Origin of the sequence: Mesorhizobium sp. LSHC420B00 (genome assembly GCF_000503055.1) — a bacterium.
GTDB lineage: Bacteria > Pseudomonadota > Alphaproteobacteria > Rhizobiales > Rhizobiaceae > Mesorhizobium.
Map to the genome: position 1 here is coordinate 57464 of NZ_AYVY01000003.1, position 57671 is coordinate 115134.

50 protein-coding genes and 2 pseudogenes (2 of these 52 running past the window's edge) are annotated in these 57671 nt (G+C 62.9%); 25 read left to right on the forward strand and 27 right to left on the reverse strand.

The window, feature by feature from the left end:
* Together X760_RS48065 and X760_RS48070 are read left to right on the forward strand one after the other, a co-directional pair.
* Positions 1-1834, forward strand: the 3' portion of a protein-coding gene (locus tag X760_RS48065; RefSeq protein ID WP_023717883.1) for a long-chain fatty acid--CoA ligase. The gene continues 128 nt to the left of window position 1, outside the view; the window shows 1834 of its 1962 coding nt (coding positions 129-1962); its start codon lies beyond the left edge, outside the window; the stop codon is at positions 1832-1834.
* A gap of 85 nt (positions 1835-1919) precedes the next feature.
* The gene (locus tag X760_RS48070; RefSeq protein WP_084642516.1) at positions 1920-2576 is read left to right on the forward strand and encodes a 50S ribosomal protein L11 methyltransferase; all 657 of its coding nucleotides are present in this window, start codon (positions 1920-1922) and stop codon (positions 2574-2576) included.
* Here the strand turns inward: X760_RS48070 and X760_RS48075 are convergent.
* The 3 genes from X760_RS48075 to X760_RS76205 all read right to left on the reverse strand — a co-directional run bounded on the left by X760_RS48075 (position 2560) and on the right by X760_RS76205 (position 5181).
* Complete coding sequence (locus X760_RS48075; protein WP_023717885.1) at positions 2560-3282, reverse strand: HAD family hydrolase; 723 nt, start codon at positions 3280-3282, stop codon at positions 2560-2562. The two genes, X760_RS48070 and X760_RS48075, sit on opposite strands and share 17 nt — an antisense overlap.
* Before the next feature lie 5 nt (positions 3283-3287).
* A complete protein-coding gene (gene pgi, locus X760_RS48080) occupies positions 3288-4931 on the reverse strand; it encodes a glucose-6-phosphate isomerase (protein WP_023717886.1) in 1644 nt (547 codons plus the stop codon).
* A gap of 94 nt (positions 4932-5025) precedes the next feature.
* A complete protein-coding gene (locus tag X760_RS76205; protein ID WP_156948037.1) occupies positions 5026-5181 on the reverse strand; it encodes a hypothetical protein in 156 nt (51 codons plus the stop codon).
* 5 nt (positions 5182-5186) lie between these two features.
* Here X760_RS76205 and X760_RS48085 point away from each other — a divergent pair, with 5 nt between their 5' ends.
* Both X760_RS48085 and X760_RS48090 read left to right on the forward strand, forming a co-directional pair.
* On the forward strand, positions 5187-6680 hold the full coding sequence (locus X760_RS48085) for a PLP-dependent aminotransferase family protein (protein ID WP_023717888.1): 1494 nt from the start codon (positions 5187-5189) through the stop codon (positions 6678-6680).
* Between the two features lie 194 nt (positions 6681-6874).
* Positions 6875-8464 (forward strand): trimethylamine methyltransferase family protein, encoded by a 1590-nt coding sequence (locus tag X760_RS48090; protein ID WP_023717889.1) that lies wholly within the window; start codon positions 6875-6877, stop codon positions 8462-8464.
* A gap of 4 nt (positions 8465-8468) precedes the next feature.
* On the opposite strand, the gene chrA is transcribed toward X760_RS48090, so the two are convergent.
* The 4 genes from chrA to X760_RS48110 all read right to left on the reverse strand — a co-directional run bounded on the left by chrA (position 8469) and on the right by X760_RS48110 (position 14171).
* A complete protein-coding gene (chrA, locus tag X760_RS48095; RefSeq protein WP_023717890.1) occupies positions 8469-9857 on the reverse strand; it encodes a chromate transporter in 1389 nt (462 codons plus the stop codon).
* Positions 9854-10693, reverse strand: a complete 840-nt coding sequence (locus X760_RS48100; RefSeq protein WP_023717891.1) for a chromate resistance protein ChrB domain-containing protein — start codon at positions 10691-10693, stop codon at positions 9854-9856. Before X760_RS48100 ends, chrA begins: the two co-directional genes overlap by 4 nt.
* Positions 10694-10957: 264 nt before the next feature.
* Entirely contained in the window at positions 10958-12763 is a 1806-nt protein-coding gene (locus X760_RS48105; protein ID WP_023717892.1) for an IlvD/Edd family dehydratase, read from the reverse strand.
* Between the two features lie 235 nt (positions 12764-12998).
* On the reverse strand, positions 12999-14171 hold the full coding sequence (locus X760_RS48110) for an Mrp/NBP35 family ATP-binding protein (RefSeq protein WP_245278539.1): 1173 nt from the start codon (positions 14169-14171) through the stop codon (positions 12999-13001).
* Between the two features lie 195 nt (positions 14172-14366).
* Between X760_RS48110 and X760_RS48115 the strand changes: the two genes are divergently transcribed.
* On the forward strand, positions 14367-14744 hold the full coding sequence (locus tag X760_RS48115; RefSeq protein ID WP_023717894.1) for a VOC family protein: 378 nt from the start codon (positions 14367-14369) through the stop codon (positions 14742-14744).
* A gap of 31 nt (positions 14745-14775) precedes the next feature.
* Here X760_RS48115 and X760_RS48120 read toward each other — a convergent pair whose 3' ends face one another.
* Both X760_RS48120 and X760_RS48125 read right to left on the reverse strand, forming a co-directional pair.
* Complete coding sequence (locus X760_RS48120; protein WP_023717895.1) at positions 14776-15780, reverse strand: inorganic phosphate transporter; 1005 nt, start codon at positions 15778-15780, stop codon at positions 14776-14778.
* Complete coding sequence (locus X760_RS48125; RefSeq protein ID WP_023717896.1) at positions 15780-16421, reverse strand: DUF47 domain-containing protein; 642 nt, start codon at positions 16419-16421, stop codon at positions 15780-15782. Before X760_RS48125 ends, X760_RS48120 begins: the two co-directional genes overlap by 1 nt.
* Before the next feature lie 194 nt (positions 16422-16615).
* Here X760_RS48125 and X760_RS48130 point away from each other — a divergent pair, with 194 nt between their 5' ends.
* The 6 genes from X760_RS48130 to X760_RS48155 all read left to right on the forward strand — a co-directional run bounded on the left by X760_RS48130 (position 16616) and on the right by X760_RS48155 (position 23915).
* Positions 16616-17515: a LysR family transcriptional regulator gene (locus X760_RS48130; RefSeq protein ID WP_023717897.1), complete on the forward strand. Its 900-nt coding sequence runs from the start codon at positions 16616-16618 to the stop codon at positions 17513-17515.
* Positions 17516-17648: 133 nt separating this feature from the next.
* Positions 17649-18128 (forward strand): formate dehydrogenase subunit gamma, encoded by a 480-nt coding sequence (locus X760_RS48135; protein WP_023717898.1) that lies wholly within the window; start codon positions 17649-17651, stop codon positions 18126-18128.
* Positions 18125-19681, forward strand: a complete 1557-nt coding sequence (locus X760_RS48140; protein ID WP_023717899.1) for an NADH-quinone oxidoreductase subunit NuoF — start codon at positions 18125-18127, stop codon at positions 19679-19681. The genes X760_RS48135 and X760_RS48140 overlap by 4 nt, the downstream gene beginning before the upstream one ends.
* Before the next feature lie 12 nt (positions 19682-19693).
* The gene (fdhF, locus tag X760_RS48145; protein WP_023717900.1) at positions 19694-22606 is read left to right on the forward strand and encodes a formate dehydrogenase subunit alpha; all 2913 of its coding nucleotides are present in this window, start codon (positions 19694-19696) and stop codon (positions 22604-22606) included.
* Positions 22607-22786: 180 nt separating this feature from the next.
* Positions 22787-23617: a formate dehydrogenase accessory sulfurtransferase FdhD gene (fdhD, locus tag X760_RS48150; RefSeq protein ID WP_156948038.1), complete on the forward strand. Its 831-nt coding sequence runs from the start codon at positions 22787-22789 to the stop codon at positions 23615-23617.
* Positions 23607-23915, forward strand: coding sequence for a formate dehydrogenase subunit delta (locus tag X760_RS48155; RefSeq protein WP_023717902.1), 309 nt, complete (start codon positions 23607-23609; stop codon positions 23913-23915). Before fdhD ends, X760_RS48155 begins: the two co-directional genes overlap by 11 nt.
* 26 nt (positions 23916-23941) lie before the next feature.
* Here X760_RS48155 and X760_RS77145 read toward each other — a convergent pair whose 3' ends face one another.
* The 3 genes from X760_RS77145 to X760_RS48170 form a co-directional block, all read right to left on the reverse strand.
* The gene (locus X760_RS77145; protein ID WP_198030469.1) at positions 23942-24202 is read right to left on the reverse strand and encodes a hypothetical protein; all 261 of its coding nucleotides are present in this window, start codon (positions 24200-24202) and stop codon (positions 23942-23944) included.
* Between the two features lie 72 nt (positions 24203-24274).
* Positions 24275-24775: an MmcB family DNA repair protein gene (locus tag X760_RS48165; RefSeq protein WP_023717904.1), complete on the reverse strand. Its 501-nt coding sequence runs from the start codon at positions 24773-24775 to the stop codon at positions 24275-24277.
* 74 nt (positions 24776-24849) lie between these two features.
* Positions 24850-25149: a DUF1330 domain-containing protein gene (locus X760_RS48170; RefSeq protein WP_023717905.1), complete on the reverse strand. Its 300-nt coding sequence runs from the start codon at positions 25147-25149 to the stop codon at positions 24850-24852.
* 153 nt (positions 25150-25302) lie between these two features.
* On the opposite strand from X760_RS48170, the gene X760_RS48175 reads away from it, so the two are divergent.
* On the forward strand, positions 25303-25629 hold the full coding sequence (locus X760_RS48175) for a GYD domain-containing protein (protein WP_023717906.1): 327 nt from the start codon (positions 25303-25305) through the stop codon (positions 25627-25629).
* A gap of 279 nt (positions 25630-25908) precedes the next feature.
* Positions 25909-26034, forward strand: a complete 126-nt coding sequence (locus tag X760_RS78805; RefSeq protein ID WP_023717907.1) for a hypothetical protein — start codon at positions 25909-25911, stop codon at positions 26032-26034.
* Positions 26035-26089: 55 nt separating this feature from the next.
* On the opposite strand, the pseudogene X760_RS74460 reads toward X760_RS78805, so the two are convergent.
* Positions 26090-26173: pseudogene (locus X760_RS74460) on the reverse strand (MerR family DNA-binding transcriptional regulator); the annotation flags it as partial.
* A 223-nt stretch (positions 26174-26396) separates the two neighbouring features.
* Here X760_RS74460 and X760_RS48180 point away from each other — a divergent pair.
* The gene (locus X760_RS48180) at positions 26397-27014 is read left to right on the forward strand and encodes a L,D-transpeptidase (protein WP_023717909.1); all 618 of its coding nucleotides are present in this window, start codon (positions 26397-26399) and stop codon (positions 27012-27014) included.
* A 167-nt stretch (positions 27015-27181) separates the two neighbouring features.
* On the opposite strand, the gene X760_RS48185 is transcribed toward X760_RS48180, so the two are convergent.
* The 5 genes from X760_RS48185 to X760_RS48205 all read right to left on the reverse strand — a co-directional run bounded on the left by X760_RS48185 (position 27182) and on the right by X760_RS48205 (position 34532).
* The gene (locus X760_RS48185; RefSeq protein ID WP_023717910.1) at positions 27182-27751 is read right to left on the reverse strand and encodes a NifU family protein; all 570 of its coding nucleotides are present in this window, start codon (positions 27749-27751) and stop codon (positions 27182-27184) included.
* A 278-nt stretch (positions 27752-28029) separates the two neighbouring features.
* The gene (locus tag X760_RS48190) at positions 28030-28521 is read right to left on the reverse strand and encodes a universal stress protein (protein ID WP_023717912.1); all 492 of its coding nucleotides are present in this window, start codon (positions 28519-28521) and stop codon (positions 28030-28032) included.
* 191 nt (positions 28522-28712) lie between these two features.
* Positions 28713-29795, reverse strand: coding sequence for a tryptophan--tRNA ligase (gene trpS, locus X760_RS48195; RefSeq protein WP_031193646.1), 1083 nt, complete (start codon positions 29793-29795; stop codon positions 28713-28715).
* Positions 29796-30088: 293 nt separating this feature from the next.
* A complete protein-coding gene (gene murJ, locus X760_RS48200) occupies positions 30089-31687 on the reverse strand; it encodes a murein biosynthesis integral membrane protein MurJ (protein WP_023717914.1) in 1599 nt (532 codons plus the stop codon).
* A 46-nt stretch (positions 31688-31733) separates the two neighbouring features.
* On the reverse strand, positions 31734-34532 hold the full coding sequence (locus X760_RS48205) for a [protein-PII] uridylyltransferase (protein ID WP_023717915.1): 2799 nt from the start codon (positions 34530-34532) through the stop codon (positions 31734-31736).
* A 227-nt stretch (positions 34533-34759) separates the two neighbouring features.
* On the opposite strand from X760_RS48205, the gene X760_RS48210 reads away from it, so the two are divergent.
* The 3 genes from X760_RS48210 to X760_RS48220 all read left to right on the forward strand — a co-directional run bounded on the left by X760_RS48210 (position 34760) and on the right by X760_RS48220 (position 38649).
* Positions 34760-37264 carry a heavy metal translocating P-type ATPase gene (locus tag X760_RS48210; RefSeq protein WP_023717916.1) on the forward strand — a complete coding sequence of 835 codons (2505 nt, stop codon included), beginning with the start codon at positions 34760-34762 and terminating at the stop codon, positions 37262-37264.
* A 43-nt stretch (positions 37265-37307) separates the two neighbouring features.
* On the forward strand, positions 37308-37694 hold the full coding sequence (locus X760_RS48215; RefSeq protein ID WP_023676379.1) for a DUF305 domain-containing protein: 387 nt from the start codon (positions 37308-37310) through the stop codon (positions 37692-37694).
* Between the two features lie 109 nt (positions 37695-37803).
* Positions 37804-38649, forward strand: a complete 846-nt coding sequence (locus tag X760_RS48220; RefSeq protein ID WP_023717917.1) for an aldo/keto reductase — start codon at positions 37804-37806, stop codon at positions 38647-38649.
* Positions 38650-38872: 223 nt separating this feature from the next.
* On the opposite strand, the gene mutS is transcribed toward X760_RS48220, so the two are convergent.
* Positions 38873-41521, reverse strand: coding sequence for a DNA mismatch repair protein MutS (gene mutS / locus X760_RS48225; RefSeq protein ID WP_031193648.1), 2649 nt, complete (start codon positions 41519-41521; stop codon positions 38873-38875).
* A 203-nt stretch (positions 41522-41724) separates the two neighbouring features.
* On the opposite strand from mutS, the gene X760_RS48230 reads away from it, so the two are divergent.
* The 3 genes from X760_RS48230 (at position 41725) to X760_RS48240 (ending at position 48122) form a co-directional block, all read left to right on the forward strand.
* Entirely contained in the window at positions 41725-44004 is a 2280-nt protein-coding gene (locus tag X760_RS48230; RefSeq protein WP_023717919.1) for an NADP-dependent malic enzyme, read from the forward strand.
* Between the two features lie 564 nt (positions 44005-44568).
* Positions 44569-45561, forward strand: a complete 993-nt coding sequence (locus tag X760_RS48235) for a DUF1837 domain-containing protein (protein ID WP_156948039.1) — start codon at positions 44569-44571, stop codon at positions 45559-45561.
* Positions 45558-48122 carry a DEAD/DEAH box helicase gene (locus X760_RS48240; RefSeq protein WP_051409632.1) on the forward strand — a complete coding sequence of 855 codons (2565 nt, stop codon included), beginning with the start codon at positions 45558-45560 and terminating at the stop codon, positions 48120-48122. The genes X760_RS48235 and X760_RS48240 overlap by 4 nt, the downstream gene beginning before the upstream one ends.
* A 147-nt stretch (positions 48123-48269) precedes the next feature.
* Here the strand turns inward: X760_RS48240 and X760_RS48245 are convergent.
* Positions 48270-49336 (reverse strand): annotated as a pseudogene (locus X760_RS48245) (adenosine kinase).
* A 212-nt stretch (positions 49337-49548) separates the two neighbouring features.
* Here X760_RS48245 and X760_RS48250 point away from each other — a divergent pair.
* A complete protein-coding gene (locus X760_RS48250; protein ID WP_023717922.1) occupies positions 49549-50445 on the forward strand; it encodes an EamA family transporter in 897 nt (298 codons plus the stop codon).
* A 78-nt stretch (positions 50446-50523) separates the two neighbouring features.
* Entirely contained in the window at positions 50524-51219 is a 696-nt protein-coding gene (locus tag X760_RS48255; RefSeq protein ID WP_023717923.1) for a sulfate transporter family protein, read from the forward strand.
* On the opposite strand, the gene X760_RS48260 is transcribed toward X760_RS48255, so the two are convergent.
* The 4 genes from X760_RS48260 to X760_RS48275 all read right to left on the reverse strand — a co-directional run bounded on the left by X760_RS48260 (position 51216) and on the right by X760_RS48275 (position 54450).
* A complete protein-coding gene (locus tag X760_RS48260; protein ID WP_023717924.1) occupies positions 51216-52214 on the reverse strand; it encodes a proline racemase family protein in 999 nt (332 codons plus the stop codon). The genes X760_RS48255 and X760_RS48260 overlap by 4 nt on opposite strands.
* A gap of 14 nt (positions 52215-52228) precedes the next feature.
* Entirely contained in the window at positions 52229-53032 is an 804-nt protein-coding gene (locus X760_RS48265; protein ID WP_023717925.1) for an oxaloacetate decarboxylase, read from the reverse strand.
* Between the two features lie 77 nt (positions 53033-53109).
* Positions 53110-53964: a hypothetical protein gene (locus X760_RS48270; protein WP_023717926.1), complete on the reverse strand. Its 855-nt coding sequence runs from the start codon at positions 53962-53964 to the stop codon at positions 53110-53112.
* Between the two features lie 75 nt (positions 53965-54039).
* The gene (locus X760_RS48275) at positions 54040-54450 is read right to left on the reverse strand and encodes an SRPBCC family protein (protein WP_023717927.1); all 411 of its coding nucleotides are present in this window, start codon (positions 54448-54450) and stop codon (positions 54040-54042) included.
* 81 nt (positions 54451-54531) lie between these two features.
* On the opposite strand from X760_RS48275, the gene X760_RS48280 reads away from it, so the two are divergent.
* Positions 54532-55116, forward strand: coding sequence for a TetR/AcrR family transcriptional regulator (locus X760_RS48280; RefSeq protein ID WP_023717928.1), 585 nt, complete (start codon positions 54532-54534; stop codon positions 55114-55116).
* 31 nt (positions 55117-55147) lie between these two features.
* Here X760_RS48280 and X760_RS48285 read toward each other — a convergent pair whose 3' ends face one another.
* The 3 genes from X760_RS48285 to X760_RS48295 all read right to left on the reverse strand — a co-directional run bounded on the left by X760_RS48285 (position 55148) and on the right by X760_RS48295 (position 56858).
* Entirely contained in the window at positions 55148-55804 is a 657-nt protein-coding gene (locus X760_RS48285) for an HAD family phosphatase (RefSeq protein ID WP_023717929.1), read from the reverse strand.
* Positions 55805-55817: 13 nt separating this feature from the next.
* The gene (gene dut / locus X760_RS48290) at positions 55818-56303 is read right to left on the reverse strand and encodes a dUTP diphosphatase (protein ID WP_023717930.1); all 486 of its coding nucleotides are present in this window, start codon (positions 56301-56303) and stop codon (positions 55818-55820) included.
* Positions 56304-56387: 84 nt separating this feature from the next.
* Positions 56388-56858, reverse strand: a complete 471-nt coding sequence (locus X760_RS48295; RefSeq protein ID WP_023717931.1) for an Lrp/AsnC family transcriptional regulator — start codon at positions 56856-56858, stop codon at positions 56388-56390.
* A gap of 115 nt (positions 56859-56973) precedes the next feature.
* On the opposite strand from X760_RS48295, the gene X760_RS48300 reads away from it, so the two are divergent.
* Positions 56974-57189: a DUF6356 family protein gene (locus X760_RS48300; protein WP_023717932.1), complete on the forward strand. Its 216-nt coding sequence runs from the start codon at positions 56974-56976 to the stop codon at positions 57187-57189.
* 5 nt (positions 57190-57194) lie between these two features.
* On the forward strand, positions 57195-57671 hold the 5' portion of the coding sequence (locus tag X760_RS48305; protein WP_023717933.1) for a class II glutamine amidotransferase. Its footprint extends 324 nt past the window's final position; 477 of the gene's 801 nt are visible here — the first part of the coding sequence; it begins with the start codon at positions 57195-57197; its stop codon lies off the right edge, out of view.

Sequence of the window (57671 nt, forward strand, 5' to 3'; positions counted from 1 at the left end):
GAAGATCACGGCTGGAAAGACTGCCAAGCCGGCAGCCGGCAAGGCGGCGCCTGCCGCAAAGTACCCCACCGTCAAGCCGGCGGCGAAGGCAGTGCCAGCGCCCAAACAGGCGGCAGCTTCAGCCAGAAGATTGCCGAAGGCGATCACCTCGCTGACCGCCGGCCTGCCTGAAAAACCGTGGCTCCAGAGTTACCCAAAGATCGTGCCGGCCGAGATCGGCGCCCTGCCCTCCAGCTCGATCGGTGACTTTCTCGTCGCCGCCTGCAAGCAGTTTGCGAACCGGCCGGCCTTCGTCTGCATGGGCAAATCGATCACCTATGCCGATCTCGAGCGACAGTCGGCTGCGTTTGGCGCCTATCTGCAATCAAAGGGGTTGCAGAAGGGTGCACGTGTCGCGCTGATGATGCCGAACGTGCTGCAATATCCGGTGGCGATGATGGCGGTGCTTCGCGCCGGCTATGTCGTGGTGAACATCAATCCGCTCTACACGCCGCGCGAGCTTGAGCACCAGCTCAAGGATTCCGGCGCTCAAGCCATTGTCATCCTCGAAAATTTCGCCTGCACCTTGCAGGCGGTGATCGCCAGGACCGCGGTCAAGCATGTCGTGGTCGCCACGATGGGCGACATGCTCGGCGGGCTCAAGGGAACGATCGTCAACTTCGTCGTGCGCCGCGTCAAGAAGATGGTGCCGGCATGGTCGCTGCCCGGCCATGTCAAATTCAACGCCGCATTGAAGGCCGGCGCCGGCGTGACCTTCAAATCCGCCGAGGTCGTGGCCGGCGACATCGCCTTCCTGCAATATACGGGCGGTACGACCGGCATCTCCAAGGGCGCGATGCTTTTGCACAGCAATGTCTTGGCGAACGTCGCGCAGAACGCGCTCTGGGTCGAAGACGCCTACACGGTCAAGCCGAAACCGGCGCATATGAACTTCCTCTGCGCGCTGCCCCTCTATCATATCTTTGCGCTCACAGTGAACGCGATGATGGGAATGCAGCAGGGCGCGCAGAACGTGCTCATCCCCAATCCGCGCGACATTCCCGGCTTCGTCAAGGAGCTGCAGAAATACCCGATCCACATCTTTCCTGGCCTCAACACGCTGTTCAATGCGCTGCTCAATAATGAGGATTTTCGCAGGCTCGACTTCAAGCCGCTGATCCTGACGCTGGGTGGCGGCATGGCAGTGCAGAAGGGCATCGCAGAGCGCTGGAAGGCGCTGACCGGCTGCCCGATCAGCGAGGCCTACGGACTCTCCGAAACCTCGCCGGGGGCGACCGCCAACAAATTCAGCGACGGAGTCTACACCGGCACGATCGGGCTGCCGCTGCCCTCGACCGAGATCGCCATCCGCGATGACGATGGCAACAATTTGCCGCTCGGCGAGGTCGGCGAAATCTGCATCCGCGGACCGCAGGTGATGGCCGGCTACTGGAACCGGCCGGACGAGACCGCCAAGGTGATGACCGAGGACGGCTTCTTCAAATCGGGCGACATGGGCTTCATGGACGAGCGCGGCTACACCAAGATCGTCGACCGCAAGAAGGACATGATCCTGGTTTCCGGCTTCAACGTCTACCCGAACGAACTCGAGGAGGTGGTGGCGCAGCATCCGGGCGTACTCGAGGTGGCGGCGATCGGCGTGCCGGACGAGCATTCGGGTGAAGTGCCAAAGCTGTTCGTCGTCAAAAAGGACCCGGCACTGACCGCCGAGATGCTGACGGCTTATTGCCGCGAGAACCTGACCGGCTACAAGCGCCCCAGATATATCGAGTTCCGCACCGAACTGCCGAAGACACCGGTCGGCAAGATCCTGCGACGAGCGTTGCGGGGCTAGGCGCAGCTTGAGCGATTGCATCGTCGGCTCTAACGCCGTGGATATAGGTTCGCGGCCAGACCCGGCAGAGTTCATCCGGGCGCACATGCGGATCGCCCCCGTGCCCGCGCTTCCCGAAATCCGGCTTTACACCGCCCATCCGGGAAGCGGCCTCAGGCGGCTTCTCGAATGGAACCAACATGGGACCGAAGAAGACGAACCTGAACCGGAGCCACCGTACTGGGCCTATGTCTGGGCCGGCGGCGCGGTGCTTGCCCGCTACATAATCGACCGGCCGGAGACCGTGGCCGGGCGTCGCGTGCTCGACCTCGGCGCCGGCTCGGGCCTCGTCGGCATCGCTGCGGCGAAAGCCGGAGCCAGCGCGGTCGTCGCGGCCGAGATCGATCGTAATGGTGTGGTTGCGCTCAGCCTCAATGCGACTGCGAACGGCGTCGCTATCATGATCGTTGGCGACGACATCACCGGCGGTCCGCCGCCACCGGTGGACATCGTGGTGGTCGGCGACCTGTTTTACGCCCGCGATCTTGCCGGCCGGGTCGTTCCCTTCCTCGACCGCTGCCTTGCTGCCGGCATCGCCGTGCTGATCGGCGATCCGGGCCGCGCCTATCTGCCGCGCTCGCGGCTTCGCCTGCTGGCCGAATACGAGGTGCCGGATGTCGGCGAGGGCAGGAATGCGGCGATGAAACCGAGCGGCGTGTTCTCGTTCGGACCAGATAACTACGAGTCTAGACCGTCTCGCTGACCCGGGCCGCAAGAAAATCGGGCAGATCAGCCACCGAATCCAGGATGACGTCGGCGATCTGTGACAGCGATTCACGTGTGCCGGTGCCGGACAGCACGCCGATCGCCAGGCCGCAGCCGCCGGCGCGCGCCATCTCCAGATCGTGACGATTGTCGCCGACCATTGCGATCGTCGCCGGCCTGAGCCCTGTCAGATCCGAAAAGGCAAGGATCGTATCCGGCGCCGGTTTTGGATTGGCCACCGCGTCGTAACCATAGGCGGCTTCGAAAAGCTGCGCGACGCCCAGCGTGACCAAGGTCTTTTCCGCGCCGCTGGTCGAGTCGTTGGTGGCGACGCCAAGCCGGTAGGATTTTCTGTGAAGCAGCCCAAGCGTCTCGACCACACCCGGCAGCGCCACGGCCATCGCCGATCCTTGCGCCGAGGTGATGGCATTGAAGCGGGCGACGGCAAGCATCTGGTCCTCGTCGGACAGCCGCGGAAACCACAGTTCGACGACGTCCATGTTGGTCCCGGAGGCAAAGATAGAATCCGGCTTGAAGCGCCTGGTGGCGAAGTCGAAGCCCGCCGCCGCAAGCAGCCTGTCTGCCTTCCAGCGATCGCCTTCGGCCGCATCCATCGCCATGAAGTCGGCGATGCCCAGCCATGTCGCGTTGAAATCCACGAGCGTGCCGTCCTTGTCGAACAATATTCCCTTGATGTCCGCCAAGCTTTTCACTCCGGGCCGCGCAAGCGGTGAATGTATTCCACCAGTCCGGCAGTCGAGGCATCCCGCTTTGCGGCATTCTCCTTGCCTTCAACGACGGGCAGCAGCCCGGTCGCCAGTTCCTTGCCGAGCTCGACGCCCCACTGGTCGAAGGAGTTGATGTTGAACAGCGTGCCTTCGACGAAGACGCGATGTTCGTAAAGCGCAATCAGCCGTCCGAATGTATGTGGGTCGAGCTTCCTGTAGAGGATCGTCACCGAGGGGCGGTCGCCGGAGAAGACGCGGTGCGGAGCAATCCTGTCGACATCGGCGGGCTTCATGCCTTTCGCCAGCATCTGCGCGCGGGCTTCCTCCAGCGTGCGGCCCTTCATGAAGGCTTCCGACTGCGCCAGGCAATTGGCAAGCAGAAGGTCGTGGTGATGCTTCAGTTCCGGCTCGTGGCCGACGGCAGCGGCGAGGAATTCGACCGGAATGAAATCGGTGCCCTGATGCAGAAGCTGGAAGAAGGCGTGCTGGCCGTTGGTGCCGGGCTCGCCCCAGACCAGCGGGCCGGTCGGCGTCGTTACAGCGCCGCCATCCAGGGTGACGCTCTTGCCGTTCGATTCCATGTCGAGCTGCTGCAGATAGGCCGGCAGCCTGGACAGACGCTGATCGTAGGGGATGACGGCGCGAGCCGGATATTTGCAGATCACGCGATGCCACCAGCCGATCAGCCCCATCAGCGCCGGCAGGTTGTTCGCCAGCGGCGCGGTGCGGAAATGCTCGTCCATCTCATGGGCGCCGTCGAGAAAGGCGCGAAAATCCTTAGGGCCTATGGCGATCATCACCGGCAGGCCGATCGCACCCCAGACGGAATAACGACCGCCGACCCAGTCCCAGAAGCCGAAGACGCGATCGGGCGCGATGCCGAATTTGGCGACCAGGTCGAGCGCCGTCGAGACGGCAGCGAAATGCTTGCCGACCGCTTCCTTGCCGAGCGCCTTCTCGACCCATCTGCGTGCCGTCTCGGCGTTGGTCATCGTCTCGACCGTAGTGAAGGTCTTGGAGGCGATGATGAACAGGGTGGTCTCGGCGGAAAGACCCTTCAGCGTGTCGTGGATATGGGCACCGTCGATATTGGACACGTAATGTGCGCGCGGACCGTCATGATAGGGCGCCAGCGCCAGCGTCGCCATGGCCGGGCCGAGGTCGGAGCCGCCGATGCCGATGTTGACGATGTCGGTGATCTTCTTGCCGGTGGCGCCGGCCGCCTTGCCGGAACGCACCGCGTCGGCGAAGGCGCCCATCGCGTCGAGTACGCCGAGGACTTCCGCCTTCACGTCCTGGCCGTCGAGCACGATGCCCTTGCCGGTAAGGTTACGCAGCGCCGTGTGCAGCACGGCGCGGCCTTCGGTGACGTTGATCTTGTTGCCAGCAAACATCGCGTCGCGCCGGCCTTCGAGGTCGGCGGCCTCAGCTAGGTTCTCCAGCAACTCCATCGTCCGCGCATCGACCGCGCATTTCGACCAGTCGAGCAGCAGGTCGCCGTCGCTGGCGGAGAATTTCTCGAAGCGCTGCGGATCGGCAGCGAAAGCCTCGCGCATCGAGCCCGATTTGACCGCACGATGATCGCGCAACGCATTGAGCTGCTTTTGAAAGGACGATTGATCCACTGCTTCGCTCCGGTCTCTTGAGATGCATCTTATCAGGCCGGATGTTTCCGGCGCGTGTCGTCGCGGCAAACTATCGGGTCGAATTCCATCCGTTTCAATGCGCAGCGATGCCGCAGCGCAGCGTGGGCCGGCGCAAAGGATCACTGGCATAAATCCCAGCGATCAGAAAAATTGATTGGCGCAACACCTTGTGCCACCGGTACATTCGACTGGTCCAGCCAAGTGAAAAAAGCTGGCCATCGAGGAACATCTCCCATGCCACAGCGAAACGACACGGCCATATGGTCCGGCCTGTTCCGGATTTCGGCGGAATCCGGTCAGACCCTGCAGGCGCAGATCCGTCAGGCGATCGTCGCCGCCATCCTCGACCGGCAGATCGCGGCTTCCATGCCGCTTCCGTCCTGCCGGATTCTTGCCGAAAAACTCGGCGTGGCGCGCGGCACCGTGGTGCTGGCCTTCCAGCAGCTGGTCGACCAGGGGTTCCTGGTGGCGCGCGAGCGCCGCGGCCATTTCGTCAATCCCGAAGTGCTGGCGACGCCGGCCAAGCCGCACCAGAAAGCGCCCGACCAGGCCAACGAGATCGACTGGAAGGCGCGCCGGCAGATCGCGGCGAGCGACATGCCACCGCCGGCCAAGCACGACAACTGGATCAAGTCGTCCTACCCCTTCGTCTACGGCCAGTTCGACCCGGCGCTGTTCCCGACCGCCGAATGGCGCGAGTGCAACCGCATGGCGCTGGCCGTTCTCGAAATCCGCAACTGGGCGTCCGACATGGTCGACCGTGACGATCCGCTGCTGATCGAGCAGATCCAGGCACGGCTGCTGCCGCGGCGCGGCATCTTCGCCAATCCGGACGAAATCATCGTGACGCTGGGGGCGCAGAACGCGCTCTACATGCTGGCGACGCTGTTGATGACCAAGGGCTCGAAGGTGGCGATGGAGGACCCGGGCTATCCGGATGCACGTTCGATCTTCCGGCTGGCCGGCGCCGACATCCAGCCGGTTCCGGTCGACCACTCCGGCATCGTAACCTCGGCCATTCCCAATGATGCCGGCTTCGTCTTCGTCACCCCCAGCCACCATTGCCCGACCATGGTGCCGCTGTCGGCAGAGCGGCGACAGGATCTCTTGGCGCGGGCCAACCGCTACAACCAGATAATCATCGAGGACGGCTATGACAGTCAGCTCCTGGACGAGGCGCCGCAGCAGGCGCTGAAGAGCCTCGATCGTTCCGGCCGCGTCGTCTATGTCGGCTCGATGTCGAAGACGCTGGCTCCCGGCCTCAGGCTCGGCTACATCGTCGCCTCGGCCGGGCTGATTTCCGAGCTTCGGGCGCTACGCCGCTTCATGCTGCGCCACCCGCCGGCGAACAACCAGCGCGCCGTCGCATTGTTCCTGTCGCTCGGCCATCACGAGGCGCTGGTGCGGCGGCTGTCGAGCGCCTTCGACGAGAGGCGCAAGCGTCTGGTCCATGCGATTTCCGCCTTCCTGCCGGAGTGGCGCTCGACCGATTCGGCCGGCGGCACGTCGCTCTGGCTCGAGGGACCGCGCGGCACCGATTCGCGTGGGCTGGCGGAGGCCGCGGCCTCGCGCAGCGTCATCATCGAGCCTGGCGACCGCTTCTTCGACCGCACCGAAAAGCCATCGCGTTTCATGCGCTTGGGCATTTCCTCGATCGCGTTGCAGCACATCGAACCCGGCATCCGCGAACTGGCGACGGCAGCTGGACGCAGGCCGGCAGCGGCCTGATCTCCCTTCCCCGACCGGAGCCTGGCGCATGTAGCGCGACTCCGGTTCTTTAGCTCCTTGGCATATGCGACGGGACCGGCTGGCACATAGGCTGTGCCAATGCCGGCGGCATAGTCGGAGTACATAGGGGACGAAGCAGGCAGATGGTGGACCAACCGCCGCGCCCGCTTCGCAGCTAAAGTTGGAGTGCCTTCATGCCGGTGGCCCATGAGAAGCAGGACGTGTCCGCAGACCAGCGTTCGCGACGGTCCGGCGGGCGCGAGGCGCGCCGCGCCATGCGAGCGGCACCGCTTGCCGACGACGTCAAGCCGGTGCGTGCCGGCCTCGAAGGCGGAAGCTACAGCCCGCTCAGCGGCAATGATTGCGAACGTATCCACGAGGCCGTGCTTACCCTTCTGGAGACGGTCGGTTTCGCCAACGCCATCCCCTCCTGCATTGAGGCACTGACCAAGGCCGGCGCAACGCTTGGCGAGGACGGCCGCCTGCGCTTTCCTCGCGCTCTGGTGCTCGACACGATCAAGAAAGCGGCGCGGCATTTCACCCTGCACGGCCAGGATCCGAAGCACGACATGGTGATCCAGGGCAAGCGTGTGCATTACGGCACGGCTGGTGCTGCGGTGCATCTTGTCGATGTCGAAAAGCGTGAGTATCGCGAGTCGCTGCTGCAGGACATTTACGATGCGGCGCGCCTGGTCGAGGGGCTCGACAACATCCATTTCTTCCAGCGGCCGATGGTGCCACGCGACATCCCCGACCCGCTCGACATGGATTTCAACACGCTCTACGCCTGCGTCATGGGCACGTCGAAGCATGTCGGCACCTCGTTTACCGTGCGTGAGAACGTCAAGCCGGCGCTCGACATGCTCTATGCCATCGCCGGCGGCGAAGAGAATTTTCGCGCGCGGCCTTTCGTCTCCAATTCGAACTGTTTCGTCGTGCCGCCGATGAAGTTTGCCGAGGACGCCTGCGGCGTGCTCGAAGCCTGTGTCGAGGGCGGCATTCCGATCCTGCTGCTGTCGGCAGGCCAGGCAGGTGCGACGGCACCGGCGGCGATTGCCGGTGCCGTGGTGCAGGCGGTCGCCGAAGTGCTGGTCGGCCTAATCTATGTCAACGCCATCAAGCCGGGCCACCCGGCAATCTTCGGCACCTGGCCGTTCGTCTCGGACCTCCGGACCGGCGCCATGTCGGGCGGTTCGGCCGAGCAGGCGGTGCTGACCGCGGCCTGCGCGCAGATGGCGCAATTTTACGACCTGCCGGGCGGTTCGGCCGCCGGCATGACGGATTCGAAACTGCCTGACATTCAGTCCGGGTACGAAAAGGGCATAACCGACGTGATGGCCGGTCTTGCCGGCCTCAACCTGGTTTACGAATCGGCCGGCATGCACGCCTCGCTGCTCGGCTTTTGCCTTGAGAGCCTGATCATCGACAACGACATGCTCGGCCACTGCCTGCGCTGCGTGCGTGGCATCGAGGTGACGGACGAGTCGCTGTCCATCGACACCATCGCCGATGTCTGCCTGAAAGGCCCGGGCCATTATCTCGGCAACGAGCAGACGCTGCGGCTGATGCAGACCGAATATTTCTACCCGGCCGTCGGCGACCGCTTTTCGCCGAAGGAATGGAATGAGAAAGGCAGGCCCGACATCTTGCAGCGGGCGATCATCGAGAAGAAACGCGTGCTTGCCGAACGCTTCCCGCGCCATGTGCCGAAGCCCGTCGACGACAAATTGCGCGCCCGTTTCGGCGATATGATCAAGCTGCCGCGCGGCAGAATGGGCGGCTGAGGCGTTACCCGCTCGCCGCCAGCAATAAGACGCCGGCCAGCGCCGATCCGGCAAGCGTCGGCAGCATGCCGATTTTCAGCTTCAGAATGGCGATCATCGAGGCACAGGAAAGCAGCGCCGCGCGCCAGTCTATCGATGAAAGCACCGGCACGTCCATTCCAAGCCCGACATTGCGCACTTCGCCGAAGATGACGTGCAAGCCGAACCACAGGGCGAGATTCATGATGATGCCGACGACGGCGGCGGTGATCGCACCGAGCGCCGCCGACAGCGCCTTGTTGCCGCGCAGCGCTTCGATGTAAGGCGCGCCAAGGAATATCCATAAAAAACATGGGGTAAACGTCGCCCACAGCGTGAACAGCCCGCCAAACAGTCCGGCAAGCAGCGGCGCCAGCAAGCCCGGCTGGCGGAACGCGGCAACGAAGCCGACGAACTGCAAGACCAGGATGAGCGGACCCGGTGTGGTTTCGGCAAGTCCGAGGCCGTCGACCATTTCACCGGGTGCCAGCCAGCCGAAGTACTCGACCGCTGCCTGCGCGACATAGGCAAGGGCTGCGTAGGCACCGCCGAAGGTGACGACCGCCATGACACTGAAGAAGCCACCGATTTGCGTCCAAACGCTGGCAGGGCCGGTGACAGCCCAGATCAGCAGAACAGGCCCCAGCCACATCGGCAGCCAGATCGCCAAGATGCGCGGCGCGTGCCATCGTGTCGGCCTGACGTGGGTCAGTTCGCCGCGCTCGAACATCAGATCGACCACGCCCTTGATGTCGGGAACATCGCCCTTGCCATGCGAAGCGCCGGAAAAAAATGCCGGCGCACTACGATTGCCGATCCAGCCTGCCAGGCCGGCAAGCAGGACGATCAGCGGAAACGGCACGCTCAACGCGTAGATGGCGATGAAGGCGGCGAGTGCGATCGACACCATGACGGGGTTTTTCAGCGCGCGTCTGCCGATCCGGATCACCGCCTCGATGACAATGGCGAGCACGGTCGCCTTGACCCCGAAAAACAGCGCCGCGACGAGTGGTACATCGCCATAGAGCGCATAGAGGCTGCTCAGGACGAGCATGACAAGCGCGCCCGGCACGACGAAGAGAATGCCGGCAACAAGGCCGCCGACCGTTTTGTGCAGCAACCAGCCGATATAGATGGCAAGTTGCTGGGCCTCGGGGCCAGGCAGCAGCATGCAGTAGTTCAACGCATGCAGGAAACGCTGTTCGCCGATCCAGCGCCGTTCCTCGACCAATTCCTTGTGCATGAGTGCGATCTGCCCGGCCGGGCCGCCAAAGCTGAGCACGCCGATTTTCGCCCAGACTTTCACGGCCTGCCGGAAGCTCGGCACAACCGGCTCTTGGATCTCCGGCGGCTCTTTCGAAAGGACGGCGCTCACGAAGGCTTGCCCGCGCCGAGATTGCCCGTGCCGGCGGCTGGCCAGTTATGCGTCTCCTCGGTGGCATCGCGGCACCAGCGGAAGAACGCATCGTAAAGCAGCATGCCGGCCTCGAGCTGCTCCAGATCGTCGCGAAACATCCGTGACAGGCCAAGCGAGGCGGCCAGGAACCCGGCCGCCTGTGGGACAAGATCGAGGCTCGCAGTATCGGCAGCGCGTATGATCGTGGCGAGGCGATCGAGCGCTTCGGATTTTAGTCCGAACTCCTCGATCATGGTATCGAAGGTGCAGCGTTCGCCGCGGTGGCTCCAGAACACGTTCTCGATGTCGAAAGGCACGGCCTGAAAGCGATCGGCGACGGCCGCCACTTCGGCCGGCTCGACGAAGAGAAAGACCGCGTGAGGATTGATGAAGCGTCGGATCAGCCAGGGGCACGCGATGCGATCGACCTTCGGGCGCGTACGCGTCACCCAAACGGTGCGGCCCTTGGCATCGGCGGGCGGTATCTTGCCGGTGTGAACCAAAAGCCCCTTGGCATCGCGCCATGCCTCAAACCCGCCTTCGAGCGATTCGGCGGCAATGCCCTCGTGCCGCAGCCATGCGGCCACGCCTTGCGAGAGCTTTTTTCCCTGTTGGCAGACGACCGTCACTTGCTGGCCAGTGAATTCGCCAGCCCAGGTGGCGACAGCCTTGAAGTCACGCCGGGTTGAGCCCGGCAACAGGCGCGGATCGGCGTTGTAGTCATCATCGGTGCGGACATCGATGATTGCGGGCGCACCCGGCAGCCCAATCAGACGAGACAGTTGCGATACAGTGATAGCGGTTGTTGACGGCATGGCGTCCACCTCCTTGAAAGAGAAGCTTGGACGCGAACGTTGGGCTGACGCCTCACGGGGTCGTCGCGATGCACCCCTTACGATGATCGTGGATTTGTCACGCCCGCTTGTCAAGCATTCCCGTTCTCGCGGGAGCAATCGCTTTTGACAAATGACCGCGTCCAACTCTGTGGCGGGCATTTCTCCCCGTTAGCGGGCTGTTAACGGGGAGAAATGAGGTGACCGTTACGCTGGCGACCTGACGGCTCGTGCGACGGACCCTGGTCAGTGATTGTCCCTCGGCACGCCGCTTGTATGAGCCACATCCTGGTACTTCACCGCCGGCTTCAGCACCATGCCTTCGGAAAACTGGTCGACCATGCCGCGCTGGATTTCCTGCCACGGCGTCTGGTGCTTCGGATAGTGATAGCCGCCATTGTTCTGCAGCTCGGCGCGGCGCCGCGTGATCTCGTCGTCGCTGACGAGGATGTCGGCGGTACCCTTGCGCAGGTCGATGCGGACGCGATCGCCGGTCTTCAGCAGCGCCAGGCCGCCGCCGATGGCGGCTTCCGGCGAGGCGTTGAGGATCGACGGCGAGCCCGACGTGCCTGACTGACGACCGTCGCCGATACAGGCCAGCGCGTGGATGCCCTTTTTGATCAGATAGGCAGGCGGCTGCATGTTGACGACTTCGGCGCCGCCGGGATAGCCGATCGGGCCGGCGCCGCGCATGAACAGGATGGTGTGCTCGTCGATGCCCTGTGCCGGGTCGTCGATGCGGGCGTGATAATCCTCGGGGCCGTCGAAGACCATGGCGTTGCCCTCGAACGCTTCTGGGTCCTTCGGGTTCGACAGATAGCGTTCGCGGAATTCGGGCGAGATGCCACTGGTCTTCATGATCGCCGAATCGAACAGATTGCCCTTGAGGTTGATGAAGCCGGCATTGGCTTTCAGCGGCTCGGCAATCGTGCGGATGACGTCGAGGTTCTCGTTGACGGCGCCGCTGCAATTGTCGCCGATGGTCTTGCCGTTAGCGGTCATGGCTTCCGGATAGGGCAGCATGCCGCCCTTCATCAGTTCGGCGATCACAGCCGGCACGCCGCCGGCATGGTGATAGTCCTCGCCGAGATATTCGCCGGTCGGCTGCAGATTGACGATGAGCGGAATGTTGAGGCCAACCTTCTGCCAATCGTTGTTGTCGAGCGGCACGCCGAGGTGGCGGGCGATGGCGTTGAGGTGGATCGGCGCATTGGTCGAGCCGCCGATCGCCGAGTTGACGACGATGGCGTTCTCGAAGGCCTTGCGGGTCATGATGTCGGAGGGCTTCAGATCCTCATGCACCATGTCGACGATGCGCTTTCCAGTCTCATAGGCGATCTGGCCGCGTTCGCGATAGGGGGCGGGGATTGCGGCCGAGCCCGGCAATTGCATGCCGAGCGCCTCGGCCAACGAATTCATCGTGGTAGCGGTGCCCATCGTGTTGCAATAGCCGGTCGACGGCGCCGAGGAGGCGACGATGTCCATGAACTCGTCATAGCCGATCTCGCCGGCCGACAGGCGCTGGCGCGATTCCCAGACGATGGTGCCGGAGCCGGTGCGCTTGCCCTTGTGCCAGCCGTTGAGCATCGGGCCGACCGAAAGCGCGATAGCCGGAATGTTGACGGTAGCCGCGGCCATCAGCATGGCCGGCGTCGTCTTGTCGCAGCCGATGGTGAGCACCACGCCGTCGAGCGGATAGCCGTAGAGCACCTCGACCAGGCTGAGATAGGCAAGGTTGCGGTCGAGCGCAGCTGTCGGCCGCTTGCCGGTTTCCTGGATCGGGTGGCAAGGAAACTCGAAAGGAATGCCGCCCATCGAGACGATGCCCTCGCGCACGCGCTTGGCCAGTTCGATGTGATGGCGGTTGCAGGGCGACAGGTCCGAGCCGGTCTGGGCGATGCCGATCAGCGGCTTGCCGGACATCAGTTCGGCCCGCGTCAGCCCGTAATTCAGGTAGCGCTCCAGATAAAGTGCTGTCATGCCCGGATTGTCGGGATTGTCGAACCACTCTTGCGAGCGAAATTTTTTCTTGCTGGTGGGGGCGCCTGCCATCGTGGTCTCCGTATTTGTATGACAAATCGATATGACAACGCGCGGGAGCAGGCAAGGGCACGCGCCATCCGAATCCGCACTTTGGTGCGATAGACACACATCTGCCTCCGCGCCAGAGGGGATCGTGGTTTGTCAGCCCGCTATCCCGGAAAAGTTCGAGCATGTCGTCGCGGACCCCACCCGACCCTTGCGGCCACCTCCCCTCAAGGGGCCGACTTGGGGAGGGACATCCGCATCACTCGAACACGATGCTCGGCACTGCAGCCTCGGCCGCGCCGCGCTCTTCATTGACGCGGTGCCAGACCTTGGCGGCGATGTCGCGATAGATTTTCGCCTCGGCGCTATCGGGCTTCGAGACCACCACCGGCGTGCCGGCATCGGAGCTTTCGCGGATGCCCATCTCGAGCGGCACTTCGCCAAGGAAGGTGACGCCGAGGCGCTCGGCCTCACGGCGCGCGCCGCCATGGCCGAAGATGTCGTAGCGTTTCCCCGTATCGGGGGCGAGAAAATAGCTCATGTTTTCGACGATGCCCAACAGCGGCACGTCGACCTTTCTGAACATGTTGAGGCCTTTGCGCGCATCGATCAGGGCCAGGTCCTGTGGCGTCGAGACGATGACGGCGCCGGCCAGCGGCACCTGTTGGGCCATGGTCAGCTGGGCGTCGCCGGTGCCGGGCGGCATGTCGACGACGAGCACGTCGAGCGGTCCCCATTCGACTTCGCGCAGCATTTGCGTCAATGCCGACATCACCATCGGCCCGCGCCAGATCATCGGCGTCTCCTCATCGACGAGGAAGCCCATCGACATGACCTTGAGGCCATAGTTCTGCATTGGCTTCAGGATCTTGCCGTCGACGGTCTGCGGCCGGCCATGAATGTTGAGCAGGCGTGGCATGGACGGGCCATAAATATCGGCATCGAGCACGCCGACCCGCAACCCGTTGGCGGCAAGGCCAAGGGCGATATTGACGGCGGTGGTCGACTTGCCGACGCCGCCCTTGCCGGAAGCAACAGCGATGATGGCGTCGATGCCTGGTACGCCGCGCTTGCCCTGGCTGTGCGAGGCGGGCGCCTGCGGCGCTGGACGAGCAGGTGCGGCCGGCGGAGCGGGCCTCTGAGCCGGTCTTTGCGGAACCGGCGCCTCCATGCCGCCGCCCTTCTTTTCCGCCGTCAGCGCGACCACGGCGCCGGCGACACCGGGGATCGCCTTGACGACACGCTCGGCGGCCGCACGCAGCGGCTCCATCTCCTGGGCACGCGCAGCGGGAACGGTGATCGAGAAGAACACCTTGGCATCGGCAATGAAAATCTCGGAAACCATGCCGAGGTCGACGATATTGCCGGTGAAATCCGGCCCGTTGACCGTCTTCAGGCGTTCGATGACGATTTCCTTGGTGACGGACATCAGATCTTCCTTATGCAAGCTCGCGCCTGAGATAGTGCAGTTTCCGGAGAGAACCAAGTCGTGGAGCAACAGCCGGCCTGGTGTGCCCCGGAAAACGGACCGACGCTGTCAGATTTGCCTGATCGACGGTCGCCAACCATCCGCTACGACCTATCTGAAGGAGCAGCATGAGCACGACATCAAGGGAAGGAGACGATCATGCTCGCAAACAGCAACGCAACGGCCAATCTCGCAGTGAAGGACCTGGCCAAGGCCAGGGCTTTCTACGAAGGGACGCTCGGCCTGAAAGAGGTGCACAATGGAGGTGGCGAACTGATCGTCTATAAAAGCGGCGATACCAGCATCAACGTGTACCGTTCGAATTTCGCTGGGACCAACAAGGCGACGGCTGTGACCTGGACGGTCGGCGACGAGCTCGGCAAAATCGTTGAGGCGTTGAAATCGAAGGGCGTGGCCTTCGAGCATTACGACATGCCCGGCCTGACACTGGAGGGTGACGTTCATGTCGGTCAGGGCATGAAGGTCGCATGGTTCAAGGATCCGGACGGCAACATCCTGAACCTTGTGGACAGGTAGATACGGCGTTCACGCACCGCCGCGCAGTCTGTCACCTTGCCAGGCCGACCGCGAGGTAGGTGAGAGCCGCAATCGCCGCGGTTGCTGGCAGGGTGATAATCCAGGCAACCACGATGTTGCCGGCAATGCCCCAGCGAACGGCTGAGACGCGGCGGGCGGCGCCGACGCCAATGATGGCGCCGGTGATCGTGTGCGTGGTCGATACCGGAATACCGAGCCAGGTGGCGGCGAACAGGGTGATCGCACCGCCGGTCTCGGCGCAGAAACCCTGCATCGGGTTCAGCCGGGTGATCTTCGATCCCATTGTGTGGACGATGCGCCAGCCGCCGAGCAACGTGCCCAGCGCCAGCGCCGACTGACAGGTGATGACGACCCACAGCGGCACGTAAAAATTCGCGCCGAGCATGCCTTGCGAATAGAGCAGCACGGCGATGATGCCCATGGTCTTCTGCGCGTCGTTGCCGCCATGGCCGAGCGAATAGAGCGAGGCGGAAAAGAACTGCATGACGCGGAAGGTGCTGTCGACGGCGAACGGCGTCTGCCGCAGGAACAGCCAGGAGACCGCGAGGATCAAGACGAGCGCCAGCAGAAAGCCTGCCGCCGGCGATAGCACGATGGCCGCCGTCGTCTTGCCCAATCCGGCCCAGACGATGGCGCCGGTGCCGGCCTTGGCAACGCCGGCGCCGACCAAGCCGCCGATCAGCGCGTGCGAGCTGCTGGACGGAATGCCGACGAGCCAGGTGACGATATTCCAGACGATGGCGCCGACAAGTGCTGCGAAGATCACTGCTGGCGTGACGATGCTGGCGTCGATGATGCCGGTTCCCAGCGTCTCCGCCACGTGGAGACCGAAGAACATGAAGGCGATGAAATTGAAGAAAGCCGCCCAGAACACCGCATAATGCGGCCTCAGCACGCGGGTGGAGACGATTGTCGCGATGGAGTTGGCGGCATCGTGCAGGCCGTTGAGGAAATCGAAGAACAGTGCGACGGCGACAAGGCCGACCAGCACCGGAAAGGCTATCGCGGCTTCCACTATACGTTCTCGATGACGATGCCGCTGATTTCGTTGGCGACGTCCTCGAAGCGGTCGACCACCTTTTCCAGCTGGCCGTAGATCTCGCTGCCGATCAGATAGGCCATCGGATCGCTGCGGCCGTGCCGCTTGAACAGGTCCTTCAGGCCCTGTTCGTGCAGGTCGTCGGCCCGGCCTTCGGCGCGCATGACCTCCTCGGCGATGGCGTTGAGGCGCACCGTATGCGCCCCGACCTTGCCGAGCAGTGGGATCGCCTCGGCCACCAACTTGGCGGCCTCGACGATGACGGCCCCCATTTCCTGCATCAGCGGGTCGAATTCCTTCTTTTCGAACAACCTTACCGTCTTGACGGTCTTGTGCATCATGTCGATGGCATCATCCATCGACTGGATCAGGTCCTTGATGTCGCCGCGATCGAAGGGCGTGATGAAGGAGCGGCGCACGGCCAGCAGAACTTCCGCGGTGATCTGATCGGCTTCGTCCTCGAGATCGATGATCGTCTGACACCAGCGGTCGATGTCGTTGCCCTGCAAAAGCTGCTGCAGTGCCTCAGCGCCGCCGACCACAGTGCGGGAATGCCGCTCGAACAGGTCGAAGAAGCGATCTTCGCGCGGCAAAAGCTTGCGGAACCAGCCCAGCATGTTTCGGTCTCCCGTCGTGTCCAGTCCACGACCCCGTCCCATCCACATAGCGCCGCGTTCCATCGCGGGAAACAGTAAGCCGGCTGAAAGATGTGGATGCGGGCGATTTGCACAGGCGGCTTGCGGCCGAAGGCGATTTCCCCGACCTTGCGCGCTAAGATCGGACATAGCGTCCGTGACAGGCTCCCGACGGCATGATCGACAAGCTGGAATTCTTCATAGCACTCGCCAGGGAAGAACATTTCGGCCGCGCGGCGGAGGTGTGCGGCGTCACCCAACCGACGCTTTCGGCCGGCATCAAGCAGCTGGAGGGCCAGCTCGGCGTGATGCTGGTGCTGCGCGGCTCGCGCTTCCAGGGGCTGACGCCGGAAGGCAAGCAGGTGCTGGTGTGGGCGCGCCGCATCGTCGGCGACAGCAGGACCATGCGCGAGGAGATGCGGGCGGCACGCCACGGCCTGTCAGGACGCATCCGCATCGCCGCGATCCCTACGGCGCTGGCCATGGTGGCGCGATTGACCACGCCGTTTCGGGCAAAGCACCCCGGCGTCACCTTCTCGGTGCTGTCGCGGACCTCGATCGAGGTGCTGTCGCTGCTCGGCAATTTCGACATCGACGCCGGCATCACCTATCTCGACAACGAGCCGCTCGGACGCGTCACCAGCGTGCCGCTCTACGACGAGCGCTACCAGTTGATCACCGCTGTCGGGAACCCCTATTTCGACCGCGACAAAGTGACATGGGCGGAACTCTCCCAGCTGCCGCTCTGCCTGCTGACGCCGGACATGCAGAACCGCCGCATCATCGACCAGCATCTGGCCGAAGCCGGCGTGCAGGTGCGGCCGACACTGGAATCCAACTCGATGATCGTGCTGTTTTCACATATCCGCACCGGCAAATGGTCGTCGATCATGCCGCTTAACCTTGCGGAAACGTTCGGCTTTTCCGAGCCGATCCGGGCTATCCCGATCGTCGAGCCGGATGCCAGCCACACCGTCGGGCTGGTGGCGGCGCCGCGCGAACCGCACACGCCGCTGGTCTCGGCGCTGTTGGACGAGGCAATGGCGCTGGCGGACGATTTCCGCGCCCGCCGCTAGGCTAGATAACGCTGGTGATCGAGATCGATAGAAAATTTCTATCGAGCAACGGATCGGCTTTATTGATTTAGCGGGTTTCCTCTGATTTCCTAAGCACTTAGCGGAAGACCGCCACGACCAGGGAGGGCGCTGCATGACGATGCAGCCTGCAAGTACCGAGATCGCATCGCGCACGGCGGCGATCATCCACGAGCTGAAAGGCCTCGAAGGCCCGCTGTTGCCGATCCTGCACGGCATACAGGAAGAGTTCGGCTATGTGCCGCAGGACGCGCTGCCGGTGATTGCCGAGGCGCTGAACATCTCCAGGGCCGAGGTGCATGGCGTCGTCACCTTCTATCACGATTATCGCAGCCAGCCCGCCGGCCGCCATGTGCTGAAGCTCTGCCAGGCGGAAGCCTGCCAGTCGATGGGCTCGGATGCGATTGCCGCCAAGCTCAAATCAATGCTGGGCATCGGTTTCCACGAGACAACCCGCGACGGTTCGGTGACGCTGGAGCCGGTCTATTGCCTTGGCCTTTGCGCTTGCTCGCCATCGGCGATGCTGGACGGCGAGGTGATCGGGCGGCTCGACGACGAAAAGCTCAATGAAATCGTTGCCGAGGTGCGCTCATGATCCCGCGTATCTATATTCCCGGCGATTCCGGCGCGCTGGCGCTGGGTGCGGAAAGGGTCGCCAAGGCGGTTCGGGCGGAGTTGGCCGAGCGCGGCATCGAGGCCAAGATCGTGCGCAACGGCTCGCGCGGCGCCTATTTCCTCGAGCCGATGGTCGAAGTGGCGACGGCCAATGGCCGCGTCGCCTATGGGCCGGTGAAGCCATCCGACGTCAAAAGCCTGTTCGACTGCGGCTTCCTCACCGGTGGCCATCACAAGCGCTGGCTGGGCGCACCGGACAAGATCCCGTTCCTGGCCAAACAGACGCGGCTGACCTTTGCACGTTGCGGCGTCACCGATCCGCTGTCGCTCGATCACTACAAGGCGCATGGCGGGCTGAACGGCCTGCAGAATGCGGTGGCGATGACACCGGCCGACATCGTCAAGCAGGTGACCGAGTCCGGGCTGCGCGGTCGTGGCGGCGCCGGCTTCCCGACCGGCATCAAATGGAAGACGGTCCTCGATACGTCGGCTGACCGCAAATACATCGTCTGCAATGCCGATGAAGGCGATTCCGGTACGTTCGCCGACCGCATGATCATGGAAGGCGACCCCTTCGTGCTGATCGAAGGCATGGCGATCGCCGGCATCGCCACCGGCGCGACCAAGGGCTTCATCTATATCCGCTCGGAATATCCGCATGCGGTGGCGGTGATGCAGAAGGCCGTCGAGATCGCCCGCAGGGCCGGCGTGCTCGGCGTCATTGTGCTCGGGTCACCCAATTCATTCGACATGGAAGTGCGCGTCGGCGCCGGCGCCTATGTCTGCGGCGAGGAGACCGCCCTGCTCGACAGCCTCGAAGGCAAGCGCGGACAGGTGCGGGCCAAGCCGCCGCTGCCGGCGCATAAGGGCCTGTTCGGCAAGCCGACGGTGATCAACAACGTCATTTCGCTGGCCTCGGTACCGGTGATCATGGACAAGGGTGCCGCCTTCTACAAGGATTTCGGCATGGGCCGTTCGCGCGGCACCATCCCGATCCAGATCGCCGGCAACGTCAAATATGCTGGTCTCTACGAGGCGGCGTTCGGCATAACTGTGGGCGAGATCGTCGACGATATCGGTGGCGGCACGGCAACGGGTCGCCCAGTCAAAGCGGTGCAGGTCGGTGGCCCACTCGGCGCCTATTTCCCGCGCGCCCTGTTCGACACGCCGTTCGACTACGAGGCGTTCGCGGCCAAGGACGGGCTGATCGGCCACGCCGGCATCGTCGTTTTCGACGACAGCGCCGACATGCTGAAGCAGGCGCGCTTCGCCATGGAATTCTGCGCCATCGAGAGCTGCGGCAAGTGCACGCCCTGCCGCATCGGCTCGACGCGCGGCGTCGAGGTGCTGGACCGGCTCGCTGAGAACATCGAACCGGAAAAGCAGATCGCGCTGGTCACCGACCTTTGCAACACGATGAAGTTCGGCTCGCTTTGCGCTCTCGGCGGCTTCACCCCATATCCGGTGATGAGTGCACTCAACCATTTCCCGGACGACTTTCGGCCGACGCCGGTCGCCGAAGCAGCGGAATAGGAGCGGACAGGCATGAACGCGGCATTCGACATCAAATCGCTGGTCCAGGAAATCGACTACGGCACACCCGCCTCCGAAGCGGAACAGCAGGTGACGCTGACCGTCGATGGCAAGCCGGTGACGGTGCCGGCGGGTACCTCGATCATGCGCGCTTCGATGGAAGCGGGCGTTGAAATCCCGAAACTCTGCGCCACCGACATGCTGGACTCGTTCGGCTCCTGCCGGGTCTGCCTCGTCGAGATCGACGGGCGCGGCGGCACGCCGGCCTCGTGCACGACGCCGGTTGGCGAAGGCATGGTCGTGCATACCCAGAGCGACCGGCTGAACGCCATTCGTCGCGGCGTGATGGAGCTCTATGTCTCTGACCATCCGGCTGCGTGGGGCGAGACGGCCGGCACCGGCGCCAGCGAGTTCGACAAGGTCGTCAGGACGGTCGGCCTGACCGAGAACCGCTATGGCGTGGACGGCCGCAACCACGTCGAGCAAGAAAACGGCGTGGCGCCCGGCCATGGCTCGCTGACCATCGACTACATCGCCCGCGATGAATCGAACCCCTATTTCACCTATGATCCGGCGCAATGCATCGTCTGCTCGCGCTGCGTGCGCGCCTGCGAAGAGGTGCAAGGCACGTTCGCGCTGACCATCGAGGGCCGCGGCTTCGAATCCAGGGTCTCGGCCGGCATGCACGAGGCGTTCGTCGATTCCGAATGCGTGTCGTGCGGGGCCTGCGTGCAGGCCTGCCCGACCGATGCGCTGAGGGAGAAAACCGTGCTGGCGAAAGGCCTGCCCGAGCGCTCGACCGTCACCACCTGCGCCTATTGCGGCGTCGGCTGCTCATTCAAGGCCGAGGTCAAGGGCGACGAGGTCATTCGCATGATGCCCTACAAGGCAGGCAAGGCCAACCACGGCCACTCCTGCGTCAAGGGCCGCTTCGCCTATGGCTATGCGACACACAAGGACCGTATCCTGAAGCCGATGATCCGCGAGCGGGTCAGCGATCCGTGGCGCGAAGTGTCGTGGGAAGAGGCGCTCACCCATACGGCGAATGAATTCCGCCGCATCCAGTACCAGTACGGCCGCACGTCGATCGGCGGCATCACCTCGTCGCGCTGCACCAACGAGGAGACCTACCTCGTCCAGAAGCTGGTCCGGCAGGGCTTCCGCAACAACAATGTCGATACCTGCGCCCGCGTCTGCCATTCGCCGACCGGCTATGGCCTGGGCCAGACCTTCGGTACCTCCGCCGGCACGCAGGATTTCGATTCGATCGAGCAGACGGACGTCATCCTGCTGATCGGCGCCAATCCGACCGATGCGCATCCGGTGTTCGCCTCGCGTATGAAAAAGCGCATGCGCCAGGGCGCCAAGCTGATCGTGCTCGATCCGCGCCGCACCGATATCGTGCGCTCGGCCCATGTCGAAGCGCAGTTCCATCTGCCGCTGAAGCCGGGCACCAACGTCGCCATGCTGACCGCACTTGCCCATGTCATCGTCACCGAAGGCCTGTTCGACGAGGCGTTCATCCGCGAGCGCTGCGACTGGGACGAGTTCCAGGACTGGGCATCGTTCGTGGCACTGCCGGAAAACAGCCCGGAGGTCGTCGGTCAGCTCGCCAATGTCGATCCCGACGACATACGCGGCGCGGCGCGGCTCTATGCGCGCGGCGGCAACGGCGCGATCTATTACGGCCTCGGCGTGACCGAGCACAGCCAGGGCTCGACCACCGTCATCGCCATTGCCAACCTCGCCATGGCGACCGGCAATATCGGCCGGCCGGGCGTCGGCGTGAATCCGCTGCGCGGCCAGAACAATGTGCAGGGCTCCTGCGACATGGGTTCGTTCCCGCACGAACTTCCCGGCTACCGCCACATTTCGGGCGACGCGGTGCGCGCCATCTATGAGAGCCTGTGGGGCGTCAAGCTCGACGACGAGCCCGGCCTGCGCATCCCCAATATGCTGGACGCGGCCGTCGACGGCTCGTTCAAGGGGCTCTATGTACAGGGCGAGGACATCCTGCAGTCGGACCCCGACACCAAGCATGTCGCCGCGGGTCTCGCCGCGATGGAATGTGTCGTCGTGCACGACCTCTTCCTCAACGAGACGGCCAACTACGCGCATGTGTTCCTGCCCGGCTCGACCTTCCTCGAGAAGGACGGCACCTTCACCAATGCCGAGCGCCGCATCAACATGGTGCGCAAGGTGATGGAGCCGAAATGCGGCTATGCCGACTGGGAGACGACGCAGGAGCTCGCCAAGGCGCTCGGCCTCGGCTGGAACTACACGCATCCCTCCGAGATCATGGACGAGATCGCCAAGACGACGCCGAGCTTCTCCGGCGTTTCCTTCGACCTTCTCGACCGGGTGGGCTCGGTGCAGTGGCCCTGCAACGAGAAGTCGCCGGAAGGCACGCCGATCATGCATATTCGCGGCTTCGTGCGCGGCAAGGGCAAGTTCATCCGCACCGAATATGTCGCGACCGACGAGAGGACCGGGCCGCGCTTCCCGCTGCTGCTGACCACCGGCCGCATCCTGTCGCAGTATAATGTCGGCGCGCAGACCAGGCGCACCGAGAACGTCGTGTGGCACAGCGAGGATCGGCTGGAGATCCATCCGCATGATGCCGAAAATCGCGGCCTGCGCGATGGCGACTGGGTGCGGCTGACCAGCCGCTCGGGCGAGACGACGCTGCGCGCGCTGATCACCGACCGGGTGTCGCCGGGCGTCGTCTATACGACCTTCCACCATCCCGACACCCAGGCCAACGTCATCACCACCGACTTCTCCGACTGGGCGACCAACTGCCCGGAATACAAGGTGACCGCGGTGCAGGTGGGTGCATCCAACGGCCCGTCGGAATGGCAGCGCGACTATGACGAGCAGGCAAAGCAAAGCCGCCGCATCGCCTCGCTACAAGCAGCGGAGTAGCGTTTTGGCGTCGTGCCGGAGCACCCCCCTCTGGCCTACCGGCCATCTCCCCCTCAAGGGGGGAGATTGGATGTCATCTCGGCTTTCGCCAATCACCAGCGTCGAAGGGTGCCTTACGTCTGAACTGCCAATCTCCCCCCTTGAGGGGGAGATGGCCGGTAGGCCAGAGGGGGGTGCCGCGTGATGCCCAAACGTCGTGCTGTCACCCAGATCAGCCGCCTCGCGCGCCGCGCCGGCGGCACCGCGGCCGCCAACCGCATGGTGCCGGAAGAGACGCCGGTAGCATTCTCCTTTGCCGGCACCACGCATGCGGTGATGATGGCAAGCCCGGCCGATTTCGAGGATTTCGCGCTCGGCTTCTCGCTGACCGAAGGCATCATTGCCTCGCCAGACGAAATCGAAGCCATCGAGGTCGAGGATCACGGCGCCGGCATCGATATCCAGATCCGGCTGAAGGACCAGGCCAACACCCGTTTCGAGGCGCGTCGCAGACGGCTCGCCGGCCCGGTCGGCTGCGGGCTGTGCGGCATCGAATCGATCGAGGAAGCGATGCGCTCGGTCGATCCGGTCGGTGCGTCGAAACTTACACTTCAGGCCGATGACATCGTCCGCTCGGTCAAGCTTTTGTCGAAGGTGCAGCCGCTGCACGCCGAGACCGGCGCGGTCCACGCCGCCGGTTTTTACCTGCCCGGCAAGGGCATCGTCATGGCGCGCGAGGATGTCGGCCGTCACAATGCGCTGGACAAGCTGGCCGGCGCGCTGGCCAAAGCCGGTATCGACGGCAGGTCGGGGGCCGTCGTCGTGACGTCGCGCGTTTCGGTCGAGATGGTGCAGAAGACCGCGGCGATCGGTGCTGCCTTCATCATCGCCGTCTCGGCGCCGACGGCACTTGCCATCCGCACCGCAGACGACGCCGGCATGACGCTGGTGGCGCTGGTGCGCGGCGATGATTTCGATATTTTCACTCATCCTGACCGCGTGGTTTCCGGAGTTGCCAAGCATGTCGCATGACGAAGGCCACCTCATGAACACCAGCGAAAAGCTGGTTCGCATGGCCAACCAGATCGCTGCCTTTTTCCACTCCAAGCCGCGCGAGCAAGGCATTGCCGGCGTCGCCGAGCACATCAACAAGTTCTGGGAGCCGAGGATGCGCCGGCAATTGTTCGAGATGCTCGACAGCGGCGGCGAAGGCTTCAACGAGCTTGTCGTCGCGGCCTCCCCACACATCAAGCGGCCGGGCGCGCCGGAGGGCGCAGGTTTTAGCGTCGGCGGAGCGAGCACCGAGACTACGGCTGCGTCACAGAAGTAGGCGCCGCGGGCCTACATTCACACCCTCTAAGGTTTCATCTGCCGCAAGTCTCGCGGCTCTGCTATGATCCGGCGATAAGAAATCGTCGGGTCGGGCGGACAAACCTCGTGAGGCCGATCGAAACTCGCTACGCGCTCAGCGGCGACGTGCGGATCGCCTATCAGGTGGTCGGCCAGGGATCGCTCGATCTCGTCTTCGTGCCGGGTTTCATTTCCAATCTCGACCTGCACTGGGAAGACGAAGGCTACAGCCGGCTGTTGGCGTTCCTTGCGGAACACCGCAGTCATACATCGTCTCTTATGCAAGGTGGCGGCAGCCGGGGCAGCGCAAGCCTCCATGACTACGGAGAGGGAAACCCCCTACTCGCTCTCACCCTCCAGCGCCGGCACCGACACCCCGGCAAGCTCCGCCGCCAGCAACCGCGCGGCACCGGCGCGCGCGATCCTCAGCATCAGCGCCTTGCGCGTCGCCGCCGCCATCCGGTGCTCGGGCGCATCGCGCAGGACCTCGGCACCATAGCCGTCGGAGAGAATGAAGCCGCACTCTTCCGGAAAGATCTCCGCGGGCACGCCGGGATGGGTGGCGAAGAAGAAGCGGTCGGAATGCAGCCGGTAGTACGGCCATTTGCGGTCGACCCTGAAATCCTCGATCGAGGATTTGATCTCGATGATCCAGATATCGCCCTGGCGGGTCAGCGCTACGAGATCGGCGCGGCGCCCGGTGGCCAGCGACAGTTCGGGCAAGACATGCGCGCCCATCTGCTTGAGCAGCCGCTGCACGCCACGCCTGACCAGCATGGCACGCTCCGACTGGCGACCGTCGAGAAGGGGGTTGAGGGGTAGAGGTGAGATGATAGGCATGGCCGCACCATGTCAGATTTTGTTCACGGTTTGAACCCGGTTTTTTGGGGCGATTATCCGGTTGACAAACCCCTCTAACTAACCGGCATCATGCCCTCCAGAGCAATGATCCTCGTCTTTGCACAGCGTTCGCGGATGGCTTTGAGGCGGCCGTATTCCGGAGAGTCGTACCATGCGAGGAGCGAGGCCATGTCGGGAAATTCGACGATGACAAGGCGATGAGGCTCCCAATCGCCTTCCAGCACTTTGGTGGCTCCGCCACGAGCGATGTACCTTCCCCCGTAGCGGGCTTCGGTTGCAGGCACGTCCCGGCGGTATTCCTCGAAAACGGCGGCGTCGGTTATGTCGACATCGGCAATGAGATATGCGGCCATTGACCTTACTCCCCTTGGGAAAGGCAATTGAAACAGGTCTATTAGCGGTCCCGCAACTAAGCCAGCGGTACTACGCCTCGGAAACGACTCGCGTTCTCCCGGATTGGGGCGCTTTACTACATTCGTGGGGGTAGCTCTGGGAGGAGACGAACCATGCCGATGTATCTCACGCGATTCAGCTACAGGCCCGAAACGTGGGCGCGCTTGATGGATAATCCCGAGGACAGACGCGAGGCTGCCCGTTCCTACATCGAGTCGGTCGGCGGAAAGCTGCACGGGTTCTGGTATGCCTTCGGAGAGTACGATGGCTGGAACCTATGGGAGGCGCCGGACAACGTGTCCATGGCCTCTGTCATGCTCGCCATCGGTGCGGGAGGCGCGCTCAGCTCGTACGAGACCACCGTGCTGTTAAGTGTCGAAGAGACGATGGACGCGCTTGGGAAAGCGAAGTCGATCCGGTATCGCCCACCGGGATCATGACGGCCGCCCGTGCTTTGCGGAGTGTCGAAGGCTGGTAACGCTTGCTCTCGGACGGCGCACGTTCCTAAGCTTTTGCGCAAAGAGTCCGCTGCGGGTCTTGGCAGCGCCGGCAGCTTGCGCTTTCAATGTCGGCCACGGGATTTTTTACGAGGAGCATTAGATGACGGACGCAAATCGGCGACACCGGAGGAAATCCGCTCGGCCATCAGAGGCTGGGCGGTGCTTGGGGCAATCATTGTTGCCGTGTTTGGTGCCGCCTACGTCATGATCGATAGTTGAATGGCCGACGATCCTGGTCGCCCCGATGGACTGCCTGAAAGGATCGGCACGGTCCTTGGTGCATTGGTGGTGATCGGCACGTTCGCGCTTCTGGCTTGGACGGTGCTTCGCGGCGTTCTTTATTGAACCCGGCCTAGTGAACCAGGCTTGTCAGGATTATCTCCTGCAGCGGCCGCGTCTCAGGCCTGATCAGGCCGATCTCCTCGTAGTAACGGATGGCCTTGGCTGGCCGGCCAGAGCGCCGGGCAGCGTCACCGACATTCATGGTGATTTCCTCGTTTCCTGGTTCTTGTTCTTGGCCCATTGATTTTGCAGCATAATCCTGCGGGGGCTGTTGCCGAAATGCCATAGTCGCTGGTTTACCGGCACGCAAGCCCATGGATATAGGCATCGCCCGCTTGGCAAGCAAAGCAAATGCCAGCATGAATGAAGATGAAAAAGCGGCCGACTCGAGCCGCTGTAGTTTGGGCAGGGCATCGGACCTTTTCATGCGCATGAAGTCACTTGCAATCGTCGCGGCCCTGGCGCTGTCGACGGCTGTCGCCGGTTGCAGCACCATCGGCTCGCAGATCTTCACCAACAACTACGGTGCGGTGACCGATGCCGGCTATCATCTGCCGCGCATCCCGATCGAAAAGGTGCCGTTCAAATACCGCCGGCAGATCGTCGACTACGACACCAGGGAAAAGCCGGGCACCATCATCGTCGATACGCAGAACAAGTTCCTCTATTTCGTCATGGGCGACGGCGAAGCGATGCGCTACGGCATCGGCGTCGGCCGTGAAGGTTTCGAATGGCACGGCACCGCCCGTATCGCACTAAAGCGCGAATGGCCGACCTGGACGCCGCCTTCGCAGATGATCAGGCGACAGCCGGAGCTGGCCAAGTTTGCCGGCGGCATGGAGCCGGGGTTGAAGAACCCGCTCGGCGCGCGCGCCATGTACCTGTTCAACAAGGGCGGCGATATGGGCTACCGCCTGCATGGCAGCCCGGAATGGAATTCCATCGGCAAGGCGATGTCGTCGGGCTGCATCCGGCTGATGAACCAGGACATTATCGACCTCTACGACCGCACCTCGGTCGGCGCCAAGGTCATTGTGCTGTAAGACCATGTCCCGAAAAGCGGGACCCGGTTTTCGGACAAGATCATGGTCAAACAAGAAGAGCTTTATACGCGGACCGTCTAGGCAACAACACAGACGTCGCAAACAGAAAACCGGGCACTTTGGCCCGGTTTTTTGTTGTCTATCGACGTTGACGATGGAACGGCGCGTCAGGAGACCTGTTCGACGTGCTGCACTTCCGGCACAAAGTGCCGGAGCAGGTTCTGGATGCCGTGCTTCAGCGTCGCCGTCGACGACGGGCAGCCGGCGCAGGCGCCTTTCATGTGCAGGAACACGGTGCCGTTCTCGAAGCCGCGGAAGGTGATGTCGCCGCCGTCCTGGGCCACCGCCGGGCGCACCCGCGTGTCGAGCAGCTCCTTGATGGTGACGACCAGCTCCTCGTCGGCCTTGTCGTAGAATTCGCCGGTCTGGCTGGTCTCGGCGGCCGGGCCGGCCTTGGCCATCACCGGGGCACCGGACATGAAGTGCTCCATGATGGCGCCGAGGATAGCCGGCTTCAGATGCTGCCAGTCGGGGCCGTCCTTGGTCACGGTGATGAAATCATAGCCGAAGAAGACGCCGGTGACGCCGGGGATCTCGAACAGCCGGCCGGCCAGCGGCGAAGCCGTCGCGGCACTGTCGGCATCGCGGAAATCGGCGGTGCCTTCTTGCAGCACTTCCTTGCCGGGCAGGAATTTCAGCGTTGTCGGGTTTGGCGTCGACTCGGTCTGGATGAACATGGCCATCTCCGTGCCCGTTTCGGGCAGCTAGTTTGGAATAATTCTAATTAGGCTTTATCCGCCCGACATTCAAGCGAAAGGCATCGCGGGGAACGGCTGGCTGGTGGAATGTTTTGCTAGCTCGCTGAAACAATTGGAGATGTGTTGAGATTCAGGTCAGGCCGAGCCGAAAATGATGGTTTCCGAGAACCGGAGCGGAGCGTACTTTTGGTACGTGAGCACCGGAAGCGCAGGAAGCCGCCATTTGTAGGCCGGCCTCACCTGAATATCGGCACATCTCAGGCGAGGCTGTCGATCTCCTCGTCCGACAGGTTCTGCGGCACCACAGTCACTGGAATCGGAAAGGCGGCGCCCTTGCCGGCGACCGCGCCGACCAGCGGCCCGGGCCCTTCCTTGCCGGCGCCTGCCGCCAGCACCAGGATGGCGATGTCCTGGTCTTCCTCGATCAGCTTGTGGATCTCTTCGGTCGGCTTGCCTTCGCGCACCACCAGTTCCGGCTCGATGCCGAGCTTCTGGCGCACCTTGTTGGCGTAGCTGTCGAGCGCGGCGCGCGCCGTGGCGGTCGCCTCCTCGCGCATGATCTTCTCGACGCCCAGCCAGTGCTGGAAATCATCCGGCTCGATGACATAGAGCAGCACCAGCACGCCGCCCGTGCTTTGCGCCCGCTTCGAGGCGTAGGCGACGGCGCGCTCGCATTCCGGCGTGTCGTCGATGATCGCCAGGAACTTGCGGCGATGACCGGCTTCGCGGCTGAGGCGTTTGGAGACCATATTCACCCTGCTCGATGGTTTCGGCCGCAATCTGCCACCGCCACAGCCCGCCCGCAAGCGACCGGCGGCTGTGGCGATGTTGGTGCAGCTTAAAGCGCGTCGCGTTCGACCGGCCTCATGCGACGCGCTTCAGGTTCTTGTTTTATGCATGTCGTTATCGCAAAACCGCTGCACACTTTGCGCGACATAAATTAGCCTTGCAGCAGGCCGATAATGTCGCGCACGGTCTTCATCGTCGCTTCGGCCAATGTGCCGGCACGCTCGCCGCCATCCCGCAGCACCGCGTCGACATAGGCGCGGTCGCCGGAGATGCGGCGCATCTCGTCGGCGATCGGCGCCAGCTTTTCCACCGCGAGATCGGCCAGCGCCGGCTTGAACACCGAAAACTGCTGGCCGCCGAATTCCTTCAGCACCGCCTCTTTCGATATTTCGGCGAGGCCGGCATAGATGCCGACGAGGTTTTCCGCTTCCGGCCGGCCGGCAAGCCCGTCCAGTTCGCCGGGCAAAGCCTCCGGGGCCGTCTTGGCCTTGCGGATCTTCTTCGAGATGGCGTCGGCATCGTCAGTCAGGTTGATGCGCGACAGGTCCGACGGGTCGGACTTCGACATCTTTTTCGAACCGTCGCGCAGCGACATGATGCGCGCCGCCGGGCCGCCGATGACCGGCTCGGTCAGCGGGAAATAGCCGTTCACCGTCTCTTCGCCGACCTGCATCTCGACGCCGACGCCAAGCGCCGCGATGCGGTCCGAAAAGTCGTTGTTGAATTTCTGCGCAATATCGCGGGTCAGCTCCAGATGCTGCTTCTGGTCGTCGCCGACCGGCACATGGGTGGCGCGGTAGACGAGGATATCGGCGGCCATCAGGGAGGGATAGGCGAGCAGGCCGAGCGAGGCGTTCTCGCGGTCCTTGCCGGCCTTGTCCTTGAACTGCGTCATGCGGTTCATCCAGCCGATGCGCGCCACGCAGTTGAAGATCCAGGCAAGCTCGGCGTGCTGCATCACCCGCGACTGGTTGAAGACGATGTGCTTGGTCGGATCGATGCCGGAGGCGAGAAACGCCGCGGTGATCGAACGCGTCTGGTCCTGAAGATCCTCATAGACGAGCTGCGCGGTCAGCGAATGCAGATCGACGACGCAATAGATGCAGTCGGAAGTGTCCTGCAGGGCGACGAATTTCTTGATGGCGCCGAGATAATTGCCGAGATGCAGATTGCCGGTCGGCTGGACGCCGGAAAAGACGAGTGGCTTGAAGGCGAGCTGGTTGAGGTCGGGCATGGTGTTTCCCTGGCTTGTGGAGGGCCGTTTCGCGCGCGGCGAAAGTCTTGCGACGGCGCGCTTATGGACGAGAGCAAGGAGACGATCAAGAGGGGTGTTGGCTGGGCCGCGCAGGACTTTGGCCGTGGCCGAGCAAGACGCCACAGAAGGCTGTTTGAAGGGGATGGCGCCGACCAGAATCAAAAACCCGCCTTACGGCGGGGTCGTCGATGCGAATCAGCACCATACGCAAATTAGTAGCATAGCTGCCGGCACAAAGCAAGAACAAAATTGGCGCTGACGAATTTTCCGCCTCACGAATCCGGAGATTGCTCCTTGACCGGCTGGGAGCCTTTACGCCCGATATTGCGGCGGATCATGCCGAAATCCGCACCCCCGGTGGCAAACGCGGTGACGAAGTAAAGCAGCGCCCCGCCGGCGACCAGCGCAAGCAGCGTTACCGCCTTGATCACCAGCGGCGAGCCGGATCCGAGCCTTGCGGCGAACCAGTGTTCGGCAAAATAGAGCGCCGCCGCCATCACCGCCGCCGACAGCACCAGCCGCGGAATGCGTTTCATGAGCGGCACGTCGCGGCCCCAATGGCCGCGCCGGATCAGCACGGCCAGCAGCATCGTCGCATTGACCCAGCCGGCGACGGCGGAGGCAACGGCAATGCCGGGCGCGCCCATCGTCGGGAACAGCGTCAGTGCCGTCGTAATGTTAACCGCCACCGAGATGGCGGCGAAAATCATCGGCGTGCGCGTGTCCTCGCGGGCGAAATAGCCTGGCGTGAACGCCTTGATCAGCACGAAGGCCGGCAGGCCGAGCCCGAAGATCGCCAGGATTGCCGCGACCGTCGGCGTCGAATTGTTGGCGGCGAAGGCGCCGCGCTCATAGACCAGCCGCACGATCGGCTCGGACATGACCAGCAGGGCGGCCGCCGCCGGCAACGTCATGAACAGGGTGAACTCGACCGAGCGGTTCTGCAGGTTGGCCGCCTCGATCAGATTGCCTGATTTCAGCGCCCGCGACAGTTCCGGCAAAAGCACGATGGCGACGGCGACGCCGACGACGCCCAACGGCAGCTGGTAAACGCGGTCGGCATAGGCCAGCGACGACACCGCGCTGTCCTGCGCCGACGCGATCGCCGTGCCGATCAGCTGATTGATCTGGGTGATGCCGCCGGTGATCGCCGCCGGCAGCGCCAGGATCAGCAGCCGCTTGACGCTGGGCGTCATCTTCGGCCGCCGGAAGCCGATCGAAATGCCGGCATGGCGCACTGCCGCCCAGACGATCGCCAGCTGCACCAGGCCGGCCGCCAACACGCCCCAGGCCAGCCCAAAACCGACGGTGCGGGCGTCCGAACCCTTGTACCAGGCATAGGCAAGCACGGCGATGAGGATGACGTTGAGGAACACCGGCGCCACCGCGGCGGCGAAATAGCGGCGCAGCGAATTCAGCATGCCGGCCATCATGGCGCCGAGCGACATGCAGATCAGGTAAGGGAACATGACGGTCGCGAGTGCCACCGTCATCTCGAATTTTCCCGGCGTGTCGGCAAAGCCCGGCGCCACCAGGTAGCGCACGATCAGCGGCATCGCCAGTTCCATGGCGATGGTCAGCGCCAGAAGCGCCGTGAACAAAACGCCGAACACCTCTTCGGAAAAGCGCTTGGCGCCGTCGGTGCCGTGCGTCTCGATCTCTTTGGCGAACAGCGGCACGAAGGCGGCGTTGAAGGCGCCTTCGGCGAACAGCCGGCGAAAGGTGTTGGGAAACTGGAAGGCGGCGTTGAAGGCGTCGGCGATCGGCCCGGTGCCGAGTGCGGCAGCCATCAGCATCTCACGGCCAAAGCCGAGGGCGCGGCTCATCAGCGTGCCGGAAGCGACCGTGGCGAATTTCTTGATAAGGCTCATGCGCTTGAAGACTGCCTGTGGGATTGGGGCAAATGGAAGGTAACAGTCACTCGGCGGCCGTTTTGGTCTTGCCGCGCTCGGACGCCGTGCCCTCGAGCACCGCGATCAGCCTGTTGCGGATGGTCGCCGTGCGCGACGGGCTGTCGATCTTCTGGCCGGTGAGATCGGTGACGTAGAACGTGTCGATGACCTTTTCGCCGAAGGTGGTGATGTGGGCCGAGGCGATGTCGAGCGACAGGTCCGACAACATGCCGGTGATCTCCGACAGAAGGCCCGGCCTGTCCAGTCCTTCGACCTCGATCACCGAGAACCGGTTCGACAGGGTGTTGCGGATCTCGGCGCGTGGCGGGATGCGGAAGACCTTGGCGCCGCGCCGTGGCTTGGTGCGCTTCTCGATCATTTCGGGCAGCCAGCTCTTGCCCGACAGCATGTCCTCGATCAGCCGGCCGACGCGCTCGGCACGGCGACGCTCGTCCTCGTCGCGGTCGAACTCCCTCGAGATCAGGATGGTGTCGAGCGCGCGGCCGTCCGAAGTGGTGAATATCTGCGCGTCGACGATGTTGCCGCCGGCCGCAGCACAGGCGCCGGCAATCACCGAGAGCAGGCGCGGATGGTCCTGCGCCAGCACCGTGATCTCGGTCACCGCCTCGAACTGGTGGGTCTTGACCATGGTGGCGAGCTTCTTGCCGGCGTGATCGGCCTCGCGGATGAATTCGGCATGGCGCAGCTGGTCGGGAAGATCGACCGCCAGCAGATAGTTCTCGTAGTGCTGGCCGACATAACGCTTGCGGGCCTTTTCCGGCCAGTCGGCAAGTGCCTCGGCCAGTTGTTCGCGCGCCGCCGCCGTCCGCTTGGCGCGCGACACCTCCGAAAACCCGCCGGTCAACAAAAGCTCGGTCTCGTAGTAGAGCGTACGCAGCAGCTGGCCTTTCCAACCGTTCCAGACCCCCGGCCCGACGCCACGGATATCGCAGACGGTAAGCACCAAAAGCATCTTCAGCCGTTCGACCGACTGCACGATGGCGGCAAAATCCTCGATCGTCTTGCGGTCGTTGAGATCGCGGGTCTGCGCCGTCATCGACATGACGAGGTGGTTCTCGACCAGCCAGGCGACCGTTTCGGTGTCGGCCGGCGAGAGCCCCATATGCGGGCAGATGCGCCGCGCGATCCTGGCGCCGGCTTGCGAATGGTCCTCAGGCCTGCCCTTGGCGATGTCGTGCAGCAGCACGGCGACATAGAGCGCCTCGCGGCTCTTCTTCAGCCCCGGCATCAGCGCGTGGGAAAGCGGATGCACCTTTTCGCCGTCGCCGCGCTCGATCTCGGCCAGCACGCCGATGCAGCGGATCAAATGCTCGTCCACGGTGTAGTGGTGATACATCGAGAACTGCATCATGGCGACGATCTTGCCGAAGTCCGGGATCAGCTTGGCAAGCAGTCCGGCCTCGTTCATTCGCCGCAGATTGAGCTCGGCGTTGCGGTCCGAGGTCAAGATGTCGAGGAACAGCCGGTTGGCCTCCTCGTCGCGCCTGAGCGCCTTGCCGACGAGGCCGAGAGAGCGGGTCAAAAGCTTCAGCGCATCGGGGTGGAATTCCAGGCCGTGCTTGTCGGCAAACCAAAACAGCCTGAGCAGGTTGACCGGATCGCGCTCGAACACCTCGTCGTCGGCAATGTTGATGCGGTGGTTGTCGACGATGAAATCGGCCGTGCCGGCGAGCTTGCGCTTGCGCCGCGAGAAGGTGAGGAAGATGCGGTTGAAGCCCGGCACATGCTTGGCCTGCTCCTCTTCCAGCGCGGCGCAGAAAATGCGGGTCAGGTCGCCGACATCCTTGGCGACGAGGAAGTAGTGCTTCATGAAGCGCTCGACCGCCGACAGGCCGGGATGGGTGGTGTAGCCGAGCCGCTCAGCGATGTCGCGCTGGATGTCGAAATGCAGCCGCTCCTCCGCCTTGCCGGTGAGGAAATGCATGTGGCAGCGCACCGCCCACAGGAAGTCCTCGGCCTTCTGGAATTCCCTGTATTCGGCGTCGGTAAAGACGCCCTTGTCGACCAGTTCCTCGCCGGTGCGCACCCGGTAGAAATATTTGGCGATCCAGAACAGCGTCTGCAGGTCGCGCAGGCCGCCCTTGCCGTCCTTGACGTTAGGTTCGACCAGGTAACGGCTCTCGCCGGCCTTGGCGTGACGCTCGTCGCGTTCGGCAAGCTTGGCCTGGACATATTCGGGGCCGGTGGTGCGCACCACCTCGTGGTCGAAGCGCTGCAGAAGCTCGTCATAGAGCTTTTGCTCGCCCCACAGGAACCGCGCCTCCAGGATCGAGGTGCGGATGGTGATGTCGGTGCGCGACAGCCTGAGGCACTCGTCGATGTTGCGCGTCGCGTGGCCGACCTTCAGCCCGAGGTCCCACAGCATGTAGAGCATATATTCGACGATCTGCTCGCCCCATGGCGTCTGCTTGTAGGGCAGCAGGAACAGCAGGTCGATGTCGGAGCCCGGCGCCAGCGTGCCGCGGCCATAGCCGCCGACGGCAACGACCGCCATGCGCTCGGCCGACGATGGGTTTTTCACGCGGTAGACATGGGTGGCAGCGAAATCGTAGAGCGCACGGATGATCTCATCCATCAGATGCGACAGCCGGGCGGCGCAGGCGGTGCCGCTGCCGTCGTCCATCAGCATGCGTTCGGCGACAGTGCGCCCGTCGGCGAGCCGGCTTTTGAGCAGCTTGAGGACGCCGCCGCGCGCGGCCTTGCCCGAACCGTCGCCTGCCGTGGCCGCGGTCAGTTCGGTCATCTCGCGGCGCAAGGCTTCGCCGTCGATCAGTTCCTCGAGCTTCAGGGATATTCTTGCCATAAATGCCGTTCGGCCTCGCCGTTTCGGCGGCGTCTATAGCGCGTTTTCGCGGCGCTGGGTATGGGGCGGACGGACGCGTTCTCCGCGGCCGCCGACGGGACGATCGTCTCGTGCCCGCAGCCGGTTCGGTTTGGGCCTGGCCGCGAAAAATCGAAAATCGGCCCTTGACCTTCCAGTTACTGGAAGCACTACCTCCGCTGCAACATCGAAATACAGGGGCTTTCGGCATGACGCATTCCGACCACGATCATCACAGCCATGGCAGCTGCTGCTCGGCAAAGAGCGCCTCGCCTGCCGCGGACGCCGTCGTCCGGGATCCGGTCTGCGGCATGACCGTCGATCCGGCCGCCGGCAAGCCGACCGCCGGGCATGACGGCCATCGCTATCATTTCTGCAGCGAAAGCTGCCGTTCGAAATTCGTCGCCGAACCTGAAAAATATCTGACCGCAACCGATCCCGTCTGCGGCATGAGCGTCGATCGCGCCACGGCCAAGCACTTTTTGCGCCACGAGGGCCAAGGCTTCTATTTCTGCTCCGCCGGCTGCAAGGCGAAGTTCGAGGCCGAGCCGGCAAAATATCTCGGCGACAAGCCGGCGCCGCAGGCGATGCCCAAGGGCACGCAATACACCTGCCCGATGCATCCCGAAATCATCCGCGACAAGCCCGGCTCCTGCCCGATCTGCGGCATGGCGCTGGAGCCGATGGGCGTGCCGACCGGCGACGAGGGGCCTAACCCCGAACTGGTCGATTTCACCAGGCGCTTCTGGGTGAGCGCGGTGCTGTCCGTGCCGTTGCTGGTCATCGCCATGGCACCGATGCTCGGCCTGACATTCCAGGCCTTCATCGACGACCGCGCGAAGGTCTGGCTGGAGCTGGCGCTGGCGAGCCCCGTGGTGCTGTGGGCGGCATTCCCGTTCTTCCACCGCGGCTGGGATTCGATCCTCAATCGCAGCCCCAATATGTGGACGCTGATTTCGCTCGGCGTCGGTGCCGCCTATCTCTACAGTGTCGTCGCCACACTGTTTCCAGGCCTCTTTCCGCACCAGTTCCGCGGCCATGACGGCACCGTGCCGGTCTATTTCGAGGCGGCGGCGGTAATCGTCGCGCTGGTGTTCCTCGGCCAGGTGCTGGAATTGCGTGCCCGCGAGAAAACCGGCTCGGCGATCCGTGCGCTGCTCGACCTGGCGCCGAAGACGGCGCGGCTGATCGGCGCGGACGGTTCCGAAAACGACGTGCCGCTCGATATTGTCAAGGCCGGCGACCGCCTGCGCATCCGCCCAGGTGACGCTGTACCGGTCGACGGCATTGTGCTTGAAGGGCGCTCTTCCGTCGACGAATCGATGATCACGGGCGAGCCGCTGCCGGTCGAAAAGACCGAAGGCGACAACCTCACCGGCGGCACGCTCAACAAGAATGGCTCACTGGTCATGCGCGCCGAAAAGATCGGCGCCGAGACGACACTGGCGCGGATCGTCGAGCTTGTCGCCAAGGCGCAGCGTTCACGCGCGCCGATCCAGGGGTTGGCCGACCGCGTCTCGTTCTACTTCGTCCCGGCCGTCGTGCTGGTCGCGATCATTGCGTTTATCGCCTGGGCGATCGTCGGACCGGAACCCAGCCTGGTGTTTGCCATCGTCGCGGCGGTCTCGGTACTGATTATCGCCTGTCCATGTGCGCTGGGCCTTGCGACCCCAATGTCGATCATGACCGCTACCGGGCGCGGCGCGCATGCCGGCGTGCTGATCAAGGAAGCGGCGGCGCTCGAGCGCTTTGCCTCGGTCGACACGCTGATCGTCGACAAGACGGGAACGCTGACCGAAGGCCGGCCGCGACTGACCGACGTCGTTGCCGTCGAAGGCATGGCGCAAGACGAGTTGCTGGCGCTCGCCGCCGGGCTGGAAAAAGGCTCGGAGCATCCGCTGGCCGAGGCGATCGTTGACGGCGCCCGCGGACGCGGGGTGAAGGTCCCCGACGCGAGCGGTTTCGAGGCTGTCACCGGCAAGGGTGTTTCCGGCACGGTTTCGGGACAGAAGGTGGCGCTTGGCAATGCCGCGATGATGGCCGATCTCGGCATCGATACGGCTTCGGTCCTGGCCAGTGCCGAGGCGCTGCAGTCCGACGGCAAGACCGCGATGTTCGTCGCTGTCGCAGGCAAGCTCGCCGGCCTCGTCGCCGTCGCCGACCCGATCAAGGCGACCACCGCCGAGGCGATCAAGGCGCTGCATGACAGCGGGCTGAAGATCGTCATGGCGACCGGCGACAATGAGCGCACCGCCAAGGCCATCGCCGCCAAGCTCGGCATCGACGCGGTGCATGCCGGGCTTTTGCCCGAACAGAAGAACGCGCTGGTCGAGGAGTTGCGCGCCGGCGGTGCCGGCGTCGCCATGGCCGGCGATGGCGTCAACGATGCGCCGGCACTTGCCGCCGCCGATGTCGGCATCGCCATGGGCACCGGCGCCGATGTTGCGGTCGAAAGTGCGGGGATTACGCTGGTCAAGGGCGATCTCAACGGTATCGTCAGGGCCAGGACGCTGGCCCGCGCGACGATCCGCAACATCCGCCAGAACCTGTTTTTCGCTTTTCTCTACAATGTGCTTGGCGTGCCGGTGGCTGCCGGCGTGCTTTATCCGCTCACCGGCACGCTGTTGTCGCCGATGATTGCGGCGGCGGCGATGAGCCTGTCTTCGGTTTCGGTCATCGCCAACGCATTGCGGCTCAGGACATTGAAACTCTGAGTAAAACTTCCAGATACACCCTGTTCAAAAAAGGAGACGATGAATGACCTTGGCCAAGAAGATCGTGCTGCTGATGATGGCGGCGGGAATGCTGCTTGCTGTTTTCCTCGAAAGCGTTCCTGCACAAGCCGAGGAGATGAAGCACGACATGGGCGCCATGGGCGCGCAGAGCCCCTCGACCGAGGGCTACAAGGCGGCGATGGACAAGATGCATACCGACATGATGGCGATCGAATATTCCGGCAATGCCGATGTCGATTTCGCCCGCGGCATGATCCCGCATCACCAGGCTGCCATCGACATGGCCAAGGTCGAGCTCGCCAATGGCAAGGATCCGGAAATCCGCAAGCTGGCCGAAGCAGTGATAGCCGCGCAGCAAGCCGAGATCAAGCAGATGCAGGACTGGCTCGCTGCCCATCCGGTGAAGTAGGGCTTCACGCTGTCGGGAATCCAGGCGAGAGACTTCACCGGGATTTCTGCTTCACCTGGATTTCCCTTGGCGGCTATGGTGCTATCCGGGCCTCGGACTGGAGCATGCCATGCCATCGACGATACGAACGACCACCCTGCCCTGCGGCGAAGCCGTGCCGGTGCTCGGCCAGGGCACCTGGAAGATGGGCGAAGACGGCCGCCGCCGTACCGACGAGGCCAATGCCCTGAAGCTCGGGCTGGATCTCGGCATGACGCTGATCGACACCGCCGAAATGTATGCCAGCGGCGGTGCCGAGGAGGTGGTGGCGGAGGCCATCGCTGGTCGCCGCGACGAGGTTTTCCTGGTCTCCAAAGTGCTGCCGTCCAATGCCTCGCGCGCCGGCGTGAAACGGGCCTGCGAGAACAGCCTGAGGCATCTCGCCACCGACCGCATCGATCTTTATTTGCTGCATTGGCCGGGCAGCGTGCCCTTGACGGAAACGGTCGAGGCATTCGAAGCGTTGAAGGCAGCCGGCAAGATCCGCCATTGGGGCGTCAGCAATTTCGATACCGGCGAGATGGAAGAGCTGGTCCGATTGCCGGCCGGCGGCAACGTCCAGACCAATCAGGTGCTCTACAATCTGTCGCAGCGCGGCGTCGAGTTCGACCTCGCCCCGTGGAGCCGGCAACGCGGTATGCCGCTGATGGCCTATTCGCCGGTCGATCAGGGGGTATTGGCGCGCAATGCCAGGTTAGATGCCATCGCCGCTCGCCACGGTGCGACGCCGGCGCAGATCGCGCTTGCCTGGGTGATGGCGCAGGACGGGGTGATCGCGATTCCCAAAGCTAGCCGCCCGGAGCATATCCGGCAGAATGTCGCGGCGTTGGACATCGAGCTCACGAGCGAAGATTTCGCCGAAATTGACCGCGCCTTCCCACCGCCGAGGCGGAAGTCGGGCCTGGCGATGATTTGAGGGGGTGGGGCGGAAGGCAAGCCAAAGCAGCGTTCCGTCACACCCCCCTCTGTCCTGCCGGACATCTCCCCCTCAAGGGGGGAGATTGGATCTCGCATCGGCTTTCGCCAACTTCGAACGTCGAAGGAAAAAGCGCTGTCAGCGAAACTGCCAATCTCCCCCCTTGAGGGGGAGATGTCCGGCAGGACAGAGGAGGGCGCCGTAGAGCGCTATCGGACGAGCACTACTTCCCCACCATCCCCTTCAGCCGGTACAGCGCTTCCAGCGCCTCGCGTGGCGTCATCTCGTCGGGATTGATCTCCGCTAGCGCTTCACCCAGCCCATCACTCCTGGCCGGCTTCGACGCTTCCCGCTTCGCCGCCACGGAAAACAGCGGCAGGTCGTCGACCAGACGGTTGGCCTTGCCCGAGACCTCGCCGGCTTCAAGCTGGTGCAGCACTTCTTTGGCCCGGCCGACGACGGCTTCCGGCAAGCCGGCAAGCCGCGCTACCTGGACGCCGTAGGAACGGTCGGCGGCACCCTTGCCGACCTCGTGCAGGAAGACCACGTCGCCCTCCCATTCCTTGACCCGCATGGTGACGTTGGAGAGCCGCGGCAGTTTTCCGGCGAGCGCCGTCATCTCGTGGAAATGCGTGGCGAAGATCGCCCGGCAGCGGTTCTTCTCGTGCAAATATTCGACCGCCGCCCAGGCGATCGAGAGGCCGTCGAAAGTGGCGGTGCCGCGGCCGATCTCGTCGAGGATGACCAGTGCGCGTTCGCCGGCCTGGTTGAGGATCGCCGCTGTCTCGACCATCTCGACCATGAAGGTCGAGCGGCCGCGCGCCAGATCGTCGGAGGCGCCGACCCGCGAAAACAGCCGGTCGACGACGCCGATATGGGCTGATGCCGCCGGCACGAAGGAGCCGGTCTGGGCAAGGATGGCGATCAGCGCGTTTTGCCTGAGAAAGGTCGACTTGCCGCCCATATTGGGGCCGGTCAGCAGCCAGATCGCGCCGGCCTTGGCATCGCCTTGCGGCGACAGATCGCAATCATTGGCGACGAACGGGCCTTCGCCGGAACGCCGCAGTGCCTGTTCGACCACCGGATGGCGTCCGCCCGAAATCTCGAAGGCAAGGCTCGCATCGACCAGCGGCCGGCACCAGGCCTCGCTTTCGGAAAGCAAGGCAAGGGCTGCCGAAACGTCGAGCGCGGCGAGCGCTTCGGCGCCGGCGCGGATCCTGTCGGCCTGGCCGACGACTTCCGCCGTCAGCGCCTCGAAAGCGGCAAGCTCGATCGCCAGCGCCCGGTCGGCGGCATTGGCGATCTTCGATTCCAGCTCGGCGAGTTCCGTGGTGGTGAAGCGCATGGCGTTGGCCATGGTCTGGCGGTGGATGAAGCGCGCCTTGGCGCCGTCGCTGCCGGTCATCAGCGCATGGTGGTTGGCGGTGACTTCGATGTAGTATCCCAGCACATTGTTGTGCCTGATCTTCAGCGAGCGGATGCCGGTCTCGTCGATCAGCGAGCGCTCCAGCCCGGCGATCACTTTTCGCGACTCGTCGCGCAGTGCCCGCATCTCATCGAGTTCGGCGTGGTAACCGGAACGGACGAAGCCGCCGTCGCGCTTGAGCAGCGGCAGCTCGTCGCTGAGCGCCTGTGCCAGATGCGTCGCCAGCGCGCCGGGCAGTGCCTTGATGGCCGCTAGCGCCGCCGCCAGTTCGGCGGGCAAGGCGGTTTGCCCGAACAGTCCGGCGATGGCGCCGGCCGCTTCGAAACCGGCGCGCAGCGCGCCGAGATCGCGCGGACCCCCGCGGTTGAGCGCCAGCCTGGACAGCGCGCGCGGCATGTCGGCGACGCTCTTCAGGCTGGCCCGCACCGCCTGGCAGAGGCGCGTCTCGGAGCGGAAGAACGACACCGAATCCAGCCTTGCAGCGATTGCCGCCGGGTCGGTCAGCGGCGCCATCAGCCGGTCAGCGAGCAGCCTTGCGCCGCCACCGGTCACCGTGCGGTCGATCGCCTTGAACAGCGACCCCTCGCGGCTGCCGGACAGCGTGCGCAGCAGCTCCAGATTGGCGCGCGTCGCCGGGTCGATGAACAGTGTCGATCCCTGCTCCTCGCGCTCCGGCCGCGACAGCGGCGGCCGCTCCGCTTTCTGCGTCTTCTCGACATACGCGATGACGCCTGAGATCGCCGACAGCTCGGCGCGCGAAAACGAGCCGAAACTGTCAGGCGTCGCCACCTCGAAGAAGCGGGCGATGCGGCCGGCGGCCGAAGCCGAATCGAACAGCGACGGCGGCTGCGGGCTGGCGACGCGGCCGAGCACGTCGAACACCGGTTTCAGCTCCGGGTCGTAAAACACCGGTTCGGCGACGATCAGCTCGCGCGGATCGACACGGAAGACGTCGGCGAGCAGCCGGTCGACGGTGGTTTCAGCGACGCGGAAGACACCGGTCGAGATCTCGATCCAGGCCAACGCGAAGGAATGCTCGGCGCCGCCCTTGACCCGTCCCAGCGCCATCAGAAAACTCGATTCCGACGGCGCCAGCAGTTTGTCCTCGGTGATGGTGCCTGGCGTCACCAGCCGCACAACATCGCGGCGCACCACCGATTTGCCGCCGCGCTTCCTGGCCTCGGCTGGATCCTCGATCTGCTCGCAGACGGCGACGCGGAACCCCTGGCCGATCAGCTTCTGCAAATAATCGTCGGCGGCGTGCACCGGCACGCCGCACATCGGGATGTCGAGCCCCTGGTGCTTGCCGCGCTTGGTCAGCACGATGCCGAGCGCCCGGCTTGCCTTCTCGGCATCGTCGAAGAACAGCTCGTAGAAATCGCCCATGCGGTAGAACAGCAGCGAATCCGGGTTCGCCGCCTTGATCTCGATGTACTGCTCCATCATCGGCGTCGCCGGCGCGAAGGCCGGCGTGGCGTTGTCGCTTCGAATGGGCGTCTCGTCGTTCAAAAAGCTGCTTCCAAAATTTTCCAAGCCATGCTTGGCGGTTTACAGCGGCGAAGTGTAGCCTTAATCCCGAACCTTCCACAAAAGAAAGCATGCGCACCCATCTCAAGCGGTGCCGTACGGGCGAGGAAACCAAGAGTACCATGGCCAAGAAAACCGAAAGCAACGGGCCCTCAGTCAGCGCCCAGGAGGCGCTGGAATTCCACGCCATGGGCCGTCCGGGCAAGCTGGAGATCGTCGCCACAAAACCGATGGCGACGCAGCGCGATCTCAGCCTCGCCTATTCGCCGGGCGTCGCGGTGCCGGTTCTCGCCATCGCCGAGGACCCGAGCCGCGCCTTCGACTACACGGTTCGCGGCAACATGGTCGCCGTCATCTCCAACGGCACCGCTATCCTCGGCCTCGGCAATCTCGGCGCGCTGGCCTCGAAGCCGGTGATGGAAGGCAAGGCGGTGCTGTTCAAGCGCTTCGCCGATGTCGATTCCATCGACCTCGAGGTCGACACCGAGGATGCCGACGAATTCATCAACTGCGTGCGCTTTCTCGGCCCCTCCTTCGGCGGCATCAACCTCGAGGACATCAAGGCACCGGAATGCTTCATCATCGAGCAGCGGCTGCGCGAATTGATGGACATACCGGTGTTCCATGACGACCAGCACGGCACCGCCATCATCTCGGCCGCCGGGCTGATTAACGCGCTGGAAATCACCGGCCGCGACATGAAGACCACGAAAATGGTCTGCAATGGCGCCGGTGCTGCTGGCATCGCCTGCATCGAATTGATGAAGGCGATGGGCTTTGCGCCTGAGAATATCATCCTTTGCGACACCAAAGGCGTCGTCTTCCAGGGCCGCACCGAAGGCATGAACCAGTGGAAATCGGCGCATGCCGTCAAAACCGGCGCGCGCTCGCTGGCCGAGGCGCTGGACGGCGCCGACGTGTTCCTCGGCCTCTCGGCCAAGGGCACGCTGACCACCAGGATGGTGCAGTCGATGGCCAAGAACCCGATCATCTTCGCCATGGCCAATCCCGACCCCGAGATCACACCGGAGGAGGTCGCCGAGATCCGCACCGACGCCATCATGGCGACGGGGCGGTCCGACTATCCCAACCAGGTCAACAACGTGCTTGGCTTCCCCTACATCTTTCGCGGCGCACTGGATGTGCGGGCGACCACCATCAATGACGACATGAAGATCGCCGCCGCCCGGGCGCTGGCGGAGCTGGCGCGCCAGGACGTGCCCGACGACGTCGCCGCCGCCTATCAGGGCAACCGGCCGAAATTCGGCCCCAACTACATCATCCCGGTGCCGTTCGACCCGCGGCTGATCTCGGCGATCCCGATCGCGGTCGCCAAGGCGGCGATGGACTCCGGCGTCGCGCGCAAGCCGATCCTCGATCTCGACCGCTACGCGCAGGAGCTTTCCGCCCGCCGCGACCCGATCGCCTCGACGCTGCAGCGCATCTACGACCGCGTGCGCCGCCAGCCCAAGCGCATCGTCTTTGCCGAGGGCGAGGAGGAGCAGGTGATGCGCGCCGCCGTCTCTTATGTGAACCAGCGGCTCGGCACCGCCATCCTGCTCGGCCGCGACGACATCATCAAGGAAAACGCCCGGAATGCCGGCATCGACCTCGGCAAGCAAGGCATCGAGATCATCAATGCGCGGCTGTCGCGGCGCAACTCCGTCTACACCGATTATCTCTACGAGCGCATGCAGCGCAAAGGCTTCCTGTTCCGCGACTGCCAGCGGCTGATCAACAACGACCGCAACCATTTCGCCGCCTGCATGGTGGCGCTGGGCGATGCCGACGGCATCGTCACCGGCGTTACCCGCAACTATTCGACGGCGCTCGACGACATCCGCCGCGTCATCGACGCAAGGCCCGGCCATTGCGTCATCGGCGTGTCGATCGTGCTGGCGCGGGGTCGCACCGTGCTTGTCGCCGACACCGCCGTGCACGACATGCCGAACGCTGAACAGATCGCCGACATCGCCGAGGAGGCCGCCGGCTTCGCCCGCCGCATGGGCTACGAGCCGAGGCTCGCTATGCTCGCCTATTCGACCTTCGGCCATCCGCAGGGCGAGCGCTCCGAGCGCGTCCAGGAAGCGGTGCGCATCCTCGACAAGCGCCGCGTCGATTTCGAGTATGACGGCGAAATGGCCGCCGACGTGGCGCTCAACGCCCGCGCCATGGCGCAGTATCCGTTCATCAGGCTGACCGGCCCCGCCAATGTGCTGATCATGCCGGCGTTCCACTCGGCCTCGATCTCGACCAAGATGCTGCAGGAGCTCGGCGGCTCGACCGTCATCGGCCCGCTGCTGGTCGGCCTGAACAAGCCGGTTCAGATCGTCTCGCTGAATGCCAAGGATTCAGACATCGTCAACATGGCGGCGATCGCGGCGTATAGCGCGGGGGCTTGAGGAGCGGTTCGCAAAACGGACGCTTGGATGTTGAGCGCTCGACCTGAGAAAATAGTCGGCGTAGCCTTTAGTTATATGTCTCGTTGAAAGGCAGTTGAATGGCTAAGAGTAAGCCAGTCATATTAAACGGTCATCATTTTTCGAAGCGACAAGATGCAATTACCCATTTTCGTTCGATGCTATCGAGATATCCTGCAAACAGCGTCGTTTCTGATGTAGACGCTGCAGATCTTGAAGCGCTTCTCATGCGACACCCAGAGTGCACGGAGAAGGTCGGGAACGGAATTCACCATTTTGAAGTCATTGATGCCGATTATGGCACGACTTGCTTCTGCGTAATCAGAAATAACGGCAGTAGAGTACGTTTTTCATACATCACTTGCGTGAATACAGAGCCATCTCATCAAATTGGCGACCTCGCCTAAAGGCATTGAGATTTTGGCGAAATCCGAGGTCACCTAGCAAAACACGTTGCTCTTTCGACTGCACAGCTTGCGTTCGCGACCGGGGCAGTTCAAGCTTCATAGGGATGAGTCTCAACACCTATTGTCATTGGTAAGCTTTTTGGACAAGCAGTTAGAGGAGGAGGAAGATAAGGCGCGGCTCGATCAAATGATTGCGTCGATGTCCAACGATTTCAGCCACTTAAAGGCTCTCATAAAAACCCTAGAACATACAATCCAATGCACCGACAAAAATGTTCAGATTCGAGCCCACTATCTTCCTTTTAGGAACGGAAAGCCGTGTACAGGAGAATTGCTCGATAACATTAGAGGTTACATTTGCAATTTTGCTATGAGCCGCTCGGAGATCGACCTGGTTCACAAAAGCGCTGCGACGTTCTCCCCTCAACAAATGATGATTGCTTATAATAAACTGAGAGATGATGCGGCAGACTTATTTATAAAAGCGCAAAAATCCACAAGCCGCAATGGCGAATGTGGCGAGCTAATTTTGTATCTATTGATAGAATGGATACTCGAAGCGCCCCAAATTCTGGCCAAAATGTCGCTTAAGACCAGCGGGCAAATGCCGGTCCATGGGTCAGACGGAATACATGTAAAATACGATCCCGCTACTGACGGTCTAATCTTTTTTTGGGGCGAGGCGAAGTTTCATGCAACGATATCAGGAGCTATGAGCAGCGCGGTTACGTCAATATCCAGTACACTTAAATATGACAAACTGAAAGAAGACATAAATCTTGTCAGACGTTACATCAGTTTCTCAGGGTTGTCTCCTGGAGATCAAACTAAAGTGGTCGAATTTCTTGATCCGCTCAGCCAACAGTATCAGAAGAAGACGGACGCCTCTGCGTGTTTAATCGGTTTCGATTTCGACGGATTTGCGAAGCTAAAAGACTGCGATTCGGCGACATTAGAGCTGCGATTTAGGGAACTGTTGGAGGAGGCTTTGAAATCCGCCGCTGCAAGCCTCGCCTCGAACCTAGAGGCGGCAGGCATTTCACATCATCGAATGGAGGTGTTCTTTATACCAGTGCCTTCCGTTGAGGATTTGAGGATTGAATTCCAGAACCGTATTGGTTGGAAATCGTGATTGGCGCACTGATAGATAAAGTCTGGCAAAATCCGGTGCTAGCACAGGCTCTCGGTGCATTGGAGCAGAACTGGCTCGTGCAGACGCTTCATTTGGAACGGTCTCCGCCTGTTGCGATAAGCAAGGCCGATGCCTGCCGGTATATCGAGGCGGCAGCAATTTTGGCTTGCTCTGAGTTGGCCGCTCAGAGATTGGCTGCTTATAGAATTGCAACCTACACTTACGATCTATTTCGAGGTGAGATCGACGGCCTCGAAGCGTCTGTGAGGGCTGTCTTAACTCGGCTTGGTAATTTTCCAAGCCTTGCGACCGAGCCGGGGATCAATTCGGCCTTATCCAAGGCCTCTTGGGCGATTGCTGAGGAGGAAGTCGTTAGGCGGGCAGCAAATGAGGTAGAAATAGCCGGAGCGGCAGTAGCTTTAACAGATTTTCAGGTGACCCTTTGGCGCGCTTTGTCCACCGGAGAATCTATCGCTATTTCTGCGCCAACCTCCACCGGAAAATCCTTTATACTTCAGGCCTTCATTGCTCAGAGCTTGACAAAGCGGCCTTTATTTTCTGCGTGTTACATCGTCCCTACGAGAGCTCTGATAACGCAGGTTCACGGGGATCTTTCTGATGCGCTGGCAGCGGCAGGCCTGTCAGATGTTGAAGTTGTTACCGTTCCGCTGGAGGAAGGCGATCCGCTCCCTGAAAAGGCTGTCTATGTGCTCACCCAAGAGCGCCTTCAACTGCTCTTACTAAACCATCCGACCAAGAACGTGGATTTCCTGGTAATTGATGAGGCCCATTCGGTGCAGGACGGGGATAGAGGAATAATACTGCAATCCGCAATCGACGATATCCTTATTCGCGGTCCATCCGTTCAGCTCCTGTTTGCGAGCCCGACTGTATCAAATCTTAACGTTTTTTCTGGGATGACCGGCCGAAAGGACGTTTCCATTCAAGCCACCGAGCAGGTCACAGTTTCTCAGAATTTCATCAATATGACGGTCACTTCACCAAAGCTTGGCCGGGTGAAGGTCTATTCGCAATCCGCCAGCGGGGGTGCTGAGGTTGGCGTCGCGGAAATTGGGCAGCAACTTTCCTCTCGTGTTGAGTGCTTGGTTCATATCGCGCAGAAATTTGGTGCGGATAAGCAGTCTATCGTCTACGCGAATGGCCAGGCTGATGCTGAAAAGATAGCCTTTCAGATATCCGATCTCCGTTCCGAGAGTACGCCGGACGGGCAGTCAGGAGACTTGGATGCGCTGGCCGAGTTAGCTAAAGAGGCTGTCCACCCTAAGTATATCCTGGCGCTCACAGTGAAAAACGGCGTTGCATTTCACTATGGAAACATACCAACTGTACTGAGAAACGCCATAGAACAATCTTTTATAAGTGGAGCGCTGAGGTATATCGTATGCACAAGTACGTTATTGTCGGGCGTCAATCTTCCGGCGAGAAACCTCTTTATGTGCTTGCCACAGCGCATGAAGGGAGTTGCGCTGGAATCCGTGGATTTTTGGAACCTGGCTGGGAGGGCAGGTAGGTTACGTCGCGAGTTCCAGGGCAATATTTATTTAATTGACTACGACAAATGGACACACCAGCCGCTTGCCGCACCTAAATCAGCAAAAATTGTGCCAGCAATTGAACATACCATTCATACGCGCACTAACGATTTGGATGCCGTGATTCAAGATAGTCAGTTCTTGATGCCGGGCACTTCAGATGCAGGGCTTGAGACAATTTTTGTCAAGCTTCTTGCTGACTACAAGCGCGGTCGTATTGGAGTAACTCTGGATCGGGCCAATGTTGCCCGTGACGCTCCCCTAAGGGAGCAACTGGAGAACTCTCTCGCCATAGCAGATCAGCTTGTGCCGCTTTCAGCTGACGTTATTGCCGCTTCGCCTACAATCTCAGCTCATCGACAACAGCGGTTATACGACAGCTTTGTTGGAATAATTGATGGAGGAGGGGAACTCGCCGCGCGAGAATTATTATTAAAGCATCCGAGAGAGACGAAAGCTTTCGATTCCTACGTGGCTGCGCTGGCGCTATGTCATGGGACACTTCTGCGAAGGACCGGAAGTATTAAACAGAATAGGTTCTTTGCGTTGATGCTCCTTAAATGGATGCAGGGCATGTCGATTTCCGAATTAGTCGACGGTCGTACGAGCTTTTATCCAAATGAGAAGATCGATACCACGATACGCAGTACGCTCGATTTGGTAGAGCAGGAGCTCCGCTTTAACTATGTGCGTGCTTTTGGCTGCTACAACGCGCTTCTCAGTGAGGCGCTTAAAGTTAGCGGGCACGGTGAACTGTGTAAGAGCATGCCGTCAATCGCGCTCTACCTAGAAATTGGTGCTTCGGATAAAACTATGATTAGTTTTATTGCGCTTGGGTTATCTCGTCTGGCAGCCAAAAACCTGACCAATATTTGTCCGATCAAGACGCTGGATGTCAAGAACGCGCGGGCTTGGCTTTCCCGCCAGGATTTGGAGATATTGGGCTTTTCAACTTACATTCGTAGTGAAGTCAATTTGGCTTTGAAGCGCTCTTCCGTGACAGGTTGAGCTGGCCGCTGGCCAGCAGGTCCTGCGGCATGATGTTGTCGACCGGCGCCACGCTGGCGCGAGCCTACCCCCTTTCGATGGCGCGTGGATGGCTCTGTGCCTAGTATAGGCCCTCGCGCCTACCGCCCCGTTGACAGGTGAAGGGCGCTAAATCAACCCCGCCTGCTCGGCCTCGCGGCGCAGATTCTGGCGTGGCCTTGGGCCGATCTGCTGGATGACCAGCCCGGCGGCCAGCGAGCCGAGATCACCGCACTGCTTCAGGCCGCGGCCTTGCGTGTAGCCGTAGAGGAAGCCGGCGGCGTAGAGGTCGCCGGCGCCTGTCGTGTCGACCAGCTCGCGGATCCTGGTCGCCTCGATGGTGACGGTCTCGTGGCCGCGGACGATGACCGAGCCCTTTTCCGAACGGGTGACAATGGCGATCTTGCAGTCCCTGCGGATCTGCGCCAGCGCCTCGTCGAAGGACGCGGTCTGGTAGAGCGACTTGATCTCGTGGCTGTTGGCAAAGACGATATCCACGGTGCCGGAGCGCATCAGGTCGAGGAATTCGTCGCGGTAACGGTCGACGCAGAACGAGTCCGACAATGTCATCGATACTTCGCGCCCGGCGGCATGGGCGAACTTCGCCGTCTGCCGGAACGCTTCCTTGGCGCGCGGCGGGTCCCACAGATAGCCCTCGAAATAGGTGACGGCGGCGCCCGACGCCTTGTCGGCCTCAACATCCTCCGGGCCGAGCTCGACGCAGGCGCCGAGATAGGTGTTCATCGAGCGCTCGCCGTCCGGCGTGACGAAGATCATCGAGCGCGCCGTCGGCGGTTCGCCATCGAGCGGCCTGGTGTCGAAGGCGACGCCCTGGGCATGCATGTCATGCGCGTAGATTTTGCCGAGCGCGTCGTTGGAGACCTTGCCGAAGAAAGCGGCGCGACCGCCGAAGGAGGCGACGCCCGCCGCCGTGTTGCCGGCGCTGCCGCCCGAGGCTTCAATGGCCGGGCCCATGCGGCTGTAGAGCAGTTCGGCGCGCCNGCCGTGTTGCCGGCGCTGCCGCCCGAGGCTTCAATGGCCGGGCCCATGCGGCTGTAGAGCAGTTCGGCGCGCCGCGGGTCGATCAAATTCATCGCGCCCTTGATGATGCCGTTGGTCTCCAGGAACGCCTCATCGCACTGGGCGATGATGTCGACGATGGCATTTCCGATACAAAGCACGTCATAGTCCGGCATCAATTCATGTCTCCGCCAAAAACCCACCGGCTTTCTGCCATGCCGGGCGCGGGCGGGTCTAGCGGTTTGATGCGGCTTTGCCTAGTCGACAATGCGGCGATCCGACGAATGTCAGCATAGCCACCATCGTTGGATGGCGGCCGAAGCATTTCTCGCGTGCCTGGCTTACAAGCATGGCTGAGATGAGCGATGCCCAGAGGTCCCCGCCGGCCATGTCTATGAAAACCGACACGAGGATCGAGCTGGTGCTGCTCGTCGTGTTGGCAGTGCTCTGGGGTGCATCCTACAGCTTCATCAAGATCGGCGTTGCGACGATCCCGCCGGTGACGCTGATCGCCGCGCGAACCCTGATCGCGGGTGGCATCCTGCTTGCCCTGATCCGCTGGCGCGGGCTGACCTTGCCGGGTGATGCCACAAGCTGGCGCCGGTTTGCATTCCAGGCATGCCTCAACAGCGTCGTGCCGTTCACGCTGATCGCTTGGGCCGAGCGCTCGCTGGATGCCGGGCTGGCCACGATCCTCAATGCGACCTCGCCGATCTTTACCTTCTTGCTGACCGCCCTCATCACCCCCCACGAACCGTCGACCATGCTCAAGCTGTTTGGCGTCGCGGCGGGAATAGCCGGAATATGCCTCGTTGTCGGCGCCCCGGCGCTTGGCGGCCTCGGACAGCAATTGTTACCGCAACTTGCCGTGATCGCGGCGACGATCTGCTATGCCGGCGCGGCCGTTTTCGGCCGCGGCTTCAGGGGGCTCGACCCGATGGTGCCGGCCGCCGGTTCGATGCTCTGCGGCGCCGCGATGCTGATCCCCTTGAGCCTTGCGTTCGACCAGCCATGGACCTTGGCGCCGTCGACAGCTTCGATCCTTGCGCTGCTCGGGCTTTCGGTGTTTTCAACCGCGCTGGCCTTTTGCATCTATTTCCGTCTCCTCCACACGCTGGGCTCCGTCGGCACCACCTCGCAAGCCTATCTGCGGGTGCCGATCGGCGTTGCTATCGGAGCCGTGTTCCTTGGCGAAAGCCTTGGTCCGAGCGCGTGGTGGGGAATGGCCCTGGTCGTCGTCGGCGTGGCGGCGATGACCATTCCCCAGGCGAAGGTCGCGCGCTAGGGCGCTTGCAGCCTACGCTGTCTCCGCCTATTCGGAGATATCAGCCACGGGCATGTTTGACATGGAATTGGAAACGCCGTGATCCTCGACGCCGCCCGCGCCGCCTTGAGCCGGCTGTTCTCGCCCGAATTCCGTTCCGTGTTCGTGAAGACGCTGGGGCTGACCTTGCTGACGCTGGCGGCACTTTGGTTCGGGATCAGGGGCCTGTTCGACTGGCTGGCCTGGCCATGGATCGATGCATGGCTGCCCAGCCTGCCCTCCTGGGCCGGATGGCTGGGCGCCGTCGTCGCCGGCATCGGCCTTGCGCTGGGCTTGGCGCTGCTCATCGCGCCGGTGACGGCGATCATCGCTGGCCTGTTCCTCGACGACGTCGCCGAAGTCGTCGAGCGCACCGACTATCCCAACGATCCGCCCGGCCGCGTCGTGCCGGCGCTGCGCTCGCTGGTGCTGGCGATCAGGTTCTTCGGCGTCGTCATCCTCGGCAACATCGTCGCCCTGCTGCTTCTGCTGGTGCCAGGCATCAATATCGCCGCTTTCTTCGTCGTCAACGGTTATCTGCTCGGGCGCGAGTTCTTCGAGTTCGCCGCCATGCGTTTTCGCCCGGAGGCCGAGGCCAAGGCGCTGCGCAGGAAGCACGCGGTCACCGTGTTCCTGGCCGGGCTGGTTGTCGCCGCCTTCCTCGCCGTGCCGCTGCTCAACCTTCTGACGCCGCTGTTCGCCGCCGCCATGATGGTGCACCTGCACAAGGCGATCTCGGCGCGGGATGATGCTTAGCGCAGCAGAAAGCCGCGCCCCAGTTCGTCGTCGTCCTCGACAATGAATTCGGCCCGCCCTGAGTAGTAAGCGCGGCCGCCGACGCGGGCGATGACGGCGTCATGCGGCCCGGCTTTGGCCGTGCGTACGACCGCGCCGGAAAAGCGCGAGCCGGCGATGCTCTCGAACAGCCGTGTCCGGCCAATCTCGATCTGGCCCTTGGCGTGCATGGCCGCCAGCCGCGCGGTGACGCCCGAGCCGGTCGGCGAACGGTCGACCTCGGCTTCGGCGAAAACGCAGATGTTTTTGGTCGGCGTATCGGAGATCGCATCCTGTCCGTCGGTCAGGATGGTGCCGTAGAGAAAGGCGAGATCGGCATGGTCGGGATGCGACAGCGGCAATTCGGCCTTGAGCTTATTGGTCAGCGCCGTCGCTGCATCGACGAAATCGCGCACCCGGTTCCTGCCGAATTCCAGCCCGAACTGGCGGCAGTCGGCCAGCGCATAGAAGGCGCCGCCATAGGCGATGTCGAAGCCGACTGCGCCGTAGCCCGGCAGCTCGATCCGCTGGTCGCGGGCAAACAGAAACGCCGGCACGCTTTCGAATGACACCGCACCGGCCTTGCCATCCCTTACCTCGACCGCAGCCGAAATCAGCCCGCATGGCGCCTCGATATTGACCGTCGTCATCGGCTCGCGTGGCGCCACCAGCCGCTCGTCGACGGCATAGCGGCCGAGCGCGACGATGGCGTGGCCGCACATCGTCGAATAGCCTTCATTGTGCATGAACAGCACCGCGAGGTCGGCGCCCGGCAGGTCAGGCTCCACCAGCAGCGCGCCATACATGTCGTAATGGCCGCGCGGCTCGAACATCAGGATCTTTCTGAGATGATCGAGATGGTCGCGCACATAGGCACGCCTTTCGAGAATCGTGCCCTTGGGAATGTCGGGGTAGCCGCCGGTGACGATCCGCAGTGGCTCGCCGCCGGTGTGCATGTCGACGACGGTGAGCGTCATTCGCCGGGGCCTACCTAGGCTGAAGATTTGGCAAACAGCGCCTGCAGCTTGCCGAACGGCATGGCGGCGCGGGTGAAGCCGAACGTGCCGTCCTGCTGGATCTCGCGCGCCGCGGTCTCCAGCATGCCGAAGGCGAAATTGGTGAGCCATGGGCCGAGCGAGACGCGCTTTACCCCCGCCATGGCCAGGTCGGCGATGGTGAAGCCAGGCCTGGCCATGACGTTGACCGGCTTGGTCAGCGCCGAGCAGACGGTCCGCACCGTCTCGATGTCGCTCAGCCCTGGTGCATAGAGCACGTCGGCGCCGGCCTTCTCGAACGCCTGCAGCCGCTTGATCGTATCGTCGAGGTCGGGCTTGCCCCACAGGAAATTCTCGGCCCGCGCGGTGAAGACGAAATCGCATTTCAGCGCCCGTGCCGCTTCCGCCGCCGCCGCGACGCGCTCGACGGCATGCGAAAAATCATAGATCGGCTTGTCCGGCTCGCCGGTATGGTCCTCGATCGAGCAGCCGGCAAGGCCAGCGGCCTCGGCGGCGAAGATCGTCTCGCCGGCGCTTGTCGCGCTGTCGCCCTTGCCCTTTTCGAGGTCCGCCGAAACCGGCAGCCCGGTCGCCGCCGACACTTCACGGCAATGATGGATCATCGCCTCGAACGTCACCGCGCCATCGGGCAGGCCGCGCGAAAAGGCAAAACCGGCGCTGGTCGTCGCCAGCGCCTTGAAGCCGAACGAGGCCAAAAGCTTGGTCGTGCCGACGTCCCAGGAATTGGCCATGACGAAGATCGAGGCATGCAGGTCGCGAAAAATCTTGCCCTTATCCATGGATGCTCCCCTCCAGTGCAGAATGTGAGGCAAATTCTAGCCCGGCGGAACGCGCCGGGCAAACAAATGCGGTTGGCTCAGAAGCGTTTGGCGTTCTCATCTGCCAATCGGTCCAGCGCGTCGGAATCCTTGACGTAGTGCGAAGCGTTTTTGTCCCAATGATAGGTGACGGAAATGTCGCGCGAAGACGCCGCTGGCGGCTGCTGGCCGTCGCAGCTTTCTTCGCCCGGCACCGTCGCGTCGGTCACCGTAACCTTGATGGCTGCATAGGGCTGGCCGTCGGCAATCGCCTGGAACGCCGCATTCTGGGTCCTTCGGTTGGTGCAGAGGTTTTCGTCGAACGTATAGATCATGTCGATCAACTCGAACCTGTCGCTGCGGACCATGATCAGCGGCGTGATCCCATAGCCCTGACTCGAATTGAAATGCATGCTCATGCTGATGATGGCGTCGTCACCAGGCCCGATCGGCAGCTTGCCCGGATCGCGAAGATAGGTGATGCGGTCGACAGCGACATTGACCGCGTCGAGCAGGGCCGGCTTGCCGGTGATGTCGTAGAGTGCCAGCACGGCATAGCCCTCGGCACTGTCAGGCGAGTCGCCGAGATCGAACAGCATGGTCAGCCGCTCCTTGCCGCCGGCCTTGATGCCGAGCACGCCGGCGTTGGAAAGACCCGACGTCGCCGGCGGCGAGCCGTCGTAGTCCGGACCAGCGATGTGGCGCATCTCGATCGGCATCGAACCCCGGAAAAAGCCGTCCTTGTCCGCGGCCAGATCGGGAATGACCATCCTGGCGAGATCGAGATAGGTGACATCGCCGTGGCCAGGGACGGCGCTGCCGAGCTCCGGCAAGCTGACGGCCTCCGCTCTGCCCGTCCAAAGACAAGGCAGCAGCAGGCAGGCAAAGATGAAACGAAGCAGGGAGAAGGTCATGCGCGCGCTCGTTATGTCGGGCGCGCGCAAGCTAGAGCATTTTGCGGCCAAGGGGAAACACCTGGCGTTGCCTCACTATGTTGGCTTGGCTTCGGTCGCCAGGGTCTGCTGGAAAACCGGCACCAGGTGATCCATGGCGGCTGCGAGCCACGCGCCGAGTTCGTCGGGCAGAGTGTCGTGGATCCAGACCAGGCGGCTCCGGCCCTCGCCCTCGGCAAAGACCTGCATGGAAGTGTTATCGTGGGTGACCTCGTCGCCGAGCCATCCCCACACGATCCGCCGGCTCTGCTCGTCGCGAGCGATGAGCCGCTCTCGCACAATCTTGCCGTCGGCGAACATAAGGGCCCGCACGTCGCCCTCCTCCACCCGGCAGTCGACGAAAACGCCTGGGGCTATCCGTTGGGCGCCGCCGGCGAAGTCGCCGACTGTCGCCCATACGCTTTCCGGTGGAGCATCTACGATGATTTCCCTGACTATCGAAGCCATGTTTCGCCTTCCTTCGTTAACAGGTAGACCTGTCTGTCTACATGTGTAGATATACAGACCTGTCTGCTATACAGTCAAGGCATGTCCACAGCCCGAATCAACGATCGCCCCGAAAGCCTTGCGCGCCGCCGCATCCTCGATACGGCGACCGCGCTGTTTTGTCTGGAGGGGGTCCGTGCAGTCGGCATCGACCGCATTATCGCCGAAGCCGGCGTTGCCAAGGCGACGTTCTATCATCACTTCGCGGCCAAGGACGACCTCGTCCGCGCCTACATCGAGGAGGTCAGCAAGGGAGGACGGGCGGCCATCGCGAGACTTGGCCGGCGGCCACCTCGCCAGATGATCCTTGCCATATTCGATCTCATCGCCGATGCGGCGGATCAGCCGGGCTACCGCGGCTGCCCGTTCCAGAATGCCGCTGCCGAATACCCCTATCCCAGCAGCCCGGTTCGCCAGGCGATCGATAAGCATCGTCACTGGAAGTGGGGCATCCTAAGGGATCTGCTGATCGCGGACGCAAATTCCCATCCGGACCGCACCGCGGACGCGCTAACGGTGGCGGCGGACGGACTCCTTGTCGTCAGTCATCTCGACAGGCCGGCCAATCTGCGCAGTCTTATACGCGACACGGTCGACCGAGTACTTGGAGCGTCACGCCCGGTCTGAGATCGAGCGCGTACAGCCTGCGCAAAGGCGATTAGTGGATCGGCACCAGCCCGGCCAGTTCACGCATGTCGTCGAACAGGATGCCGCCGGCTTCGCTCAGTCCGTCGCGGTCGGAAAGCGGGTCGCCGTGGTAGGAATAGACGCGCATGCCGGCGGCGATGCCGGCTGCCGTCCCGGCGACGCTGTCCTCGATGACGATGCAATCGGCGGGCGCGAAGCCCATCGTCGCTGCCGCATGCAGGAAGAGGTCGGGGAACGGCTTGCCACGCGAGACCATGGTCGAGCTGAACAGCGCATGCTCGAACAGCGGCAGCAGCCCGGTCAGACCGAGTGTGATGTGCATTTTCGATACCCGTGCCGACGAGGCGACGCAGGTGGCGATGCCGGCGGCGTGCACGGTTTCGATGAACTCGCGAACGTAGGGGATGGCCTCGACGCCATGCGCGAACAGGTCCGGCAGGCCGGCGTTCCAGCGCTCGACAAAATCGGCGCCGAGGCTGACGCCGGTCGCCTCGACTTCCTTCTGCACCGAGACCATGCTGCGGCCGGAGAAATTCTTGCGGCAATATTCGAAGCTGGCCGGAAAGCCTGCCGCGCTCAACCATTCGGCGAGGCGCCGGTTGGCCAGGTTCTCGGTGTCGACCAGAACCCCGTCGCAATCGAAGATGACGAGCTTGGGGATCTTCATTTCGCCGCGCTCATCAGGCCGTGCCGGTCGATCCGAAGCCACCGGAGCCGCGCGTTGTGCCGCCGGCCAATGTGCGCTCCTCGACGGTCGCCTGCGTCACCGGGGCGAAGACGATCTGGGCAATCCGCATGCCGCGCGTTACCGCGAAATCCTCGTCGCCGAGATTGATCAGCAGCACCTTGACCTCGCCGCGATAGTCGCTGTCGATGGTGCCGGGCGTGTTGAGGCAGGTGAGCCCGTGCTTGAAGGCGAGGCCCGAACGCGGCCGGACCTGGCCTTCGACGCCCTCGGGAATTTCCAGGACCAGGCCGGTCGGCACCAGTGCGCGCTTTCCCGGCAGGATCAAGAGCGGCCTGTCGTCCGGGACGGCGGCGCGCAGGTCCATGCCGGCGGCGCCCGAGCTCTCATAGGCGGGAAGCGGCAATCCCTCGCCATGCGGCAGCCTGACGAAGCCGACAGCCGGACCGATGACGGAGGTGGGATAAAGTGCTGCGCGCATAAGGCTGATCCTATCGTCGCGAACGCCGGTCCAGTCAACTCGGCGACAATGCTATCAACGGCTTTCTTTCAGCGCAGTTCCGCCTCAGCGCAGTTCCATCGGAACGATCGTGGTCTCCTTGATCTCTTCCATGACGAACGAGGCCGAAACGTCCGACAACGCCACCTTGGCGATCAACCGCTGATAGAGCCGGTCATAGGCTTTGACGTCGGCGACACGGGCGCGCAAGACATAGTCGAGATCGCCGGACATGCGGTAGGCGCCGGTGATCTCGGCAAAGCCGGTCACCGCCGCCCGGAATTTTTGCAGCCAGTCGGGATCGTGATTCGAGGTGCGGATCAGGATGAACACGGAAAGGCCGAGCCCGAGCTTGTCGGCGTCGACCAGCGCCACGCGGCCGGTGATGACGCCGTCTTCCTCCAGCCGCTTGACCCGGCGCCAGCAGGCATTGCGCGACAGCGATATTCTTGCCGAGAGCTGGTCGACGGACAGCGTGCCGTCGCGCTGCAGCTCGGCCAGCAATCTCCGGTCTATTTCGTCGATTTCCGGCGTCATGTGGGATGTTTGTCCCAAAATTCAGCCTTTCACAAGGACAATTTGGGACCGATGAACCGAACACCCATGCCAGGATATTCATCGTCGGCTCTTCATGCTGGCAGGAGGGACCGACATGACCGCACGGCTCGCAAGACTTTTCACCTCTCACCCGGCTGCGGTCGGCGAGAGTTATTTCGGCCATATGGCTTTCGCCGCATGGTTCTCGTCGCGATTGTTCATGGCGGCTTTTGCCGCGCTCATTCATGCTTTCTTGCCGTTTCTGTTCGAGACCACGGCAAGCGGCATCATCCGTGAGCTCTACGAGCGGACGCATAACAGGGGACGTTAGGCGCTATGTGCCGGTGGGCCGCCTATCTCGGCGAAGCCGTCTTTCTCGAAGACATCGTCACGGCGCCCTGCCACTCGCTGATCGCCCAGAGCCACTGCGCCCAGGAAGCCAAATCGCCGACCAATGGCGATGGTTTTGGCTTGGCCTGGTATGGCGACCGACCGGAGCCCGGCCTCTATCGCGACATCCTGCCGGCCTGGTCGGACCCCAATCTGAAAAGCCTGTGCCGGCAGATCAAGTCAGGCCTGTTCCTCGCCCATGTCCGTGCTTCGACCGGTGGCGCCACCAGCCGCATGAACTGTCATCCGTTCATTTCGGGCCGCTGGTCGTTCATGCACAATGGCCAGATCGGCGGCTTCGAAAAGATCCGTCGCGCGCTGGAGAATTCGCTCTCCGACGCCGCCTTCGACCAGCGTGAGGGCGCCACGGATTCGGAACTGTTCTTTCTGATGATGACCGAAGAGGACCTGGCAGGTGATCCG

Coding starts and splice junctions, on each gene's coding strand:
- X760_RS48130 (WP_023717897.1), top strand. CDS start 16,616: ATGATCGACAAGCTGGAATTCTTCATAGCACTCGCCAGGGAAGAACAT.
- X760_RS48230 (WP_023717919.1), top strand. CDS start 41,725: ATGGCCAAGAAAACCGAAAGCAACGGGCCCTCAGTCAGCGCCCAGGAG.
- mutS (WP_031193648.1), bottom strand. CDS start 41,521: ATGATGGAGCAGTACATCGAGATCAAGGCGGCGAACCCGGATTCGCTG.
- X760_RS48175 (WP_023717906.1), top strand. CDS start 25,303: ATGCCGATGTATCTCACGCGATTCAGCTACAGGCCCGAAACGTGGGCG.
- X760_RS48155 (WP_023717902.1), top strand. CDS start 23,607: ATGTCGCATGACGAAGGCCACCTCATGAACACCAGCGAAAAGCTGGTT.
- X760_RS48090 (WP_023717889.1), top strand. CDS start 6,875: ATGCCGGTGGCCCATGAGAAGCAGGACGTGTCCGCAGACCAGCGTTCG.
- X760_RS77145 (WP_198030469.1), bottom strand. CDS start 24,202: ATGACTGCGGTGTTCCGCAAGGAACGCCAACAGCCGGCTGTAGCCTTC.
- dut (WP_023717930.1), bottom strand. CDS start 56,303: ATGCGCGCAGCACTTTATCCCACCTCCGTCATCGGTCCGGCTGTCGGC.
- X760_RS76205 (WP_156948037.1), bottom strand. CDS start 5,181: ATGTTCCTCGATGGCCAGCTTTTTTCACTTGGCTGGACCAGTCGAATG.
- X760_RS48085 (WP_023717888.1), top strand. CDS start 5,187: ATGCCACAGCGAAACGACACGGCCATATGGTCCGGCCTGTTCCGGATT.
- X760_RS48275 (WP_023717927.1), bottom strand. CDS start 54,450: ATGGCTTCGATAGTCAGGGAAATCATCGTAGATGCTCCACCGGAAAGC.
- X760_RS48210 (WP_023717916.1), top strand. CDS start 34,760: ATGACGCATTCCGACCACGATCATCACAGCCATGGCAGCTGCTGCTCG.
- X760_RS48070 (WP_084642516.1), top strand. CDS start 1,920: ATGCGGATCGCCCCCGTGCCCGCGCTTCCCGAAATCCGGCTTTACACC.
- X760_RS48180 (WP_023717909.1), top strand. CDS start 26,397: ATGCGCATGAAGTCACTTGCAATCGTCGCGGCCCTGGCGCTGTCGACG.
- fdhF (WP_023717900.1), top strand. CDS start 19,694: ATGAACGCGGCATTCGACATCAAATCGCTGGTCCAGGAAATCGACTAC.
- X760_RS48270 (WP_023717926.1), bottom strand. CDS start 53,964: ATGACCTTCTCCCTGCTTCGTTTCATCTTTGCCTGCCTGCTGCTGCCT.
- X760_RS48280 (WP_023717928.1), top strand. CDS start 54,532: ATGTCCACAGCCCGAATCAACGATCGCCCCGAAAGCCTTGCGCGCCGC.
- X760_RS48295 (WP_023717931.1), bottom strand. CDS start 56,858: ATGACGCCGGAAATCGACGAAATAGACCGGAGATTGCTGGCCGAGCTG.
- X760_RS48100 (WP_023717891.1), bottom strand. CDS start 10,693: ATGCCGTCAACAACCGCTATCACTGTATCGCAACTGTCTCGTCTGATT.
- X760_RS48250 (WP_023717922.1), top strand. CDS start 49,549: ATGTCTATGAAAACCGACACGAGGATCGAGCTGGTGCTGCTCGTCGTG.
- X760_RS48300 (WP_023717932.1), top strand. CDS start 56,974: ATGACCGCACGGCTCGCAAGACTTTTCACCTCTCACCCGGCTGCGGTC.
- X760_RS48220 (WP_023717917.1), top strand. CDS start 37,804: ATGCCATCGACGATACGAACGACCACCCTGCCCTGCGGCGAAGCCGTG.
- X760_RS48215 (WP_023676379.1), top strand. CDS start 37,308: ATGACCTTGGCCAAGAAGATCGTGCTGCTGATGATGGCGGCGGGAATG.
- X760_RS48285 (WP_023717929.1), bottom strand. CDS start 55,804: ATGAAGATCCCCAAGCTCGTCATCTTCGATTGCGACGGGGTTCTGGTC.
- X760_RS48115 (WP_023717894.1), top strand. CDS start 14,367: ATGCTCGCAAACAGCAACGCAACGGCCAATCTCGCAGTGAAGGACCTG.
- X760_RS48190 (WP_023717912.1), bottom strand. CDS start 28,521: ATGGTCTCCAAACGCCTCAGCCGCGAAGCCGGTCATCGCCGCAAGTTC.
- X760_RS48185 (WP_023717910.1), bottom strand. CDS start 27,751: ATGTTCATCCAGACCGAGTCGACGCCAAACCCGACAACGCTGAAATTC.
- X760_RS48105 (WP_023717892.1), bottom strand. CDS start 12,763: ATGGCAGGCGCCCCCACCAGCAAGAAAAAATTTCGCTCGCAAGAGTGG.
- X760_RS48260 (WP_023717924.1), bottom strand. CDS start 52,214: ATGACGCTCACCGTCGTCGACATGCACACCGGCGGCGAGCCACTGCGG.
- X760_RS48265 (WP_023717925.1), bottom strand. CDS start 53,032: ATGGATAAGGGCAAGATTTTTCGCGACCTGCATGCCTCGATCTTCGTC.
- X760_RS48135 (WP_023717898.1), top strand. CDS start 17,649: ATGACGATGCAGCCTGCAAGTACCGAGATCGCATCGCGCACGGCGGCG.
- X760_RS48205 (WP_023717915.1), bottom strand. CDS start 34,532: ATGGCAAGAATATCCCTGAAGCTCGAGGAACTGATCGACGGCGAAGCC.
- X760_RS48125 (WP_023717896.1), bottom strand. CDS start 16,421: ATGCTGGGCTGGTTCCGCAAGCTTTTGCCGCGCGAAGATCGCTTCTTC.
- murJ (WP_023717914.1), bottom strand. CDS start 31,687: ATGAGCCTTATCAAGAAATTCGCCACGGTCGCTTCCGGCACGCTGATG.
- trpS (WP_031193646.1), bottom strand. CDS start 29,795: ATGCCCGACCTCAACCAGCTCGCCTTCAAGCCACTCGTCTTTTCCGGC.
- X760_RS48170 (WP_023717905.1), bottom strand. CDS start 25,149: ATGGCCGCATATCTCATTGCCGATGTCGACATAACCGACGCCGCCGTT.
- X760_RS48165 (WP_023717904.1), bottom strand. CDS start 24,775: ATGCCTATCATCTCACCTCTACCCCTCAACCCCCTTCTCGACGGTCGC.
- X760_RS48140 (WP_023717899.1), top strand. CDS start 18,125: ATGATCCCGCGTATCTATATTCCCGGCGATTCCGGCGCGCTGGCGCTG.
- X760_RS78805 (WP_023717907.1), top strand. CDS start 25,909: ATGGCCGACGATCCTGGTCGCCCCGATGGACTGCCTGAAAGGATCGGC.